This window comes from Streptococcus sp. HF-2466 (assembly GCF_015594645.1).
Lineage (GTDB): Bacteria > Bacillota > Bacilli > Lactobacillales > Streptococcaceae > Streptococcus > Streptococcus anginosus.
The window spans coordinates 1-56,635 of sequence record NZ_JADNQU010000006.1; the positions used below are offsets into that span (position 1 = coordinate 1).

Annotated in this window: 57 protein-coding genes, 9 tRNA genes, 1 rRNA gene and 3 pseudogenes (1 of these 70 cut by a window edge); 56 read left to right on the forward strand and 14 right to left on the reverse strand. The window is 38.9% G+C overall.

Going from position 1 to position 56,635, the window contains the following annotated elements; translation table 11 throughout:
* Positions 1-10: 10 nt before the first annotated feature.
* The 11 genes and pseudogenes from rrf to IYQ91_RS10150 all read left to right on the forward strand — a co-directional run bounded on the left by rrf (position 11) and on the right by IYQ91_RS10150 (position 2,663).
* Positions 11-126: ribosomal RNA gene (rrf, locus tag IYQ91_RS05845) — 5S ribosomal RNA — on the forward strand.
* A gap of 30 nt (positions 127-156) precedes the next feature.
* Positions 157-229: transfer RNA gene (locus IYQ91_RS05850), tRNA-Val, on the forward strand.
* Between the two features lie 25 nt (positions 230-254).
* A tRNA-Asp gene (locus IYQ91_RS05855) sits at positions 255-327 on the forward strand.
* Positions 328-354: 27 nt separating this feature from the next.
* A tRNA-Lys gene (locus IYQ91_RS05860) sits at positions 355-427 on the forward strand.
* Positions 428-436: 9 nt separating this feature from the next.
* Positions 437-518: transfer RNA gene (locus IYQ91_RS05865), tRNA-Leu, on the forward strand.
* 10 nt (positions 519-528) lie between these two features.
* Positions 529-601 (forward strand) — tRNA-Thr (locus tag IYQ91_RS05870).
* Between the two features lie 19 nt (positions 602-620).
* A tRNA-Gly gene (locus tag IYQ91_RS05875) sits at positions 621-692 on the forward strand.
* Between the two features lie 7 nt (positions 693-699).
* Positions 700-785, forward strand: a tRNA-Leu gene (locus tag IYQ91_RS05880).
* 9 nt (positions 786-794) lie between these two features.
* Positions 795-868, forward strand: a tRNA-Arg gene (locus IYQ91_RS05885).
* A gap of 41 nt (positions 869-909) precedes the next feature.
* Positions 910-983, forward strand: a tRNA-Pro gene (locus IYQ91_RS05890).
* A 170-nt stretch (positions 984-1,153) separates the two neighbouring features.
* Positions 1,154-2,663 (forward strand): annotated as a pseudogene (locus tag IYQ91_RS10150) (IS1182 family transposase).
* 297 nt (positions 2,664-2,960) lie between these two features.
* Here IYQ91_RS10150 and IYQ91_RS05900 read toward each other — a convergent pair.
* Positions 2,961-3,824 (reverse strand): IS982 family transposase, encoded by an 864-nt coding sequence (locus IYQ91_RS05900; protein WP_195673344.1) that lies wholly within the window; start codon positions 3,822-3,824, stop codon positions 2,961-2,963.
* A 285-nt stretch (positions 3,825-4,109) separates the two neighbouring features.
* Between IYQ91_RS05900 and IYQ91_RS05905 the strand changes: the two genes are divergently transcribed.
* The 10 genes and pseudogenes from IYQ91_RS05905 (at position 4,110) to IYQ91_RS05950 (ending at position 12,498) form a co-directional block, all read left to right on the forward strand.
* Entirely contained in the window at positions 4,110-4,958 is an 849-nt protein-coding gene (locus IYQ91_RS05905) for an SAM hydrolase/SAM-dependent halogenase family protein (RefSeq protein WP_021001990.1), read from the forward strand.
* Between the two features lie 15 nt (positions 4,959-4,973).
* Positions 4,974-5,522, forward strand: a complete 549-nt coding sequence (locus tag IYQ91_RS05910) for an ECF-type riboflavin transporter substrate-binding protein (protein ID WP_324252985.1) — start codon at positions 4,974-4,976, stop codon at positions 5,520-5,522.
* A 341-nt stretch (positions 5,523-5,863) separates the two neighbouring features.
* A complete protein-coding gene (locus IYQ91_RS05915) occupies positions 5,864-6,061 on the forward strand; it encodes a helix-turn-helix transcriptional regulator (RefSeq protein ID WP_106079407.1) in 198 nt (65 codons plus the stop codon).
* 2 nt (positions 6,062-6,063) lie between these two features.
* Entirely contained in the window at positions 6,064-6,549 is a 486-nt protein-coding gene (locus tag IYQ91_RS05920) for a DUF6773 family protein (RefSeq protein ID WP_195673345.1), read from the forward strand.
* Between the two features lie 13 nt (positions 6,550-6,562).
* Positions 6,563-7,039 (forward strand): DUF6773 family protein, encoded by a 477-nt coding sequence (locus tag IYQ91_RS05925; protein WP_003038531.1) that lies wholly within the window; start codon positions 6,563-6,565, stop codon positions 7,037-7,039.
* A 544-nt stretch (positions 7,040-7,583) separates the two neighbouring features.
* Positions 7,584-8,345, forward strand: coding sequence for a nucleoside phosphorylase (locus IYQ91_RS05930; protein ID WP_195673346.1), 762 nt, complete (start codon positions 7,584-7,586; stop codon positions 8,343-8,345).
* A 10-nt stretch (positions 8,346-8,355) separates the two neighbouring features.
* Positions 8,356-10,035 carry an ABC transporter ATP-binding protein gene (locus IYQ91_RS05935; protein WP_195673347.1) on the forward strand — a complete coding sequence of 560 codons (1,680 nt, stop codon included), beginning with the start codon at positions 8,356-8,358 and terminating at the stop codon, positions 10,033-10,035.
* Positions 10,028-10,864: an energy-coupling factor transporter transmembrane component T family protein gene (locus IYQ91_RS05940; protein WP_195673348.1), complete on the forward strand. Its 837-nt coding sequence runs from the start codon at positions 10,028-10,030 to the stop codon at positions 10,862-10,864. Before IYQ91_RS05935 ends, IYQ91_RS05940 begins: the two co-directional genes overlap by 8 nt.
* A 32-nt stretch (positions 10,865-10,896) precedes the next feature.
* Positions 10,897-11,649, forward strand: a pseudogene (locus tag IYQ91_RS05945) (SDR family oxidoreductase).
* 21 nt (positions 11,650-11,670) lie between these two features.
* Complete coding sequence (locus tag IYQ91_RS05950) at positions 11,671-12,498, forward strand: glycosyltransferase family 8 protein (protein ID WP_195673349.1); 828 nt, start codon at positions 11,671-11,673, stop codon at positions 12,496-12,498.
* Positions 12,499-12,536: 38 nt separating this feature from the next.
* Here the strand turns inward: IYQ91_RS05950 and rsmG are convergent, their stop codons facing one another.
* Positions 12,537-13,250, reverse strand: coding sequence for a 16S rRNA (guanine(527)-N(7))-methyltransferase RsmG (gene rsmG, locus IYQ91_RS05955; protein WP_084740397.1), 714 nt, complete (start codon positions 13,248-13,250; stop codon positions 12,537-12,539).
* Positions 13,251-13,397: 147 nt separating this feature from the next.
* Between rsmG and IYQ91_RS05960 the strand changes: the two genes are divergently transcribed.
* Both IYQ91_RS05960 and htpX read left to right on the forward strand, forming a co-directional pair.
* Positions 13,398-13,958, forward strand: coding sequence for a LemA family protein (locus IYQ91_RS05960; RefSeq protein ID WP_195673350.1), 561 nt, complete (start codon positions 13,398-13,400; stop codon positions 13,956-13,958).
* A 1-nt stretch (position 13,959) separates the two neighbouring features.
* The gene (gene htpX / locus IYQ91_RS05965; protein ID WP_082312173.1) at positions 13,960-14,856 is read left to right on the forward strand and encodes a zinc metalloprotease HtpX; all 897 of its coding nucleotides are present in this window, start codon (positions 13,960-13,962) and stop codon (positions 14,854-14,856) included.
* 37 nt (positions 14,857-14,893) lie between these two features.
* Here the strand turns inward: htpX and IYQ91_RS05970 are convergent, their stop codons facing one another.
* Together IYQ91_RS05970 and IYQ91_RS05975 are read right to left on the reverse strand one after the other, a co-directional pair.
* Positions 14,894-16,123 carry a transporter gene (locus IYQ91_RS05970; RefSeq protein WP_082312174.1) on the reverse strand — a complete coding sequence of 410 codons (1,230 nt, stop codon included), beginning with the start codon at positions 16,121-16,123 and terminating at the stop codon, positions 14,894-14,896.
* Positions 16,107-16,307, reverse strand: a complete 201-nt coding sequence (locus IYQ91_RS05975; protein ID WP_082312175.1) for a hypothetical protein — start codon at positions 16,305-16,307, stop codon at positions 16,107-16,109. Before IYQ91_RS05975 ends, IYQ91_RS05970 begins: the two co-directional genes overlap by 17 nt.
* 187 nt (positions 16,308-16,494) lie before the next feature.
* Here IYQ91_RS05975 and IYQ91_RS05980 point away from each other — a divergent pair, with 187 nt between their 5' ends.
* On the forward strand, positions 16,495-17,034 hold the full coding sequence (locus IYQ91_RS05980; RefSeq protein ID WP_195673351.1) for a DUF177 domain-containing protein: 540 nt from the start codon (positions 16,495-16,497) through the stop codon (positions 17,032-17,034).
* A gap of 257 nt (positions 17,035-17,291) precedes the next feature.
* Here the strand turns inward: IYQ91_RS05980 and IYQ91_RS05985 are convergent, their stop codons facing one another.
* The 4 genes from IYQ91_RS05985 to IYQ91_RS06000 are packed head-to-tail and all read right to left on the reverse strand — an operon-like array spanning position 17,292 to position 19,620.
* Positions 17,292-17,519: a hypothetical protein gene (locus tag IYQ91_RS05985; protein ID WP_003029926.1), complete on the reverse strand. Its 228-nt coding sequence runs from the start codon at positions 17,517-17,519 to the stop codon at positions 17,292-17,294.
* The gene (locus IYQ91_RS05990) at positions 17,519-18,247 is read right to left on the reverse strand and encodes an ABC transporter permease (RefSeq protein WP_195673352.1); all 729 of its coding nucleotides are present in this window, start codon (positions 18,245-18,247) and stop codon (positions 17,519-17,521) included. Before IYQ91_RS05990 ends, IYQ91_RS05985 begins: the two co-directional genes overlap by 1 nt.
* Positions 18,231-18,965 (reverse strand): ABC transporter ATP-binding protein, encoded by a 735-nt coding sequence (locus IYQ91_RS05995; RefSeq protein ID WP_003029928.1) that lies wholly within the window; start codon positions 18,963-18,965, stop codon positions 18,231-18,233. The genes IYQ91_RS05990 and IYQ91_RS05995 overlap by 17 nt, the downstream gene beginning before the upstream one ends.
* Complete coding sequence (locus IYQ91_RS06000; protein ID WP_049534658.1) at positions 18,955-19,620, reverse strand: TetR/AcrR family transcriptional regulator; 666 nt, start codon at positions 19,618-19,620, stop codon at positions 18,955-18,957. Before IYQ91_RS06000 ends, IYQ91_RS05995 begins: the two co-directional genes overlap by 11 nt.
* 204 nt (positions 19,621-19,824) lie before the next feature.
* Between IYQ91_RS06000 and gndA the strand changes: the two genes are divergently transcribed.
* From gndA to IYQ91_RS06020, 4 genes are all read left to right on the forward strand, one after another.
* The gene (gndA, locus tag IYQ91_RS06005; protein WP_059221018.1) at positions 19,825-21,249 is read left to right on the forward strand and encodes an NADP-dependent phosphogluconate dehydrogenase; all 1,425 of its coding nucleotides are present in this window, start codon (positions 19,825-19,827) and stop codon (positions 21,247-21,249) included.
* Positions 21,250-21,257: 8 nt separating this feature from the next.
* Positions 21,258-21,947, forward strand: coding sequence for a response regulator transcription factor (locus IYQ91_RS06010; RefSeq protein ID WP_018543712.1), 690 nt, complete (start codon positions 21,258-21,260; stop codon positions 21,945-21,947).
* Between the two features lie 211 nt (positions 21,948-22,158).
* Positions 22,159-24,348, forward strand: coding sequence for a PTS transporter subunit IIBC (locus IYQ91_RS06015; protein ID WP_195673353.1), 2,190 nt, complete (start codon positions 22,159-22,161; stop codon positions 24,346-24,348).
* A 16-nt stretch (positions 24,349-24,364) separates the two neighbouring features.
* Positions 24,365-25,180, forward strand: coding sequence for an endonuclease/exonuclease/phosphatase family protein (locus IYQ91_RS06020; protein WP_022526964.1), 816 nt, complete (start codon positions 24,365-24,367; stop codon positions 25,178-25,180).
* A 46-nt stretch (positions 25,181-25,226) separates the two neighbouring features.
* Here the strand turns inward: IYQ91_RS06020 and IYQ91_RS06025 are convergent, their stop codons facing one another.
* Entirely contained in the window at positions 25,227-25,823 is a 597-nt protein-coding gene (locus IYQ91_RS06025; RefSeq protein WP_195673402.1) for a hypothetical protein, read from the reverse strand.
* Between the two features lie 165 nt (positions 25,824-25,988).
* On the opposite strand from IYQ91_RS06025, the gene nrdR reads away from it, so the two are divergent.
* The 13 genes from nrdR (at position 25,989) to IYQ91_RS06090 (ending at position 40,805) form a co-directional block, all read left to right on the forward strand.
* Positions 25,989-26,462 carry a transcriptional regulator NrdR gene (gene nrdR / locus IYQ91_RS06030; protein ID WP_003023591.1) on the forward strand — a complete coding sequence of 158 codons (474 nt, stop codon included), beginning with the start codon at positions 25,989-25,991 and terminating at the stop codon, positions 26,460-26,462.
* Positions 26,463-27,611, forward strand: coding sequence for a DNA helicase (locus IYQ91_RS06035; RefSeq protein WP_195673354.1), 1,149 nt, complete (start codon positions 26,463-26,465; stop codon positions 27,609-27,611).
* On the forward strand, positions 27,612-28,511 hold the full coding sequence (gene dnaI / locus IYQ91_RS06040; protein WP_195323439.1) for a primosomal protein DnaI: 900 nt from the start codon (positions 27,612-27,614) through the stop codon (positions 28,509-28,511).
* A complete protein-coding gene (locus IYQ91_RS06045) occupies positions 28,508-29,221 on the forward strand; it encodes an NADPH-dependent oxidoreductase (protein ID WP_117644218.1) in 714 nt (237 codons plus the stop codon). The genes dnaI and IYQ91_RS06045 overlap by 4 nt, the downstream gene beginning before the upstream one ends.
* Positions 29,222-29,559: 338 nt before the next feature.
* Positions 29,560-30,870 (forward strand): ribosome biogenesis GTPase Der, encoded by a 1,311-nt coding sequence (gene der, locus IYQ91_RS06050; protein ID WP_195673355.1) that lies wholly within the window; start codon positions 29,560-29,562, stop codon positions 30,868-30,870.
* Between the two features lie 516 nt (positions 30,871-31,386).
* Positions 31,387-34,497, forward strand: coding sequence for a DEAD/DEAH box helicase (locus IYQ91_RS06055; protein ID WP_195673356.1), 3,111 nt, complete (start codon positions 31,387-31,389; stop codon positions 34,495-34,497).
* Between the two features lie 40 nt (positions 34,498-34,537).
* Positions 34,538-35,170 (forward strand): cystathionine gamma-synthase, encoded by a 633-nt coding sequence (locus IYQ91_RS06060; RefSeq protein ID WP_195673357.1) that lies wholly within the window; start codon positions 34,538-34,540, stop codon positions 35,168-35,170.
* Positions 35,171-35,251: 81 nt separating this feature from the next.
* Positions 35,252-36,583 (forward strand): UDP-N-acetylmuramate--L-alanine ligase, encoded by a 1,332-nt coding sequence (gene murC, locus IYQ91_RS06065; RefSeq protein WP_195673358.1) that lies wholly within the window; start codon positions 35,252-35,254, stop codon positions 36,581-36,583.
* Positions 36,573-37,097 (forward strand): GNAT family N-acetyltransferase, encoded by a 525-nt coding sequence (locus IYQ91_RS06070; protein WP_195673359.1) that lies wholly within the window; start codon positions 36,573-36,575, stop codon positions 37,095-37,097. The genes murC and IYQ91_RS06070 overlap by 11 nt, the downstream gene beginning before the upstream one ends.
* Positions 37,094-37,588 (forward strand): GNAT family N-acetyltransferase, encoded by a 495-nt coding sequence (locus IYQ91_RS06075; protein ID WP_195673360.1) that lies wholly within the window; start codon positions 37,094-37,096, stop codon positions 37,586-37,588. The genes IYQ91_RS06070 and IYQ91_RS06075 overlap by 4 nt, the downstream gene beginning before the upstream one ends.
* Positions 37,589-37,702: 114 nt before the next feature.
* On the forward strand, positions 37,703-39,310 hold the full coding sequence (gene mltG, locus IYQ91_RS06080) for an endolytic transglycosylase MltG (RefSeq protein ID WP_195673361.1): 1,608 nt from the start codon (positions 37,703-37,705) through the stop codon (positions 39,308-39,310).
* Between the two features lie 450 nt (positions 39,311-39,760).
* On the forward strand, positions 39,761-40,243 hold the full coding sequence (greA, locus tag IYQ91_RS06085; RefSeq protein ID WP_003023612.1) for a transcription elongation factor GreA: 483 nt from the start codon (positions 39,761-39,763) through the stop codon (positions 40,241-40,243).
* 97 nt (positions 40,244-40,340) lie between these two features.
* Positions 40,341-40,805, forward strand: coding sequence for an 8-oxo-dGTP diphosphatase (locus IYQ91_RS06090; protein WP_195673362.1), 465 nt, complete (start codon positions 40,341-40,343; stop codon positions 40,803-40,805).
* A gap of 134 nt (positions 40,806-40,939) precedes the next feature.
* On the opposite strand, the gene yidC is transcribed toward IYQ91_RS06090, so the two are convergent.
* Both yidC and IYQ91_RS06100 read right to left on the reverse strand, forming a co-directional pair.
* Complete coding sequence (gene yidC / locus IYQ91_RS06095) at positions 40,940-41,857, reverse strand: membrane protein insertase YidC (RefSeq protein WP_022526595.1); 918 nt, start codon at positions 41,855-41,857, stop codon at positions 40,940-40,942.
* Between the two features lie 79 nt (positions 41,858-41,936).
* Positions 41,937-42,215 (reverse strand): acylphosphatase, encoded by a 279-nt coding sequence (locus IYQ91_RS06100; RefSeq protein WP_195673363.1) that lies wholly within the window; start codon positions 42,213-42,215, stop codon positions 41,937-41,939.
* Positions 42,216-42,246: 31 nt separating this feature from the next.
* Here IYQ91_RS06100 and IYQ91_RS06105 point away from each other — a divergent pair, with 31 nt between their 5' ends.
* From IYQ91_RS06105 to IYQ91_RS06175, 15 genes are all read left to right on the forward strand, one after another.
* A complete protein-coding gene (locus IYQ91_RS06105; protein ID WP_195673364.1) occupies positions 42,247-42,987 on the forward strand; it encodes a TrmH family RNA methyltransferase in 741 nt (246 codons plus the stop codon).
* A gap of 45 nt (positions 42,988-43,032) precedes the next feature.
* A complete protein-coding gene (locus IYQ91_RS06110) occupies positions 43,033-43,524 on the forward strand; it encodes an HDIG domain-containing metalloprotein (RefSeq protein ID WP_003029959.1) in 492 nt (163 codons plus the stop codon).
* A gap of 25 nt (positions 43,525-43,549) precedes the next feature.
* Positions 43,550-44,233, forward strand: coding sequence for a Bax inhibitor-1/YccA family protein (locus tag IYQ91_RS06115; protein WP_003029961.1), 684 nt, complete (start codon positions 43,550-43,552; stop codon positions 44,231-44,233).
* A 107-nt stretch (positions 44,234-44,340) separates the two neighbouring features.
* Positions 44,341-45,591 carry a diaminopimelate decarboxylase gene (locus IYQ91_RS06120; protein ID WP_021001962.1) on the forward strand — a complete coding sequence of 417 codons (1,251 nt, stop codon included), beginning with the start codon at positions 44,341-44,343 and terminating at the stop codon, positions 45,589-45,591.
* A gap of 54 nt (positions 45,592-45,645) precedes the next feature.
* Positions 45,646-45,894, forward strand: a complete 249-nt coding sequence (locus tag IYQ91_RS06125; protein ID WP_003023631.1) for a YneF family protein — start codon at positions 45,646-45,648, stop codon at positions 45,892-45,894.
* A gap of 93 nt (positions 45,895-45,987) precedes the next feature.
* A complete protein-coding gene (gene racE, locus IYQ91_RS06130) occupies positions 45,988-46,782 on the forward strand; it encodes a glutamate racemase (RefSeq protein WP_003038626.1) in 795 nt (264 codons plus the stop codon).
* Complete coding sequence (locus IYQ91_RS06135) at positions 46,779-47,765, forward strand: nucleoside-triphosphate diphosphatase (RefSeq protein WP_195673365.1); 987 nt, start codon at positions 46,779-46,781, stop codon at positions 47,763-47,765. Before racE ends, IYQ91_RS06135 begins: the two co-directional genes overlap by 4 nt.
* On the forward strand, positions 47,741-48,262 hold the full coding sequence (locus IYQ91_RS06140; RefSeq protein WP_106382441.1) for a metallophosphoesterase: 522 nt from the start codon (positions 47,741-47,743) through the stop codon (positions 48,260-48,262). Before IYQ91_RS06135 ends, IYQ91_RS06140 begins: the two co-directional genes overlap by 25 nt.
* Positions 48,259-48,720, forward strand: a complete 462-nt coding sequence (gene cbpB, locus IYQ91_RS06145) for a cyclic-di-AMP-binding protein CbpB (RefSeq protein WP_003023640.1) — start codon at positions 48,259-48,261, stop codon at positions 48,718-48,720. The genes IYQ91_RS06140 and cbpB overlap by 4 nt, the downstream gene beginning before the upstream one ends.
* The gene (xerD, locus tag IYQ91_RS06150; RefSeq protein WP_022526603.1) at positions 48,717-49,448 is read left to right on the forward strand and encodes a site-specific tyrosine recombinase XerD; all 732 of its coding nucleotides are present in this window, start codon (positions 48,717-48,719) and stop codon (positions 49,446-49,448) included. The genes cbpB and xerD overlap by 4 nt, the downstream gene beginning before the upstream one ends.
* Positions 49,448-50,158, forward strand: a complete 711-nt coding sequence (locus IYQ91_RS06155) for a segregation/condensation protein A (protein ID WP_195673366.1) — start codon at positions 49,448-49,450, stop codon at positions 50,156-50,158. The genes xerD and IYQ91_RS06155 overlap by 1 nt, the downstream gene beginning before the upstream one ends.
* Positions 50,151-50,717, forward strand: a complete 567-nt coding sequence (scpB, locus tag IYQ91_RS06160; protein ID WP_117644233.1) for an SMC-Scp complex subunit ScpB — start codon at positions 50,151-50,153, stop codon at positions 50,715-50,717. Before IYQ91_RS06155 ends, scpB begins: the two co-directional genes overlap by 8 nt.
* Positions 50,704-51,429: a pseudouridine synthase gene (locus tag IYQ91_RS06165; protein ID WP_003023648.1), complete on the forward strand. Its 726-nt coding sequence runs from the start codon at positions 50,704-50,706 to the stop codon at positions 51,427-51,429. Before scpB ends, IYQ91_RS06165 begins: the two co-directional genes overlap by 14 nt.
* Positions 51,429-51,683 (forward strand): membrane protein insertion efficiency factor YidD, encoded by a 255-nt coding sequence (gene yidD, locus IYQ91_RS06170; RefSeq protein ID WP_195673403.1) that lies wholly within the window; start codon positions 51,429-51,431, stop codon positions 51,681-51,683. The genes IYQ91_RS06165 and yidD overlap by 1 nt, the downstream gene beginning before the upstream one ends.
* 347 nt (positions 51,684-52,030) lie before the next feature.
* Positions 52,031-52,516, forward strand: coding sequence for an acyl-CoA thioesterase (locus IYQ91_RS06175; protein ID WP_195673367.1), 486 nt, complete (start codon positions 52,031-52,033; stop codon positions 52,514-52,516).
* A 366-nt stretch (positions 52,517-52,882) separates the two neighbouring features.
* Here the strand turns inward: IYQ91_RS06175 and IYQ91_RS06180 are convergent.
* The 3 genes and pseudogenes from IYQ91_RS06180 to trkA all read right to left on the reverse strand — a co-directional run.
* Positions 52,883-54,138: pseudogene (locus tag IYQ91_RS06180) on the reverse strand (aminoacyltransferase).
* Between the two features lie 360 nt (positions 54,139-54,498).
* Complete coding sequence (locus IYQ91_RS06185) at positions 54,499-55,938, reverse strand: TrkH family potassium uptake protein (protein WP_126467475.1); 1,440 nt, start codon at positions 55,936-55,938, stop codon at positions 54,499-54,501.
* 3 nt (positions 55,939-55,941) lie between these two features.
* A protein-coding gene (trkA, locus tag IYQ91_RS06190; protein ID WP_195673368.1) for a Trk system potassium transporter TrkA crosses the window boundary here: on the reverse strand, positions 55,942-56,635 show its 3' portion. The gene runs 656 nt beyond the window's last position; 694 of the gene's 1,350 nt are visible here — the last part of the coding sequence; its start codon lies beyond the right edge, outside the window; its stop codon occupies positions 55,942-55,944.

Consider the following 56,635-nt stretch of genomic DNA (forward strand, 5'->3'; position numbering starts at 1 on the left):
TACTCAGCAGTTAAGTGACGATAGCCTAGGAGATACACCTGTACCCATGCCGAACACAGAAGTTAAGCCCTAGAACGCCGGAAGTAGTTGGGGGTTGCCCCCTGTGAGATATGGTAGTCGCTTAGCAAGGATAGGAAGTAGAGATACTTCCTTTTTGGGAGTTTAGCTCAGCTGGGAGAGCATCTGCCTTACAAGCAGAGGGTCAGCGGTTCGATCCCGTTAACTCCCATTTCTTTAAGCGGAAAGGCTTAATAGGTCCCGTAGTGTAGCGGTTATCACGTCGCCCTGTCACGGCGAAGATCGCGGGTTCGATTCCCGTCGGGACCGTTTTAGTGTATAGAGATACATTAGAGAGACTCGTTAGCTCAGTTGGTAGAGCATTTGACTTTTAATCAAAGGGTCACTGGTTCGAGCCCAGTACGGGTCATAGTCACAGGCGGGTGTGGCGGAATTGGCAGACGCACCAGATTTAGGATCTGGCGCTTAACGGCGTGGGGGTTCAAGTCCCTTCACCCGCATAGGAGATAAGCCGGCTTAGCTCAGTTGGTAGAGCATCTGATTTGTAATCAGAGGGTCGCGTGTTCAAGTCATGTAGCCGGCATTAAAGGAAAGAAGCGAATGCGAACGTAGTTCAGTGGTAGAACATCACCTTGCCAAGGTGGGGGTCGCGGGTTCGAACCCCGTCGTTCGCTTGAGGAAGCCGGGGTGGCGGAACTGGCAGACGCACAGGACTTAAAATCCTGCGATTGGAAACAATCGTACCGGTTCGATTCCGGTCCTCGGCATGAGAAAGAGCACCCTTAGCTCAACTGGATAGAGTACCTGACTACGAATCAGGCGGTTAGAGGTTCGACTCCTCTAGGGTGCATAGAAAAGAAGTCTCCTAGGACTTCATTTTTTCTATCCATACGGGAAGTAGCTCAGCTTGGTAGAGTACTTGGTTTGGGACCAAGGTGTCGCAGGTTCGAATCCTGTCTTCCCGATATTTTATTTGATATTAGATGAAATAGGTATTAGTTTTTAACATCTGGAGCCTGGGACAATAATGTCTCGATTCTATCAAAAAAAGCAACGGTTTTGCCGTTGCTTTTTTCATGGTTGCGATAGTCTTGGTAAAATATAGTTGTCTAGAAAATATTAGAAAGGCTATCTCATGCACATTCACTATAGCACAAATCAGACAACTTTGCCACTAGAACTTGCTTGTGTCTTGCCCCAAGGGCACATCGTCTTCACTATCGAAAAGGTCGTCAATGCACTAGAAGACGGTCAGTTTCAGTCTTTCTACATGATTTTGGTCGCCCTTCCTATCACCCAAAGTTACTTCTGTCTGCCCTCCTCTTTGCTTATTCCCAAGGAAGTTTCTCTGGTTGTAAGATTGAAAAGATGATAGCAGAAAATCTAGCCATGCAGTACTTGACAGGGCAGTTGGTTATCAGCTACCGGACCATCAACCGTTTCCGTGTAGCTGCCGGGATGGAAAATCTGCTGCGAGAACTCTTTATCGAGCTCAATCTTCAGTTGAAAATGGAAAAGTTGGTAACACTTGATGGTCTCTACATTGATGGCACTAAGATTGAGGCCAACGTCAATAAGTACAGCTTCGTTTGGAAGAAAGCGACAGAGAGATTCTCCGCTAAACTTCAAAAACAGATGCAGGTCTATTTCCAAGAAGAAATCACGCCTCTTATCCATCAAGCCATTGAACTGGATACACAAGAGCCCATCTCCTCAGAACAGTTGACCGAGTTTGCTCAACTTCTTGAAGAAGAATTGGCTGGACTGAGCCAAGACATTGAGGAAACACCAGTTAAAGGTAGGGACGAGCGTAAGACCAAACGCCGCAATCTCAAGAAAGTCCTGCGTAAAGTCAAGGATGACTTTTCAGTGCGGGCCGAAAAATATGAGATTTATCAAGAGACCTTCCAAGGTCGAAAGAGTTTTTCTAAGACGGATCATGATGCGACTTTCATGAGAATGAAAGAAGATCCTATGAGAAATGGACAACTCAAACCCGGCTACAACCTACAAATCACCACTGAAAATCAGTTCGTCCTTCACTATGACATCTATCCAAATCCAACAGATACCAGAACGCTATTGCCTTTTTTAGAAATGTATCCACATGAGTTAAAAAGGGTTGTCGCCGATGCGGGATACGGCGGCGAGGAGAATCTTCTCACCTTGGATAGGATGGGCGTTGACCATTTGATTAAATATGGTCTTTTTGACAAGGAACAGAAGAAAAGACACAAAGAATCTGATAGGAATTTGGCTAACTAGACTTACGATGGAACAGCTGATTCCTACACCCATCCATAGGGTTGGGTATACCAATTTGACCACCTCAAACACAGCCATACCACGACAGGTTTCAAGCAGGAAATTAGGGTTTATAAGGCAGAACAACCTGACTTGACTCCGCAAAAGGGACTTTACGTCAATGAGCGATATCAAGTCTTAAAACGAAAAGAAAGCCAAGCACTTTTATCTGACGAAGGCAGTCACATCTTTGCCCAAGTAAAGTTGATGTGGAACCTGTCTTTGGTCAGATAAAGGCTTGTTTGGGGTACAAACGATGTAATCTCAGAGGCAGACGTCAGGTTAAAATTGACATGGGCTTGGTTCTCATGGCCAATAACCTACTGAAATATAACAAATGAAGCCCTTAAAACTAAAAAGCAGAGACTATTAGCGAACGGAACTCTGATTGTTAGAGTGAGTTAAAACACTTTTGTCTCAGGCTATTTTTCTTTTTGTTCAATATAATTGTAGCGGGGAGATGCCAGCGAATATTGAAATAGAGGTGAAACAATTTGCTTTTCTTTTTTATATTCAAATGTCGCTGGCTGATTTGTTATCAATTTCTTGAATCATATGTTACATTCTGGAGAGATTTGAAATTTTATAAATATTATGTTAGAAATTATTATATTTTAATAGTAATGTCACCCGTGGTGCTAGTTAAGTTCAAAATAGCTCAAATTATAAGTCAATAGGATTTGTTCAATCCTCAACTGTAGTCCAACTATTCCTCTGGCAAAGGTGTGTTCCATATCAAAGAGAGCACATAACTCAGAAAAGCGCGTTTCAATGGTTCGCCTCATAGCCAATAATCTCCAGTTGTTATGCTGGCTCGCGCTTCCCATATTCTGACGTAAGGGCGTCCATAAGTGATACCCTCTCTGTTTCAACCGATCTTTAAGAGCCTGGCTGAGATACCCTAAATCTGCTAAAATCACAGATTGTTGGCAGCCTTCCAATAAATCCTCCACCACTTTGATATCATGAACAGCAGCCGGCGTGATAACATAGCTCAGAATATGGTCAGATAAGGTAACGAGTATGTGAACTTTGAAACCATAGAACCATAAGTGTTTTGACGCATTGTAGCCAATGTCTGCCAATCCTTCGAAAATACTTGCTCTATGGTTACGAACAGACTGACAAAGTGGTAGGGGAAAACTGTCTACGATGGCAATCGTATCGGAGGAGATTTGGTTATTCATCGCCTGTCGAATGAGTTGTAGCAACCAAATCAACTGCCTTGAACGACGATTGAAGCGACTTCTTTCCAGCAGTCGGCCACAGGGAAATAGTTGGCAGATTCGGTGAAAATGACGTTGGGATTTGATTCCTAGTTCAGCTTGCAAGAGCAGTAAGACTAATAGAGATTCATCCGAAACTTTTGACAGGCTGACATTATGACGATGTTTCAATGAATCAGGGCAATAATCCCGATAAAGCTGATGACAAATTTTTGATAATTGCTTCATATTCCATTGTAAATGATGGGATTTAGCGGTATACTGTAAATGGCTCATTTGGATAACCTCCTGTTTGTTTCGTCACTTACAGTATAGTCTTTTTGGGCTTTTTATGGTGTTTTGAGGTTAACTAGCACCACGGGTTAATGTTATTTTTTAATATTAGAGATTTGTACCAAGTTTGAATTAGAATGACATGTTTTGTTAAAGTAGCCATTCGGTATTTAGTTATTGGGGGATATTGGCAAATAGCTATAGAGAGTATTTATCAACGTGATAAAAAATAGATATGGATAAGAAATTTAATTTATGTTATGATATAAGTGTAATAAAGGAGAGAAAATGCAGAATAACTTACTGGTATTACAGTCAGATTTTGGTTTGGTAGATGGGGCTGTATCGGCAATGGTCGGCGTGGCCTTAGAGGAATCTCCAACGTTAAAAATACATCATTTGACCCATGATATTACACCTTATAATATTTTTGAGGGAAGTTATCGTTTGTTTCAAACGGTGAATTATTGGCCAGAAGGGACAACGTTTGTCTCCGTTGTGGATCCAGGCGTTGGTTCGAAGCGGAAAAGCGTGGTTGCCAAAACTGTACAAAATCAGTATATTGTCACGCCAAATAACGGGACACTTTCTTTTATCAAGAAACATGTGGGAATTCTAGCGATTCGTGAGATTTCGGAGGTGGAAAATCGCCGAAAAAATACGGAGCATTCTTATACGTTTCATGGTCGTGATGTTTATGCTTATACTGGTGCGAAGTTAGCAAGCGGACACATTACTTTTGAAGAAGTGGGCCCAGAATTAAGTATAGATGAAATTGTAGAAATTCCTGTTGTGGAAACGACAATTGGGAATGATTTTGTTAGTGGGGCTATTGATATTTTAGATGTTCGTTTTGGTTCGCTATGGACGTCTATTACACGTGAGGAATTTTATACTCTTAGTCCTGAATTTGGTAATCGGTTTGAGGTCACGATTTATAATAACGATATGCTGGTCTATCAGAACCAGGTGACTTATGGGAAATCTTTTGCGGATGTACGGATTGGTCAGCCGATTTTGTATATCAATTCTCTTTATCGTGTTGGTCTGGCGATCAATCAGGGGTCTTTTGCGAAGGCCTATAATGTAGGAGTCGGAGCGCAATGGAGTATTGAAATCAAGCGGATTGAAAAATAAATAATAAAGGAGATTATTATGAAAAATAATTCAATAAGAAGTGTTGTCGCAACGGGGATTGGAGCAGCTCTCTTCGTCGTTATTGGAATGATTAGCATTCCAACTCCTGTGCCAAATACCAGCATTCAATTGCAGTATGCTTTGCAGGCCTTGTTTAGCGTGATTTTTGGTCCGGTTGTTGGATTTTTAACGGGTTTCATCGGGCATGCCTTAAAGGACTCTTTGCAATATGGAAATCCTTGGTGGTCATGGGTGATTGCCAGCGGTTTGTTTGGCTTGATTGTTGGACTGTTTCGGAAAAGACTCCGTGTTACGCAAGGTATTTTTGAAGCAAAAGATATTGTATCGTTCAATGTAATTCAATTATTAGCTAATGCTGTGGTATGGATTGTCATCGCGCCGCTTGGTGATATTTTGATTTACAATGAGCCTGTAAACAAGGTGTTTGTACAGGGCTTTGTTGCAACGATTTCTAATGGTTTGACCGTTGCTATTGCAGGGACAGCGCTTTTGCTGGCTTATGCCCGCACGCAAACCAAATCAGGAAGTTTGAAAAAGGATTAGTGACATGAAGCGGGGGTGAGATGGAGCGAAAGTTTGAAAATGTTTTTTCCTATTCTCACCACTGCGTTGTTGGTTTATTGCACAGTATGCTTTGAAGCTGGAGATGTTTGTTCCAGCTTTTTTATTTTTAATTTTAATAAAATATCAAACAAAATGTAATTTATATATTGCATTTTATATAATATAGTGTATAATAGTAGTGAAGAAAGAGAGTGGATCATGAAAATGATTCAAAAAGCAAGAGATTTTTATTTTCAGGAGTCTCGGTTTTAGTTGCTTAACCCATGATTTCATTCTGCACGCTACAAAGAAAAATGATTCTGACTCAGAGGATAAAGAGAATGGCAAAAAATCTTAGACTAAAAATGGCTCGGGTTGAGCATGATTTGACTCAGGGGGATTTGGCAGATGCGATTGGTGTCACGCGACAAACGATTGGTTTGATTGAAGCGGGGAAATACAATCCTAGTCTCGGTCTCTGTATTGCAATTTGTAAACGATTGGATAAAACATTAGATCAATTATTTTGGGAGGAGTAATCATGAACTTCATTAAACGTCAGATTTTAGATGAGCGAGAAGAGCAATTGGTCAATAAAGCTGGAATGGAAGCTTTTAGTTTTCTGATAACTAGTAATCTTATCTTTTATATTGGAAGTATTTTTATCCATTCGGGCAAGGTCTATACACAGCTATTCCTGTTCTCAAGTCTCATTGCATTCCTATACTTTTTAGAGCGTTGCCGGCGGCTAGGAGCCAATTATTTCAATAGTTTTACCTTCACTATTTGGGGTGTTATGGCAATGACGGCTTTGGTAACGGTTGTGATTTTGGTGCAGAATTTTCAAGTCAATCATGCTATTTATCAGAATAATCCATTACATGCCAAGTTTTTAGTTGTGATTCCGATTACGTTTCTGATTTACCTTCCGATTATGATAGTGTTCAATCTGATACTAGAAGTTGTTGGAAAATGGCAGAAGGTGCGATTTGAGAAATATTTAGCGGACTTAGAAGATGAATCCTGAAAGGAGATGTATCATGAGCAAAATAAAGGATTATTTTGGTGGCGAAAAGGACGAGCGTATTCGGCAAGGGACATACAAGGCTGAAGCCTATGCGTTTCGATTTTTACTTGTATTTTTGATAATTGCAATCAGTATCAAATTTTTCTTTCTGAATTCTCCAATAGAAGGTTATGTTGATGAATTAGCAGCGGTTTTGATTGCTGGGAGTATTTGTTACTTTGTATTGTGGAGAGAAAGAATTGTTGAAAAGAGCTTGGGAATTTTGACGACATTATTCCAATCATTCTTGCTGACAATTCTCAGTGGGTATTATCATTACCATTTTGGTGAATTGCATTATAAAAATCGTCCGACGAGTGATTTTATCCTATTTCTATTTGGAAGTTTTATAACCTATCTGTTAGTGCTGGGTGTGTTCAATTGGTTTTTAAATAAATACAATCAACACCGACGAGATAAGATTGATATGGAAATGGAAGATTCTGAATAAAAGAGGGTGGAACTCCTTTGGGAGAGAAACAGTTCATTATTTAGGATACAGAGGCAGGGACAATATGCTCCCTGCCTTGCTTTATAATGGCAAAATGCCCTATGATGGAGCTTTTCATTTGCTTTTTAGGCTTAAGAAAGCACCTAATACGGAAAATATTGTCTGGGTAAGCTGTCAGAGGTTCAGACGGAGCAAACTGGTATTGGTTCATATCGTCCGAGGGTCGGACAGAAGAAACGAGTTCTTGTTTGTCCCGTCGACCAAGTTGATAGTTTCAATGAGTTTTGGTTTACTCCGTCGACCGGGTCGATAGTCTCAACGAGTTTTGGTTTTCTTCGTCGACCGAGTCGAGCATTTTAACCATTATCACATGTTCTCATTAACTGTATAGGGTTGGCAAGAAGCTGAACTCTTTTTGTTTGGTCAGATTCTTTTTCACGTTCAAGATTTAATTTTGCGGCAGGTGTAGTGGACTTCAAAATTGATTTTCATCTTATTTTCTTTTGTGCTACAATAGAATGAGTAAGTACACGAGGAGAAGTGGATGATTTTAGAGGAATTTGATGAAAATCGTCAGGCGATTATCAACCCAGAAGATTTGGTGGAGGCGCTACCGGATTTTCCAGAAACAGTGGTGTCTTGCTTTGCTCGCGAGACCTTTAAGCGCATGTTGGCTGATTTTCAGCATGAGCTATTGACCTCCACTTCCATGGCAAATATTGAAATTCCCATTTACAAGGTTATTATAAAAGGTAAGGCAATCGCCGTGTTCAATTCACCGGTCGGGGCGGCTGCCTGTATCGCTATTTTGGAAGATTTGATTGTCTTTGGAATGAAGAAGCTGGTTCTTTTTGGAACATGTGGCGTTTTAGATGAAACGATTAGGGAAACGTCTATCATTGTTCCTCATGCGGCTATTCGTGATGAAGGGACCAGTTATCATTACCTGCCGGCTTCTGATGAGATAGAAGTAAATGTCGGTTTGCGGGATTTTTTACGGTCATTTTTAGCTGATAAAGGAATTTCTCATACAGTTGGAAAAGTTTGGACGACAGACGGCATTTATCGGGAAACAGCTGCGAAACTCCGTAAGCGAAAAGAAATGGGTGCTGTTTGTGTAGACATGGAATGTTCAGCAGTTGCAGCTTTGGCAGCTTTTCGTGAGATTTCTGTTTGTCATTTCTTTTATGCGGCGGATCACTTGTCAGAAGAAGCCTGGGATATGCGCAATTTAGCCAATCATGCAGACCTAGACGAAAAAGACAAAGTGGCTAACTTGGCGATTCAGCTCGCCCTTGATTTATAGAGAATATGCTATGAAAAAACCAATTATTCAATTTGAAAACTTTAGTTTTCAGTATCAAGCACAGACAGAACCAACCTTGAAAAATGTTGATTTGACGATTTATGAGGGAGAAAAGGTCTTAATCGTGGGTCCGTCAGGTTCGGGGAAGTCCACTCTTGGACAATGCTTAAATGGCATTATTCCAACTATTTATCATGGAGAAATGACTGGGAATCTGTGGATTCAAGGTAAGTCTGCGTTTGGCAGCAGCATTTATGACTTGTCCAATCTTGTCAGTACCGTCTTGCAAGACACAGACGGTCAATTTATCGGGCTGAGTGTCGCGGAAGATCTGGCTTTTGCTTTGGAAAATGACATGGTTAATTTGCCGACGATGAGAGAAAAGGTTCATTTATGGGCGGAAAAATTGGATTTGTTATCGCTGTTACACCAGCGTCCCCAAGACTTATCTGGCGGGCAGAAGCAGCGGGTCAGTTTGGCCGGGGTGCTGATTGACGAAAGTCCGATTTTGCTCTTTGATGAACCTTTGGCAAACTTAGATCCGAAGTCGGGACAGGATACGATTGAGCTGATTGATCAGATCCATGCGGAAGCAGGAACGACAACGATTGTTATCGAGCACCGTCTGGAAGATGTGCTGTATCGGTCTATTGATCGGATTGTCCTCATCAATGATGGACAAATTCTCTTTAACGGCAGTCCTGATAATCTGCTGCATACGCAGTTATTAGCCGAAAATGGGATTCGAGAGCCACTTTATCTGACCACCTTGCGTCAGCTTGGTTTTCAGCTGGAAAATTCTGCACAGTTGGCAAATTTAGCTCAGATAGATGTCTCCGCTGTTCAGTTTTTGGGTGAAAAAGTTTCTATTCAAAAATCACCGGCACAGGATGATTTGCTGGAGTTGAAAAATGTCCAGTTTGCCTACGGTGAGAAAAAGGTTTTACAAGATATTGATTTTACAATCTCTAAAGGCGAAAAAATTGCCATTGTCGGGAAAAACGGTGCTGGAAAATCCACGTTAGCCAAAGCGCTTTGTCAATTCATTGAAACGGAAGGAAGCTATACTTGGCAGGGGCAAAACATCAAAAATGACTCTATCAAGGAGCGTGCCGAACGAATTGGTTATGTGTTACAAAATCCAAATCAGATGATTTCAACAACCATGATTTTTGATGAAGTTGCCTTGGGATTGAAGCTGCGTGGCGTTGCAGAAGAAGAAATAAAAAAGCGAGTCTTAACTGTACTAAAAACTTGTGGTCTATATGAATTTCGACATTGGCCTATTTCTGCTTTGTCCTTTGGGCAAAAAAAGCGTGTGACCATTGCTTCTATTTTGGTGTTGAATCCAGAAATTATTCTTTTGGATGAGCCAACAGCTGGGCAAGACCAACATAATTATACAGAAATTATGAATTTTTTGGACGAGTTGAATAAAAAAGGCCACACTATTGTGATGATTACACATGATATGCAATTAATGCTGGATTATTCTGAACGTGCGGTTGTGATGTTAGACGGAAAGATCTTGGCGGACAAATCACCGGCTGAAGTTTTGACAGATAAGACTTTGATTCATGCAGCGAACCTCAAGGAAACGTCTATCTTTTCCTTGGCTGAGAAATTAAACGTTGATCCACTCGCTTTAACAGAATTTTATATGCAAGAAAGGGAGGAAAGCCATGCTTAATCAGCAAAAACTTATTGGTTACCATGCGGGAACGACCTTTTTGCATCGCCTATCCGGAGCGAGTAAGTTACTGTTTTTCATTTTGGTATCAACTGCAGCGATGATTAGTTACGATACTCGCTTGCTGTTGGTCATTGCGATTGGCTCACTCTTTCTTTTTAGAGTTTCGAACATTCATTTTAAAGATGTATCGTTTGTTTTGGCTTTTGCAGGTATTTTTGCCGCTTTGAATCTTATCATGGTTTATCTGTTTGCTCCTCAGTACGGAGTGGAGATTTATGGTCAACAGACGGTCTGGTTCAGCGGATTAGGCAGTTATACCGTGACTGCGCAGGAAATCTTTTATTTGTTTAATTTGTTCTTAAAATATCTCTGCACCATTCCTTTGGCGGTTATTTTTCTGATGACCACTCATCCTAGTCAGTTTGCATCCAGTTTGAATCAAATCGGAATTCCTTATAAAATTGCCTATTCTGTCAGTTTGACGCTGCGCTATATTCCTGACCTGCAGGAGGAATTTTACCTGATCAGAATGTCGCAAGAAGCGCGTGGTTTGGAATTGTCCAAAAAAGCAAAATTAAGCCAGCGCATCAAAGGGAACCTGCAAATCATTATTCCATTGATTTTTAGCTCGCTGGAGCGGATTGATACGATTGCGACAGCCATGGAATTGCGCCGTTTTGGTAAAAATAAGAAGCGGACTTGGTACACTTATCAGGCTTTTCAGAGATTGGATATTGAAGTGATGTTGCTGGCTATTTTATTTTTACTACTCAGTTTTTTACTCTTTTTTGTTAATCACGGTCGCTTTTACAATCCTTGGCTATAAACGAAAATTGAAATGTACATAGGAGGAAGAAAATGATTGCATTGGTAACAGGAGCTTCAGCTGGTTTTGGTGAAGCTATTTGTCGTCGCTTGGTGGCAGAAGGTCACCGAGTGATTGGTTCAGCGAGAAGATTGGGAAAGCTGACACAACTTCAAGAGGAGTTGGGTCTTGAAAATTTTTATCCGCTTCAAATGGATGTGTCGGATTCAAAAAGCGTGGATCAGGCCTTAGAAAGTTTGCCAGAGGATTGGCGAACGATTGATATTTTGGTCAACAATGCAGGTCTGGCATTGGGCTTAGACAAGTCTTATGAGGCAGATATGCAAGATTGGCTGACGATGATTCAGACCAATATTATTGGTTTGGTTTATCTAACACGTCAGATCCTACCGCAAATGGTAGAGCGAGATAGTGGATTGATTATCAATCTAGGTTCGACTGCTGGAACGGTTCCTTATCCAGGTGCCAACGTCTACGGAGCTAGTAAAGCATTCGTGAAGCAATTTTCTTTGAATTTACGTGCTGATTTGGCAGGACACCATATTCGTGTTACTAACATTGAACCCGGTCTTTGTGAGGGAACAGAATTTTCAACTGTTCGATTTAAAGGGGACGATCAACGAGCTGGAAAATTGTATGAGGGAGCTCATGCTATTCAGCCAGTTGATATTGCCAATACTGTCGCTTGGATTGTTGGATAGCCTCCTCATGTTAATATTAACCGGATTGAAATCATGCCTGTTTCACAAACGTTTGGAGCGCAGCCTGTTTTTCGAGAAGAATAGATGAGATAGAATGGGGAGAATATGACAGAAATAAACCTTTTGTTTTCAATCGATGATCGCTATGTCGAGCAATTTAAAACAACCTTGTATTCCGTTTACCTAAATTCACCGTCAGCTTTGTTGCATGTGTTTATCTTGCAAAAAGAATTGTTAAAAAGGAATATGGAGATTGAGGATTTTTGTGAAGCACTAGGGATTATCTATGAACCAGTCGTGATTGGGGAAAAAGCATTTGAGGACGCCCCCAGCACTGATCGGTATCCAGAAACAATTTACTATCGTTTGTTGGCACATGAATACCTTCCTAAAGACTTAGATAGAATTCTTTACCTAGACGCAGATATTTTATGTCTGAATGATATTTGTCCTCTTTACAAACTAGAGATGGGGAATGCCTTATACGCTGCGGCTAGTCATGGATCAGATGCCAATATGACAGATTTAGTCAATAAGATGCGTTTACAGAATTTTGAGGCAGAAAGTTACTATAATTCAGGAGTTTTACTTATGAATTTGACCAGCATTCGGAAAGAAGTGAAGCGTGAAGCTATTTTAGATTACATTGCTCAAAACAGTTTTAAACTCTTTTTACCGGATCAAGATGTGCTGAATGCTTTGTATGGACATTTGACAATTCAGATTCCAGATGAATTGTATAACTACGATGCACGCTACAATGTGCTGTATTATGCTCGGAGTAAAGGTGAGTGGGACTTGGATTGGGTGATTGAGAATACCGTTTTTCTTCACTTTTGCGGTCGAGATAAGCCTTGGCTGAAAGAATACCACGGACGCTATGCTGCACTTTATAAGCATTACCAATATCGGAGCCAAAAAGTTGGCAGATAAAAACGAAACCAACCGATTAAAATGGTTGGCTTTTCTTTTTATAACGGCCGTTTATTAGGAATTCCTGCTTTGCGTGGGTATTTATTGGGAGTTTCTTTTTTCTTGCCAACAACCGTGATATACCGCGGGTCGCCATTGGGGAGTTGGTAATGAATGTTTTTTTCGACTTTGCTGAAAAGAAGGCTAAGCGCGGTTTTTGCTTCTGTTAATTCCTCAGGAGCATTGCTAGCTTTGAACGCTAAAAGACGCCCGCCAACTTTAAGAAAGGGAATGGTCAGCTCGGCTAAGATCTGCATACGAGCAACAGCGCGTGCAGTGACAATATCAAACTGGGCGCGGAAGTCTTTATCTTGAGCAAAATCTTCTGCCCGACCATGATAAAAATGAACTTTTTCCAAACCTAACTCGTCAGCCAAGTGATTTAAAAACAGAATACGCTTGTTTAGAGAGTCAATAATCGTCACATCTAATGCTGGATAGAGGATTTTCATCGGAAGACTCGGAAAACCTGCCCCTGCTCCAATATCCAATAGTTTGATGCTTTTGTTTTCAATCCGTCCCTGTAAAATTGGCGCAATGGAATCATAGAAATGCTTGAGATAGACTTCCTTTTTGTCAGTAATAGCTGTCAGATTGATGTTTTCATTCCATTCAACGAGCAGTTCAAAATAGTGTTCAAATTGCTTCTTTTGTCGGTCTGTGAGTTCAATCTGTTGCTGTTTTAAGAGTTCATAAAATTCTTCGGGTGTCATCATTTGTCCTTATTTGTATTTCTTATTTCTATTATACCAGATAATCAGAAGAGAATCTTCAAAATTTCTCTTGCTACAGAAGTCTAAATTTTTATTCTTTTCATTTTTCTGGTATAATGTCTATAATAAATTTAAAGGAGAATGATTATGTGGATGATTATTTTAGCCATTGTTGTAGTACTGATATTGTTTGTGATTGCTAGTTACAATGGTCTTGTCAAAAGTCGTATGCAAACCAAGGAAGCGTGGAGTCAAATTGATGTTCAGTTAAAACGTCGAAATGATTTGCTGCCAAATCTGATTGAAACAGTCAAAGGGTATGCTAAATATGAAGCATCAACGTTTGAAAAAGTAACAGAACTGCGTCGGCAGGTGGCTGCTGCAACAACTCCAGCAGAAGCTATGAAAGCAAGTGATGCCTTGACGCGTCAGATTTCAGGAATTTTTGCTGTTGCAGAAAATTACCCAGAATTGCAAGCAAGTACAAATTTTGTAAAATTGCAAGAAGAATTAACTAATACTGAAAATAAAATTTCGTATTCTCGTCAACTTTATAATAGTGTAACAAGCAATTATAATGTGAAGCTAGAAACATTTCCAAGTAATATTATTGCCGGAATGTTTAGCTTTAAGCCGGCAGATTTCTTAGCTGTCCCAGAAGAAGAAAAATCTGTACCAAAAGTTGATTTTAGCGGTCTAGGTGACTAATATGCTCTTTGATCAAATTGCTAGTAATAAAAGACGAACGTGGGTTCTCTTAATTGCTTTTTTTGCTCTCTTAGCGATTATTGGTGCTGCGGTAGGGTATTTATGGTTAAATTCTACTCTCGGTGGTGTGATAATTGCCTTTATCATTGGTGGAATTTATGCTTTTAGCATGATTTTCCAGTCTACTGAGGTTGTTATGTCTATGAATGGTGCGCGCCAAGTCACTGAAGCTGAAGCCCCTGATTTGTATCATGTGGTAGAAGATATGGCGATGGTAGCACAAGTTCCGATGCCACGGGTGTATATTGTAGAGGATTCATCGCCCAATGCTTTTGCGACTGGTTCAAAGCCTGAAAATGCAGCAGTTGCTGCAACAACAGGGTTGTTAAATCTGATGAATCGTGAAGAACTGGAAGCGGTTATTGGACATGAAGTGAGCCATATTCGTAATTATGATATTCGGATTTCAACGATTGCGGTAGCACTTGCTAGTGCAGTGACCATGCTATCTAGCTTAGCTGGGCGTATGATGTGGTTTGGTGGCGGGAGTCGCAGGCGTAATAGTCGAGATAATGACAACGGTTTGGGGATTTTGATGTTGATTCTGTCGCTTATTGCGATTATCTTGGCTCCCTTAGCAGCCACCTTAGTACAGTTGGCGATTTCTCGTCAGCGTGAATTTTTGGCAGACGCTTCCAGTGTAGAATTAACACGCAATCCACAAGGGATGATCAATGCCTTGCAAAAGTTAGATGGAAGTGAGCCCATGCATCGCAAGGTTGATGATGCTAGTGCAGCTCTCTATATCAATGACCCTAAAAAGCCAGGTGGCTTGCAAAAACTTTTTCACACTCACCCTCCGATTAGTGAGCGGATTGAACGTTTGAAAAATATGTAAAAATAGCTCTCCCAATGACATAACTGGGAGAGTTTTCTTATCTGTTTTTCCAAGCAAGTCCAAGGGCAAATAATCCTAGTAGAGTAAAGACAGTCCAACAAATAGTCATATTCCAAACAGCAAGAGCTGTAAAAAGAGTAGTTCCGACAGGAAGGGAGAGACTAAAGAGAAGGGATAAAAAAGAGCTGGTCTGTGCGAGAACATCAGATGGTAGACTGTTGAGAAGAAGAGCATTGAGCTTGGGATTGACCTTCGCTGCTAGATACATGAGGAACATGGTGGAAAGAAGAGTAATTAGTTGAGAACTATAAAATATTTGATTTAATCCAATTAAAACAATAGGAAGGATTGCCCATAAAACAATTTGAGCGACGGAGAGTTTGGCGAAGTAGTCTCTGGGAGTGAGACTTCCGAGAACCATACCTGCCATGACTACTACTTGGATGAGAAATAGTGATTGACTGAAAGTGAGATTCCAGAAGGGACGATTTAAAAGACTAAGATTAAAGATAGCGTTTAAGCTGCCACCCAAGGCATTGATAATGGCAATGATGGCTAGGAGCAGTATAAAGTTGCTCTTTTCTTCCTTTTGGAAAATTTCTTCGCCCAATTTAAAAATTTCTTTGGCTTGAGTAAGGAAAGAAGTATTTTTCTCTGATTTTTTAATAGTGACAGGTGCATGAGTTAGCTGTTTGCGGTAGAAATAGAGGATAGTTGAAGAAAGCAGGAAAGCCAGAGCATTGATAGAGGCAACGAAAAAGAAATTTTGATTGCTAATGGCGAGTAGCCATACTCCCAGAGCTTGTCCCGAAATAGAACAAATGATAGAGAGAAATTGAGTAAAACTATAGGCTTCCATACGATCTTCTTCAGGAATATTTTTCTGGAAAATAGGCATTTGCAAACCGCCGCGGTAGTCACTGAGAATATCTGAGATGATGTTAATTAAGCAAACAAAGGAAAAAGCGATTAGACTTTTTTGATAAGTCAGCATTGCAACAAGGACAAACAATATTGCTTGAATGTAGCCTGTGGCAATCAGCCAGTACCCTTTTTCGTGCGTTTGGTCAGCCCGCTTACCGACATAAACAGTAAAAAGGATAGGAGCAAGTAAGATAATATTGGCAGTTCCAACTGCGAATTTAGCATGGGGCAGACTTGCTGCAAAAACTACAAAAACAAGATTGTAGATAGAGGCTCCTAAGTAGTTGAAAAAGCGAGAAAGAGCTATGACACGAAAAAGTGAATTTTTAATCAATAGTTTCATCTGCTTTATCTCCTGAATATTTTTTGACAAGTTGTTTAGCGAGGCTAGGATTTTTGAGTTGAAACCTTTTACCCTGTGTGACAAATTCCCAAACCTGACGAATATCACTCTTTATGGTTCGCTTAACAATTCGACTTTCACTTGATGTGAGAGTAATTCTTTTCTTTTCAATGTATATATTCATAAATTGTTCTCCTAAAAGCTTTATTGCCACCATTATAGCGGGGTATAACAGGGTTTTCAAGGTCTTTTAGCCAAGTGGTGTCAAAGGGAAAGTGACTGGTAGAAAACGGCAGGGTAAGTTGCAAAGAAAGGCGCACAAACAGAAAGAAAATGCTATAATGGTTTAAGGAATATTGGAGGAAAAGTATATGCTAAATATTCATGAAATTCGTAAGAACCCCGATGGACTAGACTTTGAAGTGAATTTTGACTTAGTTGCTGATTTAAAAGGGCGTAACCCTGAAATTTTGGGCATCTGCGATGTGCTTGCAAGAGGCAAGGCTCAGTATGAGGACGGTCTTTACTTTTTAGACTATGATTTGTCCTACACGATTACTCTGGCGTCCAGCCGCAGCATGGAGCCTGTTGAGCGCAAGGAAACTTACTTGGTCAATGAGATTTTCATGGAAAATCATGGCGAGAAGATCAGTCAAGACTTGATTGATGATGACCTCGTTTTGGGGCTTGAGGGCGATGAGATTGATCTGGCAGAAAGTGTAGCAGATAATATCTTGCTCAATATCCCGCTTAAGGTCTTGACGGCTGAGGAAGAAGCAGGGCAGGATTTTCCAGTGGGACAAGACTGGCAGGTCATGACCGAGGAAGAATACCGCCGCCAGCAAGAAGAGCAAAAAGCAAGCAAGAGCCCTTTTGCTAGCCTGAAGAACCTGTTTGATGAAGAAAATTGAGTTAATAATCCAGATAGAAGAAGAGTTTGGGACAAAAAGATTTCAATTTTTAAAAATCTTAATTATTAAGCCCTTCAAATCTATAATTAAATGCGACAAGCGAACAAAGCAGAATTCTGATTGCCAGAAAACTAGTTTTGTTCGCTTTTTATATTTGAGGTTGGACTTTTGTCCCATCCTCTTTAATATTTTTAAATGTTAGGATTTATTCTTTTGATGTGGATATCTCTTGGAAAATTGAAAGTAACTAAGAATAATTATAACAATAACTGAATGATACCACTGATAATTCCTAAGCAGCCTAATCCAATGCAAATCCATCCAATTGTTCGCTTTTTGGAAGACGAGTTGTTTTTTGAAAATAAAAACATGCCTATTCCTACTACTAAGATGATAAATCCAAAAATCATATTGATTTGCAAACCGTTTTTACCAAAAATGCTTTCAAGCACAGTATTAACTGTATTATCTAAGGTCCGTTCCATTATTCTACCTCCATATGGTTTATTTTTTTAGTAAGCAACAATGACACACCAATTCCACCCAAAACAGTAAGGCACATTAAGATAAGAGCGGCTACATCATTTTTATTGCTATTTCCTATAAAACTAAACAGGATATTACAAAATAAAGAGGAAAGAAAGACAGCCGACAAAATGGTAGTTGGTATAGATTTTTTCAAAAAACCAATACCTACAGCTATAATCCCAGTTGATGCTGCTATCATGGACATGATGATTGTTATTTTGATTGCTCTCATCATAAGAGAGACAGTCCATGTGCCTTCAACCAAAGGACTAATGGACTCTGTGATGCCAAATATTCCAAAGGCTAGCACATTACAAGATACCATTGCCATGAGCGTAAAAAGAAAGGCAACCATTAATTTTGAACATAATATTTTATCTCTTCTGATAGGGTAGGAAAATAATAAAATAGCTCGTTTATCTTTGTATTCATCAATGATAAACCGTGTACACATGGTGGCAGAGAGTGTTGCGAAGACAGCCATACTTAGTGTTGAAAATAAGGAAATAATTTTAGGATATCCTGCAAATATTTGTAGATCTGGGTCTGGATTTATTTGAGGGGCATATGCAAACAAGTAAATAAAGCCAAGCATTACAATAAAGGTAACGCTACTTGCAATTACATATGTTTTGATATTATTTCTTTTTAATTCTAATTTTATCAATTTAAACAATTTTTTCACCCCCACTCATGATATTGAAGAAATAGTCTTCCAGTCCATTTGGGAATTGATTTTCTATTGCAGACAAGCTAACTTCCTCTACAACGGTGCCATTCACAATGACACCGATAGTATCTGCAATATGTTCTATTTCACTTAATATATGGCTAGATACTAGAATGGTCATACCTTGTTCATTCTTTAGTTGCAAGAATAATTCTCGCATTTCTCTGATTCCCATAGGATCCAGACCATTTATTGGTTCGTCTAAGATGAGTAGTTCTGGTTCATGGACAATGGCTCGCGCGATTGCTAAACGTTGTCGCATGCCCAAAGAAAATTTAGATACTGGCAAGGTTCCAGTGTTATTTAGCCCAACCTTTTGCAAAGCAGAGACACAATCTTTACCTTCTTTTCCCATATAGGAGAGATGGATTTGTAAATTTTCCTCGGCTGATAAATGTTCATAAAATACAGGTGTTTCAATTAAGGTGCCTATTTCTGATAGGATTTCATTTCGCTGTTTTCCAATATCTAATCCCAAGATTTGTATCTTGCCCATTGTTGGTATGAGTAGCCCGGACAGTAGTTTAAATACAGTTGTTTTTCCAGCTCCATTTGCTCCTAGAAATCCGTAGATACTCCCTTTTTCTACGTGAATATTGCAAGCTCTGATAACCTCTTTTTTATCAAAGGTTTTGGTTAGATTGTCTGTTTCGACTGCTAAATTATGTTTCATTGTTACCCTCCTTAAAATATAATCTGTGCAATAAGTTCATGAATTTTTCAATGAGCGTATTATTCAATACATCAATGCCTAGAGAAGCCATTAGGGTTTGTAAGAAATTTAATCGTGTTAATAGCTTCTCTTCATCACAAGTAAATACCGCAGGGTCACACCACACATTTAATAATAGCAAAAAGATTTCTGCGCATTCATCAGGATATTTTGTAACAATAGATCCATCATCAATCCCTTTTTGAATAATTTTAGAAAGAAAAGGAGCATCGTTATTTACACAATCTTTCATGTAGGAGATAACAAATTCTGCACTTTTCATTTTTGGAACCATGGCATCATCTAAATAATGAATTTCTTGATTTTCAATAGTCTTTTCTAAAATAAGTGACAATTGTTCTTTTCCGCTCAGAGAGCTTGTTTGGGATAGTAAGAGCTTCATTGTCTCTTTTGTAGCTTCAGTTTGCCTTTTTGTTACAGCATTTATAACATCATCTTTCGATTTGAAATGATGATAAATGGCACCTTTTGACACATTTGCTGCTTCTGCAATATCTCGCATACTGGTTTTATCAAAACCTTTTTCTAAAAATAATTTGGTTGAAACAGTTAAAATGGTTTCGATAGTAACCTTTGAATCATACTTTTTTTGCATATTATTTACCTTCTTTTTTAAAATACATACCGACTGGTCGGTTTTTATTATATAACAAAAGGTCTTTTTTGTCAAGCAGTGAAAAATATTTTGTTCACCTAGTTGCAGTTTCGCTCTTTTTATAATTCATATCATGGCAAAGTACTTTCAATTATGCTTGCAAAATGTTACAATAAGACTAGTAACTATAAATAGGAGTAAGACATGACAAAAGCAAACTTTGGCGTTGTGGGTATGGCCGTTATGGGTCGTAACCTTGCCCTAAACATCGAATCTCGTGGCTATACAGTAGCAATTTACAACCGGTCAGCGAATAAAACAGAGGATGTGATTGCATCTCATCCTGAAAAAAACTTTGTTCCAAGTTACGATGTGGAAAGTTTTGTGAATTCTATTGAAAAACCACGTCGGATCATGCTCATGGTTAAAGCTGGGCCAGGGACAGACGCAACGATTCAAGCATTATTACCGTTCCTGGATAAGGGAGATATCTTGATTGACGGTGGAAATACGTTCTATAAAGATACTATTCGTCGTTCAGAAGAATTGGCAAATTCTGGAATCAATTTTATCGGGACAGGAGTATCTGGTGGTGAAAAAGGTGCGCTTGAAGGTCCATCTATCATGCCTGGTGGACAAAAAGAAGCCTATGAATTGGTAGCAGATGTATTGGAAGAAATTTCAGCGAAAGCGCCAGAGGATGGGGCACCATGTGTAACTTATATCGGACCAAATGGTGCAGGTCATTATGTAAAAATGGTCCACAATGGGATTGAGTATGGCGATATGCAACTGATTGCAGAAAGTTATGATTTAATGCAGCACTTGCTTGGATTTTCAGCAGCAGAAATGGCTGAAATCTTTACTGAATGGAATAAGGGTGAGTTGGATAGCTATCTGATTGAAATCACTGCTGATATTTTGACACGTAAAGATGATGAAGGACAAGATGGACCAATCGTTGATTACATCTTGGATGCAGCTGGAAATAAAGGAACAGGAAAATGGACGAGCCAATCAGCTCTTGATTTTGGTGTTCCACTTCCACTTATCACGGAGTCTGTTTTTGCGCGTTATATTTCTGCTTACAAAGAAGAACGTGTTCAGGCTAGCAAGGTTCTTCCAAAACCTACTGCTATTAAATTTGAAGGAGACAAGGCTGAATTGATTGAAAAAATTCGTCAAGCCCTCTACTTCTCGAAAATTATGTCTTATGCACAAGGTTTCTCACAATTGCGTGTAGCATCTAAAGAACAGGATTGGAATCTTCCGTTTGGTGAAATTGCTTCTATTTGGCGTGCTGGTTGTATCATTCGTGCTCGTTTCTTGCAAAAAATTACAGATGCATACGGACGTAATCCAGATCTTGCAAACTTACTGCTTGACGAATATTTTATGGACGTCACTGCCAAATACCAACAAGCTGTTCGTGATGTAGTGGCGTTGGCTGTTCAAGCAGGTGTGCCGGTACCAACGTTCTCTAGTGCGATTGCTTACTTTGATAGCTATCGTGCAGAAAACTTGCCAGCCAATTTAATTCAAGCGCAACGCGATTACTTTGGTGCGCATACGTATGAACGCAAGGACAAAGAAGGAATTTACCACTATTCTTGGTATGATGAAAAATAGGATAGGCTATGGCGAAGCGGATTTTATTAGTTGAGAAAGAAAAAAAATTAGCGCAATTTATTGGCTTAGAGCTACAAAAAGAAGGTTATCGAGTTGATCTTTTTGAAACAGGAAAAGATGCTTTGGCGTCTGCGAGAGCTAATCAATACGATTTATTCCTGTTGAATTTTATGCTTGACGATATGACAGGAACAGAATTTGCCGCACAATTAAGTGTGATAAAGCCTGCTTCGGTCATCATTGTATTGGATAATCGTGATAATATTCTTCAATATACTGAGGAAATCCAACGCTTTGCTGTTGCTTACATGGTAGAACCATTCATTGTGACGGACTTAGTTGAAAAAATTTCTGCCATTTTTCGTGGGCGTGATTTTATTGACCAGCATTGTAGTCAGATGAAAGTTCCAACATCTTATCGGAATCTTCGGATTGATGTGCAAAATCATACAGTTTATCGAGGTGAAGAAGTGATTGCTTTGACTCGAAGAGAGTATGATTTATTAGCAACATTGATGGGAAGTCATCAGGCTTTAAGCCGTGAACAGTTGTTAGAACGCGTGTGGAAATACGAAGGAGCTGTTGAAACAAATGTTGTCGATGTTTATATTCGCTATCTTCGTAGTAAAATTGATATAGCGGGGCAAAAAAGTTATATAAAAACCGTGCGTGGTGTTGGTTATGCTATGCAAGAATAACTCTGAGGTGCAGGAAATATCGTTTTTCTGCACTTTTCTAATGGGCGTATTTCCCTAGTCTATTACAATTTGTAAGCAAGAAATAGGAAAAATTTTTAAAATATTATATAAAAACGCTTTACAAAATAGAAATATATGATATAATTAAAGAGTCAAATAAATGCAAACGTTTGCGGAAAGCGCTTGCGGAAAATTTTATAAGGAGATATGAATGATGAAAGAGACATTCAAAAACATATTCAGTTTCGAATTTTGGCAAAAATTCGGAAAAGCTCTGATGGTCGTTATCGCAGTAATGCCCGCGGCTGGTTTGATGATCAGTATTGGTAAGTCAATTCCAATGATCAATCCAAACGTAGCTGCTCTTGTTACAACAGGTGGCGTGCTAGAACAAATTGGTTGGGGTGTTATCGGTAACCTTCACATTTTGTTTGCATTAGCTATTGGAGGTAGCTGGGCAAAGGAACGTGCTGGTGGTGCATTTGCGGCCGGACTTTCATTTATTTTAATTAACCGTATTACAGGGGTCTTTTTTGGAGTAACTTCAGACCTTCTTACAAAACAAGGAGCTACTGTAAAAACTGTCTTTGGTGGAACCATTAAGGTGGCTGATTATTTTGTAAGTGTACTTGAAGCTCCTGCTCTTAATATGGGGGTGTTTGTTGGTATCATTGCCGGTTTTGTTGGAGCAACTGCTTACAACAAATATTATAATTACCGTAAATTACCAGATGCGCTTTCATTCTTTAATGGTAAACGGTTTGTGCCATTCGTTGTTATTTTGCGTTCTACAATTGTGGCTTTGATTCTTGCAGTATTTTGGCCAGTTGTTCAAACTGGAATCAACAATTTTGGTATTTGGATTGCTAACTCTCAAAAGACAGCTCCAATTCTCGCACCATTCTTGTTTGGTACTTTAGAACGTCTTCTTTTACCATTTGGACTTCACCATATGTTGACAATTCCAATCAACTATACTCAATTAGGTGGGACATATGAAGTGTTGACAGGGGCTGCTAAAGGAACGACTGTATTTGGTCAAGATCCATTATGGTTGGCTTGGGTAACAGACCTTGTTAATTTAAAAGGTTCACACGCTGACCAATATCAACATCTTCTAAATAGTATTACTCCAGCTCGTTTTAAAGTTGGGCAAATGATTGGTTCATTTGGTATTTTGATGGGGGTTGCCTTTGCAATTTATCGAAATGTAGATGATGATAAGAAACATAAATACAAAGGGATGATGATTGCAACAGGACTTGCAACTTTCTTAACAGGTGTTACAGAACCAATTGAATACATGTTTATGTTTGTTGCAACACCTCTTTATTTGGTGTATGCTGTTGTGCAAGGGTTAGCCTTTGCAATGGCTGACGTTGTTCACTTGCGTATGCACTCATTTGGTTCAATCGAATTTCTGACTCGTACTCCACTAGCCATCAATGCTGGTTTGGGTATGGATATTATTAATTTTGTTTGGGTAACAGTGCTCTTTGCAGTTGGAATGTATTTTATTGCCAACTTCATGATTAAGAAATTTAACTACGCAACTCCAGGACGTAACGGAAACTATGAAACAGCTGATGGAGAAGATAGTCCTTCGTCTGCCCCAGCTGGTGGCAAAGTAGCAGAAGCATCTCAAGCTGTGAATATTATCAATCTTCTTGGTGGACGTGCAAACATTGTTGATGTTGACGCATGTATGACACGTCTTCGTGTAACTGTTAAAGATGCAGAAAAAGTTGGTACAGAAGAGCAATGGAAAGCTGAAGGAGCAATGGGCTTGGTGATGAAAGGCCAAGGTGTTCAAGCCATTTATGGTCCGAAAGCGGACGTTCTGAAATCTGATATTCAAGACTTACTTGACTCAGGTGAAGTGATTCCCGAAACTCTTCCGAGTCAAATGACAGCTTCACAAGCAGCAGAAGTGAGCTACAAAGGTGTAACAGAAGAAATTGAAACGGTTGCTGACGGTGAAGTCATTGCTATCTCTGATGTGAAAGATCCTGTCTTCTCACAAAAAATGATGGGTGACGGATTTGCAGTTGAACCTGAAAATGGCAATATCTACTCACCAGTAGCAGGTACTATTACAAGCATTTTCCCTACAAAACACGCTCTTGGTCTCTTGACTGATAATGGTCTTGAAGTGCTTGTTCATATCGGACTTGATACAGTCAGTCTTGAAGGTAAACCATTTGAAGTACATGTTGCAGAAGGTCAAAAAGTAGTAGCAGGTGATCTTCTTGTAACAGCTGATTTAGAAGCTATCAAAGCAGCAGGTCGTGAAACTTCAACAGTTGTTGTCTTCACAAATGCACAAGCTATTAAATCTGTAACTGTTGAAACATTCGGCAAAGTAGCAGTGAAAACAGTTGTTGCTAAAGTAGAATTGTAAATAGGAAAGAGAAATCATGGCAAAATTCCTGACTTTAAATACTCATAGTTGGATGGAAGATGAGCAAGAAAAAAAGCTAGATCAACTAGCTGAGCGGATTCTTCAAGAAAAATATGATGTCATTTGCCTGCAGGAAGTCAATCAAGAAATGGAGTCTGAACAGGTTGTTCAGGCTCCATTTTATCATGCGGTAGATGGCGCCATTGCGATTCATAAAGACCACTTTGCGCATTGTCTCGTGGAGAGATTGATAGAGAAAGGTCTTATTTATCATTGGTCTTGGGCTTATAATCATATTGGTTTTGATCGGTTTCATGAGGGAGTCGCTATTTTATCCTTAAAGCCGTTGAAACCAAGTGAGTTATTGGTTTCAGATGCCAACGATCCAACGGATTATCACACTAGAAAAGTACTTTTGGCGGAAACAGAAGTAGATGGACGGCTTGTAACGGTGGCTTCCTGTCATCTTTCTTGGTGGGACAAAGGCTTCCAAGAAGAATGGGTACAAGTAGAAAAAGAATTGTTGCAGCGCGATATGCCTCTAGTATTGATGGGAGATTTTAACAATCCCGTCGGTTATGAGGGCTATCGGCACATTCTAAAAAGTCCGCTTGCTCTGCAAGACAGTCATGTTGTTGCGGCTACAGTCATTGGTACAGCAACAGTTGAAGGCGATATTGCCGGCTGGGCTGGAAACAAGGATGCTCTAAAAATTGATTATATCTTTACGAGTAAAGATTTTAACGTTAAAAAATCTGCTGTTGTTTTTGACGGCAAAGCAACACCTGTCGTTAGTGACCATTTTGGGTTAGAAGCAGAAGTTGCATTTTAACAATCAAAAACGGGAAGTTTTATCTTGAACTTCCCGTTTTTGATTGTCATTCTTTAGAGGTGTGGCGTTTTCCAGCATTGATAGCATCGGCTTCAGTCATGGTGACTACTCTGTCAAACCGTGTATTGCGTGGCATATTATCTATACTGTACCAATAAACCTCAGCAGTTCCGTTACGAGCTACATAAACGGTTCGTTCCTGCTGTTGAGCTTCTTGTGCTGCAGCAGCCTCTTGTTGTTGCTGCGCTTGAGCGGCAGCTGCTTCTTCTTGTTTTCGTTTTTCTTCCGCTTGTTTAGCTATTTCTTGTTCTTTTGCTGCTTTTTCTTGCTTAGCTTTTTCCACTTCCTTTTTCTTCTCTTCCTCAGCGGTCTTCTCCTTCTTTGCCTGTTTCTCTTTTCTACCTATAGCAATATATTGCTCGTTTTCTCTTTTGTAGGAGTCAAACTCATTTTTTAATGCTTTGTAATCTTTAGCGGCTTTTTCATTGCTTTTTGTTAATTTTTGAATCTGTACTTTATATTCTTCTCCATTTTCGCGCTGGTTTCCTTTGGTAGAAAAGGAAACCAACAAAAGAACAATTAAAGCTAGAATAGCAATATTCTTTTTGTCTTTAAAAAAGGCAACAGAAAAAAATCTTTTCATCATAATTCTCCTTAAAATGATAACGTTTACAATTATTATATAAAATTTCTTGAGAGAAGTAAATAGGATAACGGATTATTATATGTTTTCGTGAGGAAGTTCCTATCTTTTGTTATTTCTTAAAACATGGTATAATGAAGTATTAAGAATTCAGGAGGGAAGCAGATGCGTTGTCCTAAGTGTGGTGGTAGTAAATCAAGTGTTATTGACAGTCGGCAAGCAGAAGATGGCAACACAATCCGTCGTCGGCGTGAGTGTGATGAATGTCAGTATCGCTTTACGACTTATGAACGTGTAGAAGAACGGACGCTCGTTGTCGTTAAAAAGGATGGCACGCGGGAACAATTTTCAAGAGATAAGATCTTTAATGGAATCATTCGTTCGGCGCAAAAACGTCCTGTTTCTAGTGATGAGATTGAAGCAATTGTTAGCCGAATTGAGCAAAAAGTACGCAGTAGTAATGAAAATGAGATCGCAAGCGAGTATATCGGTGGTTTGGTTATGGAAGAGTTGGCGGATTTAGATGAAATTACTTATGTTCGTTTTGCTAGTGTTTATCGTAGCTTTAAAGATGTGAGCGAGCTGGAAAGCCTCTTGAAACAGATTACAAAAACAGCGAAAAAGAAAAAGGAACAATAGATGAAACCGAATGATCAATTTTCGTTTGTGAAGAATAATCTGATTAGTCAGGACAGCACCAATTTGATTCGTCTGTATTTGCCAATTTTAGGGTTTCATGCAACCTCTATCTATCAGTATTTTCTTGCTTTTTGGGATAATGGAAAATCATCTTATACTTTTGGGCACATTTTGAATCATCTCAATCTGGGGATGAATGCCTTGCAAAAAAGTTTAGAAATGTTGTCCGCTATGCAGTTGGTAGAGCTTTATCATACGGAGAATCATTTTCAGGTCTATTTGCAGCCCACATTAGCGTCTGGTGAATTTTTAAGCAATCCTGTTTATAGACGCCTGCTAGAAAAGAAGATTGGTGAAGCTGCAGTAGAAGCTTTGTTGCCTAGTCACCCAAGTGGTGAGAAGCAAGATGTGAAGCTGTCAGAGATTTTTCAAGTGGAAGATGCAAAGGTAGAGCCGCAATCAAAACAGAATCATTTTGACTTGGATTACTTTAAACAATTGATGGCGCGAGAAAACTTGCGTTTTGAAAACGAAAAAGAAGATTTGCTGGTACTCTTTGCTATTTCAGAGCAACAAAATTGGACTTGGTATGAGACCTATTTGTTGGCTAAGGAAACGGCTGTCGGTCATGTGATTTCAACCAAGCGAATGAAGCAAAAATTAAATCAAAAGCCTACTGTAAGCGGATTTTCTAATGCTGAACAAACGATTATCCGAGAGGCTAAGAGTAAGTCAGCCATGCAGTTTTTGGCAGAAATCAAAAAAACCAAGCATGCGACAATCACACGAGGAGAACGTCAGTGTTTGCAAGAACTGGCTAATTTGGGACTGTTAGATGAAGTGATCAATGTGATTTTGCTGTTGACTTTTAACAAGGTAGATTCGGCTAATCTCAATGAAAAATACGCTTTGAAAGTAGCAAATGACTTTTCATATCAGGAAGTGTCATCGGCAGAAGAAGCAGTTTTGCGGATTCGTGAACGAAATCAACAACCAAGCAAAAAAGCAAATCAAACGTCTACTTCAAAGAGCAATGTTCCCGACTGGAGCAATCCTGACTATAAGAATGAAACAAGTGCTGAAAAGCAGGCTGAGCTAGAGGAGCAAAAGAGAAAACTTTTAGCGAAATTAGACCAAGGAGGTGACTAGATGGAGAGTGTTGGACAAACGATGGCGCATAGAAAACAAGCTCGTCAATTTAACTATGAAGAGTTGGTGAAGCAAATCGTAGCCGATCCAGATGTGGCGGCTTTTATCCAGTCTGAGCAATTAACACCTGCTGAAATCAAACGAAGCATTTCTAAGTTTAATCAGTATATTTCTGAGCGAAACCGTTTCTTGCTAGGTGATAAAGCGTATATTGCCAAAGGCTATAAGCCGATCTTGGTGAAGAATGAGGGGTATGCAGACGTTTCTTATGAAGAAACTCCAGAACTAGTCGAAGCGCAGAAACAAGCAACTATCAATGCACGTTTAAACTTGATTAGTCTTCCGGTTAGTCTCAAGGAAGCTAGTTTGGCAAAAGTGGATTTGGACGATGTTGGTCGTTACAAGGCTTTTGAGTTGCTGACGAATTTTGTGGCAGATTATCCAAACTACAAAAAAGCGATTTACCTTTATGGTGATTTTGGCGTGGGAAAAAGTTACATGATGGCAGCCTTAGCACATGATTTGTCGGAAAAACGCAGTGTTTCCACGACCTTGCTTCATTATCCTAGTTTTGTTTTGGATGTAAAGAATGCTATTTCTTCTGGTCTGGTTAAGGAAAAGATTGATGAAGTAAAAGTAGCGCAAGTATTGATTTTGGATGATATTGGTGCGGAGCAATCAAGTCCGTGGATGCGAGATGAGATTTTGCAGGTTATTTTACAGCACCGGATGCAGGAAAATTTGCCAACTTTCTTTACATCGAATTTTAATTTTGCGGATTTGGAACGGCATTTTGCGACATCCAAAAACGGAGATGAAACTTGGCAGGCTCGTCGGGTCATGGAAAGAATAAAATTCTTAGCAGAGGAAGTTCGTCTGGAAGGAGAAAATCGCCGATGAATGAAACGATTGATTTGATGAAAAAGCATACTTCTGTTCGTCGTTTTACAGATGAGCAGATTTCAGATGAGGATTTGAAGGCGATTATTGATGCTGGTCGAGCAGCCTCTAGCTGGAAGAATTTCCAATCTTATTCGATTATTGTTGTTCGCAATCAAGAAAAGAAAGCAGCCTTGTTTGATTTGGTGCCTCAGGAGGCTATTCGTCAGTCATCTGTTTTTCTTCTTTTTATCGGAGACCTCAATCGAGCTGAGAAAGGTGTGCGACTTCATACGGATACCTTTTACTCACAAGGAGTGGAGAATCTTCTGATTAGTTCTGTTGACGCTAGTCTGGTCGCGCAGAATACTCTTTTGGCGGCTGAAAGTCTGGGATATGGCGGGGTCATCATTGGCTTGATTCGCTATGCTTCTAGGGAAATAGCAGAGCTGTTTAACTTACCAGATTATACGTATCCTATTTTTGGAATGGCTTTGGGAAAGCCGGATCAGCACCATGCTGTTAAACCACGTTTGCCGTATGAAACAGTCGTTTTTGAAGAAAACTATCAAGAACAGGACACATCTGTTATTCAGAACTATGATCAGATTCAAGCAGACTATGCTGGAGATCGAGCAACTGATACATGGAGCGAGCGACTAGCGAAGCAATTTGCTCAAAAGCCCAATCTTGCTAGTCAAAATCTATTACAAGACAAGAAATTATTGTAAAATAAAGAGAGTGAGACAAAATCGGTCATTTCGAAACAATTCGATTTTGTTGGCTTGCCCGCACAGCTCGAAAGGTTTGGGAAACCTTCCGAGGTTGGAAATAAAGTCAAGTAAAACTTGACGCCAAAAGGGTGTAAAAGTTGATTTATCAGCGTATTAGACACCACTTAGCAGTGTTTGATTGGCACTAATTGCCTAGTCAATTGTACATGGGAAATTCTAAATTGCCTAAAGTCAATAGAGTTTCTCCAAACCGCTGCGCCCTGTAATTATAACTACATAAACAAGTGAAGCTGAGCGCTTTTGCCCCAGCTTCTTAGAACAGAAAGAGGAACACTATGGCTTTACCAACTATTGCCATTGTCGGCCGTCCTAATGTCGGCAAATCAACACTTTTTAACCGGATTGCCGGGGAGCGGATTTCGATTGTTGAGGATGTTGAAGGAGTGACCAGAGACCGTATTTATGCAACGGCTGAGTGGCTGAATCGCAAGTTTAGCATGATTGATACAGGCGGGATTGATGATGTAGATGCGCCTTTTATGGAGCAAATCAAGCACCAAGCAGAGATTGCTATGGAGGAAGCGGATGTCATCGTTTTTGTGGTGTCTGGAAAAGAAGGTATTACAGATGCGGATGAATATGTGGCTCGTATGCTCTACAAGACCCACAAGCCGATTATTCTAGCGATCAATAAAGTAGATAACCCAGAGATGCGCAGTGAAATTTTTGATTTTTATGCGCTTGGTTTGGGTGACCCTTATCCCGTTTCTTCTGTTCATGGGATTGGCACAGGGGATATCTTAGATGCCATTGTTGAAAATCTTCCCAATGAAGAAGCAGCTGAAAATCCAGACATGATTAAATTCAGCCTCATCGGTCGTCCCAATGTCGGCAAGTCTAGCTTAATCAATGCGATTTTAGGAGAAGACCGTGTGATTGCTAGTCCTGTGGCTGGAACTACTCGTGATGCGATTGATACGGTCTTTACGGACGATGAGGGACAAGAATTTACTATGATTGATACAGCGGGTATGCGTAAGTCAGGTAAGGTCTATGAAAATACAGAGAAGTATTCTGTTATGCGAGCTATGCGAGCCATTGACCGTTCCGATGTTGTGCTCATGGTGCTCAATGCTGAAGAGGGGATTCGCGAGTATGATAAGCGGATTGCTGGTTTTGCTCATGAAGCAGGTAAAGGAATTATTATCGTTGTTAACAAGTGGGACACGCTGGAAAAAGATAATAAGACCATGCAAAATTGGGAAGCCGATATTCGCGACCAATTTCAGTATCTCTCTTATGCACCGATTGTCTTTGTATCAGCTCTGACTAAGCAACGTTTGCATCAATTGCCAGGCATGATTAAGAGAATTAGTCAAAGTCAAAATACTCGCATTCCGTCAGCGGTGCTCAACGACGTCATCATGGATGCCATTGCGATTAATCCGACACCGACCGACAAAGGCAAACGGCTGAAAATCTTCTATGCGACACAAGTTGCGACCAAACCGCCAACCTTTGTTATTTTCGTCAATGAAGAAGAGCTCATGCACTTTTCTTATATGCGCTTCCTAGAAAATCAAATCCGCAAAGCTTTCGTATTTGAAGGGACACCAATTCATCTCATTGCCAGAAAGCGGAAGTAGGGCGGAACTAACTAAACAAGGCTGAACATAAAAATAGTAGAAGTGGTACAGTACAAGATAACTAGTCTAACGTACCTATGTGAGAAAGAAATATGAATTGGATAAATATTGCTAAAGTGGTGCTCATTGGAATTGCAAGTGCAGCTTATGTAATATTCATTATGATGATAGAAAGTACAAACCGTTTGGTTTTCGCTATTGGTTATCACTTTTTAGTTTGATAGTTGTAGGAATTGCACATCTTTTCTTGGCCGCTATAACAATAACATTGGGCGTCATTTGGTTGATGATAACAAAATTCTCTCTACTTTTACTGGGAATTTGGCTCCTTTTAGTATTCTTAGTAATAGGAAATACAATATTGCTAGTCGGTTTTATGAAAGTGTTGATTGCACGCACTAAATGCTATAAAAAGCTCAACGAGGACATTTTCTAAAAGAAAGCGAGGAGAACCTTGCTTTTTTTCTTTATGCTGAAAATATGGTATAATGAATAGATAAAATAAAGGTGGTACTTATGGCAAAATTGATTCCTGGGAAGATTCGGACGGAAGGGATTGCTCTTTACGAAGCAGGGAAAATTGAAATTCTTAAAGTGAAAGATCAGATGATTTACAGCCGAGTGGAAAATCACAATCTGCGATATAGTTTGGATGACGAAGCCATTTTTTGCGCCTGTGATTTTTTTCAAAAAAAGAAATACTGTGCTCATCTAGCAGGTTTAGAATATTTTCTTAAAAATGACCCTGAAGGAAAAGTCGTTTTGACTAATCTTGAAGAGGAGCAAACAACTTCAGAAGAAACTCAAACGAAGGTTTCTTTTGGCAGTCTCTTCTTGGATAAAATGCTCCAGACAGAAGAAGTAGCCGTCCGCTATGAACTGTCTGCGGTCGGGCAAGAAGATGATTATACAGGACAATTTTTGTGGACCTTGCGCATCAGTCGTTTACCAGATGAGCGCTCCTATGTTATCCGGGATATTCGTGCTTTTTTAAAGATTGTTGAAAAAGGCGATTATTATCAAATCGGCAAGCACTATTATGAAAAAATGCAATTGGCTGCTTTTGATGAAGCTAGTCAAGAGGTGATCCAGTTTTTACGAGGACTTGTTTCTTATCAGCAAGATCAAGATGCTTCTTTTATCTTTCCAAATGCAGCTAGACATCTTTATTTTCCGTCTAGTCTGTTTGAAGAAGGCGTAAATCGACTCATGAATTTACCGCATTTTCGCTTAGAATACAGTCTTTATGACTATGACAAAGTCTTTTTCCAAGATTTGCATGCTGAAGTAGGAATTTATGATTTTACAGTAGAGGAAAATTTGGATTATTTCGAACTCACCATTACAGAGCAAAATTATAAAATCCTATATGGTGGTGACTTTATTTTTTATGGGGATTATTTCTATCAACTGACAGATCAACAAAAGCGGATGATTCAGGTGATTCGAGAATTACCTGTGGATACCGATCGTAAAAAACGCCTTCAATTTGATACAAGCGATCAAGCAAAACTTGCTTCAGGATTATTAGAATTTGGTAAAGTCGGCTCTATTCACGCACCAGAAAGTTTGATGATTCATACGTTCACTCCGCTGTTTGCTTTCGAGTTATTGGATACTCAGGAAATTCGTCTCAAAATCCAGTTTGACTATGGAAATCGTGTTGTGGATACTCGTTTTAAGTTGGAAGAACTGCCATTTGCCAGCGATTTTCAGTTAGAACAAAGGGTTTTTCAACAAGCTCTGTCTGCTGGCTTTGAAGCAGATTTCACAAGCACCCGTCCGCCATTGCAACCACAAGAGATTTATTCATTTTTTACGTCCATTCTCCCTCGTTTTAGGCGCTTGGGAAGGGTATCTGTGGCAGAAAACCTGACAGCCTTGTACCAAGTGGAAAGACCGGCAGTTTCTGTTCAGACAAATGGTGGCTTGTTGGACATCGGGTTTGATTTTACAAGTATTGACCAAGTGGAAGTGGATGATGCTTTAGAAGCTCTTTTTTCGGCTAATGATTATTTCATTAGTCGCTCTGGCAAGGTGCTCGTTTTTGACGAAGAAACAAAAAGAGTCAGCAAAACCTTACAGGATTTACGAGCTAAAAAAGGAAAAGACGGCATTTTCCAAACGCAGAAGATTGCTGCTTATCAGCTATCTGAATTGTTTAAAGACCAAGAAAAAGTTAGCTTTTCAGAGGAGTTCCGCCATTTAGCCTTTGACTTGACGCATCCAGAGGAGTTTGCGCTACCTACATTAAAAGTGGAAGCAACTTTGCGTGATTACCAAGAAACGGGTGTCAAATGGATGTCTATGCTTCATCGTTACGGATTTGGTGGTATTTTAGCAGATGATATGGGGTTGGGAAAAACCCTTCAAACCATTGCCTTTTTAAGTAGTCAGCTAAAAAAAGAGACCAATGTTTTGATTTTGGCTCCATCTAGTTTGATTTACAATTGGCTGGATGAGTTTGCGAAATTTGCACCAGAAATGGATGTAGCGGTCATTTATGGATTAAAACCAGTCAGAGATAACTTGATTGCAGAAGGTCATCAGGTGATGATTACAAGCTATGCTTCTTTCCGTCAAGATGTTGAAGAATATAGTCAATTGAACTTCGATTATCTCTTTTTAGATGAAGCGCAGGTCATGAAAAATGCACAGACCAAGATTGCTCATCATTTACGAAATTTTGAGGTCAAAAATACCTTTGCTCTTTCTGGAACGCCGATTGAAAATAATCTTGGAGAATTATGGTCTATTTTTCAAATTGTTTTACCAGGATTATTACCTAGCAAAAAGAACTTTTTGAAACTGCCTGCAGAAACTGTCGCTCGTTTTATTAAGCCATTTGTCATGCGGCGAAAGAAAGAAGATGTCTTGCAAGAATTGCCAGATCTCATCGAAGTGTCTTATCGCAATGAATTGGCAGATAGTCAAAAGGCTATCTACCTAGCGCAGTTAAAACAAATGCAGGAGCGCGTGCTTGCTTCTACAGAGGAAGAACTCAATCGCAGCAAAATGGAAATTTTATCCGGCTTGATGCGTTTGCGCCAAATCTGTGATACCCCAGCACTCTTTATGGAAGATTATTATGGAGAGAGTGGTAAATTAGAAAGCCTGCTAGAGCTGCTAGAACAGATTCAGACGGGAAACCACCGTGTGCTCATCTTTTCTCAATTCCGAGGTATGCTAGACATTATCGAAAAAGAATTGAAAAAGATGAAAATGGAGATGTTTAAAATTACAGGCTCCACCCCAGCAAAAGATCGCCAAGAGATGACAAATGCTTTCAACAATGGGGAAGGAGACGCTTTTCTAATCTCCCTAAAAGCTGGTGGCGTTGGCTTAAACCTGACAGGTGCAGATACCGTTATTCTAGTTGACCTTTGGTGGAATCCAGCAGTAGAGTCTCAGGCAATTGGTCGAGCTCACCGTATGGGACAAGAAAGAAATGTAGAAGTCTATCGCCTAATTACGCGAGGCACAATTGAAGAAAAAATCCAAGGATTGCAAGAAAGCAAGCGCCATCTCGTGTCAACTATCCTAGACGGAACGGAGTCGCGCAGCAGCCTAACCGTTGCTGAAATACGAGAAATTCTAGGAATTTCTCCAGAAACACTTGAAAAATAGCATCAATAGTTTATAATGAAGTGTTGAAAGGAATGTGCTAATGAAAGAAAAATCTTTTCCATTGATTTCTGACGATGAAGTCATGCTATCAGAAATGCCGCGTATGAATCTTTACGATGAAAGTGATCTTATCAGCAATATTAATGGTGACTATGTTGATAAAAATTATTTAGAATGGGAACCAATTGTAAAGAAAATTGCAGATAGTCAAGTAAAAGAAGGAAAAGCTTACCAAGCAACTTCAGCTATTCCGTCTGATGAAGTCGCCAAACCTGCCCCAAAAAGCTATGCAGAATTGGCTAGAGAAGAAGCCAGAGCGGATTTGAAAAAGAAACGTTCGGCAGCTTATTTGACATCGGATTTTACGACTAAAAAGCGCCCCTATCCTGCCGTTACGAATGGTAACACAGCTATTTCACATCAACCAACAGCATTTTTCCAAAAGGAAAATGGTAGTGGGTTATCAAAATATAGTCGAAATTTAAAGCAGGATCATTATATTTTAGCAGATATCAAAGTAAATACCTCTTTGCCGAAGGAATCACCCAAAAAAGCTAAAAATAATTATGACTTTTTAAAGACAAGTCAAATTTACAATAAAAAAGAATTGCAAAGCCAAAGAGAGCGTCGGATAGCGCAAGAGCTAAATTTAACACGGCTGGAAGAAAAATAATCGAACGTTGACAAGAGCCAAATATTTTTGTGTGAACTTGGTTTCACTAAATTTAACGCTCTTAGCATTTAAGGAGAAATTATGACAAAAAACTATCATTTTATCGGGATTAAAGGCTCTGGAATGAGTGCCTTAGCATTGATGCTGCATCAAATGGGATATCACGTTCAGGGAAGCGATGTGGAGAAATATTATTTTACACAACGTGGCTTAGAACAAGCAGGGATTAAAATCCTGCCTTTTGACGAAAAAAATCTTCAAGCAGATGTAGAAGTTATTGCAGGAAATGCTTTCCGTCCGGATAATAATCTTGAAATTGCCTACGCCGATGCAAATGGCATTTCTTATAAGCGTTACCATGAATTTCTTGGAATCTTTATGCGTAATTTTGTCAGCATGGGGGTGGCGGGTGCACATGGAAAGACATCAACGACTGGCATGTTAGCACACGTTTTGTCAAATATTACAGATACTAGTTATCTCATCGGTGACGGTACGGGACGTGGCTCTGCAAATGCGAAATACTTTGCATTTGAAGCAGATGAATACGAACGTCATTTTATGCCTTATCATCCTGAATATTCAATTATCACGAATATTGACTTCGACCACCCAGATTATTTCACCAGCTTAGAAGATGTTTTCAATGCTTTTAATGATTATGCTAAGCAAGTTAGCAAAGGGTTATTTGTTTACGGTGAAGACAAAGAATTGCGCCGGGTCACAGCTAACGCTCCTATTTATTACTATGGCTTTAAGGAAGGTAATGACTTTATCGCTCATGACTTACTCCGTTCTACGACAGGCTCTAGCTTTAAAGTTTCTTTCCGTGGGCAAGAATTAGGAGAATTTAAGATTCCTAGCTTTGGTCGCCACAATATCATGAATGCAACAGCAGTCATTGGGCTCTTATACACAGCTGGATTTGACTTAAATTTAGTTCGGGAGCATTTAGTCACTTTTGGTGGTGTGAAACGTCGTTTTACTGAAAAAGTGGTTAATGGGACAACAATAATTGATGATTTTGCGCATCATCCAACTGAAATTATTGCGACTTTGGATGCAGCTCGCCAGAAATATCCAAGTAAAGAAATTGTTGCGATTTTCCAACCACATACTTTTACCAGAACCATTGCACTTTTGGACGAATTTGCCGAAGCCTTGAACCAAGCCGATGCTGTTTATTTGGCGCAAATCTATGGTTCTGCGCGTGAGGTGGATCACGGAGATGTCAAAGTAGAAGATTTAGCTGAAAAAATTATCAAAAAGGCAGAAATTATTACTGTTGACAATGTTTCGCCATTGTTAGAACACCCAAATGCTGTTTATGTTTTCATGGGAGCTGGGGATATTCAGACTTATGAATATTCTTTTGAACGTTTGCTATCCAATTTGACAAGCAATGTCCAGTAATCTAATACCACAAGTCACCCTTCGAGAAGCTTCTTTGGAAGATTGGAAGGCAATCGTTGCGATTGAGGAGGCGAATTTTTCCACAGAAGCAGCTGGTGCAGAAACAATCCAAAAATGGATTGAACAGGGTCAAACGAACTTTTTAATAGCGGAATTAAATGAGAAAATAGCTGGCTACCTTGTAGGGGCAGCCGTTTTTTCACGTCATTTGACAAAGGAAATGATAGACAATTCGTCAAAGTGGCAGCAAGATTCTGATTTTATGACGATTCAGCGCTTATCCATTCATCCAGATTTTAAAGAGCAGGGACTGGGAACTTTGCTTTTAGCTGCTTGCAAAGAAATAGCTGTTGCACAAAATCAAAAAGGTATTCAGTTGGTTTGTTCGGATGAGTTGATTTCTTACTACGAAATGAATGCTTTCATAAACGAAGGAATTTCTGAAAGGGGAGATAGCCATGCTATTTTATATGAATTCGTTTGGGAAAATCCATATTTTAAGGAGGGAAAATGAAGATTAGACAGGCAAATTTATCAGATTTGGATGCTATTACGACTATTGAATGGGAAAACTTTGGACCAGAAGAAGCTCTGAGTCGAGAGATTTTGGAAGCCCATATCCAAAAACTAACAACCAGTTTCTTAGTAGCTGAACGAGACGGTCAGATTTTAGGCTACCTTGAAGGACCTGTTCGTCCAGAACGTCATTTAGTAGATCACTCCTTTACTTCTGAGGTAGAAGATTATAGTCATTTGACAGACCATTATATTTCGTTGACCAGTTTATCTATTGCTAAAAATGCTCAAAATATGGGGTTAGGTAGAAGTTTGTTGAATGCAATGAAGGATATTGCTGTTCGCGACCAGCGTTTGGGAATCAACTTAACCTGTCATGATTATTTGGTCACTTACTATGAAAAACATGGTTTTATCAACGAGGGTGTATCCCAATCTACTTATGCAGGTGAAGTTTGGTATGATATGCTTTGGAAAACTCCCAAATAGTGGAGAAAAGAATTGATTATTCTGTAGGATGCTTGAAAGAAAGGCATTCTCTTATTGCTTTTCTTTACCTTTTAAGATATAATAGTAGGGATATTGAACAAGGAGGTCAACTATTTGGCTGAAGATTCACAAGAAAAAGAAGGGCTGAGTTTTAAAGAACAGATTCTGCGCGACTTGGCTAAAGCAAAGGGAACTGAACAACCAAAACCTGTAGAAGAATCTAATGATTTGCAGGAAAAGTTAGGTTTGGGTCAATCTGTGCTTCCTTCTGCACAGGAAGAAGAGAAAGCAACTGCTTCTGAAAAGGATATACCAAAAGTTCAAAAAGAAGAAAGTGGCGAACCAGAGCCAGCTCCTTTAGAAAGTCCCCTTCCAACCATTGAGCAAATAGAAGCCGAAGCAGTAGCTAGGGAAGAAGAAAAAGAGTTTAATACTCATACGACGAAAGTCCCTGTTTCTTACCCAACCAATCAGGCTGTTGAAGAAACCAAGGTTCCAAAAGAATTAGTTCAACCTGCAGTTTACGGAACGGAGCAAGATACAAAGAAACTTTCTCGTTCAAATCGGACTGCTCAAACGATTAACACGAAGAAGCGTCAAAATAAAATCGCCGGAAAAATCGTCAAAACGGTCTTAATTTTGCTGCTTTTAGGGATTGGTTTAACTGGTTTCTTTGCTTATCGCTATGTTACATCAGCTTTACAACCAGTTGATGCGAAAAATACAAAGTATGTGACGGTTAAGATTCCGACTGGATCGAGCACCAAAGCAATTGGAACGGTCTTGGAAAAAGCTGGTTTGATCAAAAATGCTCAGATTTTTAGCTATTATGCTAAGTTTAAAAACTATGCAGATTTCCAATCGGGTTATTACAATCTGCAAAAGAGCATGAGTTTGGATACGATTGCTAAAAAGCTACAGCAAGGTGGAACGGACACTCCGCAGGATCCCTCAATGGAAAAATTGACCATTCCAGAAGGATATACGATTGACCAAATTGCAAAAACGATTGCGAAGTTGAAGAAAAATAAATTGTCTTCGGATACGTTCTTAAAGAAAGTGCAAGATGATAATTTTATCACTCAGGAAGCTACAAAATATCCAAACTTATTAGGCAATTTAGCTAAAAAAGAGAGCGGTGTTAAGTATCGCTTAGAAGGCTATCTTTTCCCTGCCACTTACAATGTGACAGATAGTACAACAGCTGAAACTCTCATTGATCAAATGTTAGCTGCAATGGATAAGACTATGTCGCGATATTATGATGTTTTAGCAACGAAGAACTTGACGGTGCACGATGTTTTAACAATTGCGTCCTTGGTTGAAAAAGAAGGTTCAACAGATCAAGACCGAAAAAACATCGCAAGTGTCTTTTACAATCGTTTAAATCAAAACATGCCTTTGCAAAGTAATATTGCAATTTTGTATGCTCAAGGGAAGCTTGGTCAAAAGACAACCTTAGCAGAAGACGCTGCGATTGATACTAATATTGATTCGCCTTACAATGTTTATAAAAATACCGGTTTAATGCCTGGTCCTGTAGACAATCCTAGTCTTTCTGCTATTGAAGCGACTGTTAATCCAGCCAAAACGGATTATCTTTACTTCGTAGCCAATACAGAAACAGGAAATGTTTATTTCGCAAATACCTATGAAGAACATGAAAAAAATGTTCAAGAGCATGTTAATAGTAAATTAACACAATCAAGTAGTTCGAATTAAAGAAGCGGGACAAACGTAACTTTTAAAACTTGATTTTGTTCTACTTCTGAGCAATGATGTATAAGTCTAAAAAGATTGCTACAAGTGTATTTTAGACTAGATGAAGAATGCACCTTGCAAAGCAAGCGAATATTAAAAAGAAGCTGGGACGAAAGTTTCCAGCTTCAAAGTATAAAGTATATAGTTATAATAAACCAACGACGCAGCTACTGATTGCTCAAAGCATTGCTTTGAGGTGGCGGATAGAACTTGTAAAGCAAATCTCAAAGTTGTTTGCTTTTCAAGCTCGGTAGAACACTTTTGACAAAAACTTTGTTTTCTTTATCCACCACCTCAACAGTCTGGGAGACTGTTGAGCAACCCTGCGGGGGTGAGACTAGGAACTAAAATTTTCAAGCTGAGTTCTGTCCCACTCCCTCTTTATTTTAAAAATAGAAAGAAGAAAAAATAATGGCAGAAAAAACTTATCCCATGACCCTTGAAGAAAAGGAAAAACTTGAAAAAGAATTAGAAGAACTTAAATTAGTTCGCCGTCCAGAAGTGGTAGAACGTATTAAAATTGCTCGCTCTTATGGAGACTTATCAGAAAATAGTGAGTATGAAGCAGCCAAAGATGAGCAGGCATTTGTTGAAGGACAAATCTCAAGTCTGGAAACCAAGATTCGCTATGCTGAAATTGTAGATAGTGATGCAGTAGCACAAGATGAAGTTGCTATCGGTAAGACCGTTACGATTCAAGAAGTTGGTGAAACGGATGAAGAAGTCTATATGATTGTGGGTGCAGCAGGAGCAGATGCTTTTGCTGGAAAGGTTTCTAATGAAAGTCCTATTGGACAAGCTCTAATTGGCAAGAAAACAGGCGATACTGCTACAGTTGAAACACCTGTGGGCAGTTATGATGTAAAAATCCTAAAAGTCGAAAAAACAGCTTAAAAAATAAAGGATTGGGATAGGTTGATGGCTGCGATAGCAACTATGAAACCTGTCCCAAATTCTTATCTATTCGATACAAAGTTTAGAGGAGAAAAATATGGCTCGTAAATCTCAAGTAATTTTAACTAATATGTGTCTGATTGAAGACGATCAGAATCGCATTGTCATGCAGATTCGTGACCCCAAGATGTATTCTTGGTCAGGAGCAGCTTTACCTGGTGGACATATAGAAGAAAAGGAGAGCCTCCACCAAGCAGTTGTGCGTGAAATTTATGAAGAAACGGGACTAACAATCCATCATCCTAAACTGGTTGGTATGAAACATTGGTACACGGCAGAAGGCATTCGTTATCTGGTCTTTCTTTATCGCACAAATGAATTTTCAGGACATCTCCGCTCATCAGAAGAAGGTGAAGTTAGGTGGGTGGCACGTGAAGAGTTGGACACTCTCGAATTGGCTTATGATTTAAAAAATTTGCTACGTATTTTTGATGACAAATCATTGTCAGAATTGTTTTATAGTGAACGCTTAGAAAATGATTTTGTTCGCGAATTTTGGTAATTTTATGTTTAAATGAGGGCATTCTATTTATTCAGGTGGAGGATTGGATAGGTAGGGTGCCATTTCATAATAGTAAGATGCTTTTCTGATTGAATGGCAAGCAAAAAGCTGGAACGATCGTTCCAGCTTTTTGTTTATCTTGAACGTTGTTTTCCAGCGTTACGATTTTTCTTTTTATTTTGTTTTCTATTTTCAATAACGGCCTGTGCTTGAGGTGTTACATCTTTTTTACGACCAGAATTTTTAATGGCTTTAGGCGGATTATTTTTATATTCTTCAGCTACGCGTTTTCTGAGCTGAGGACGGATGTAATGATTGATAATCAATTGTTGAATAATCATGATGAAACCACCGACTACCCAGTAAAGTGTAACACCTGCTGGAGCTGTGAACGAGAAGATGACAATCATGAGCGGGCTCATGTACATCATTTTCTTCATTTGCTCTTTTTGAACCTCATCAACGCCGACAAGGGTCAAAGCAGATTGAATGAAATACAAAATTCCGACGATAATGGTGAGAAGAATGCTGGCTTTTCCGAGTGGAATTCCTAGGAAGACACTCTTAGCTACTCCTTCAGTGTATTGAGCAGAGAAATAAAGGGCAGAGAAAAATGGTAATTGAATCAGGAGAGGAAGACATCCGATACCTCCGAGCATATTGACACCATTTTCTTTTTGAGCAGCCATGAGTGCTTGCTGAGCAGCCAGTTTTTCTTCTTGTGTTTCCGCATTCTTCATGCGTTCTTGGATTGGCTCAAAAATAGGTTTCAAGTAATTCATCTTTTCTGATTGGTAAGTTGATTTCCAAGACTGATAAAGTCCAAGCGGAAGGATAATCAAGCGGACAATCAAAGTAACAATGATGATGGCAACACCAAAACCAAGCCCCATATTATTAGCAAAATACTGAATGGCAAGGCTCATTGGTCTTCCGATAATATCCCAGACAAATCCAGCAGGCTTACCATTTTTGACTTGTACACATCCTGAGAGTAGCAGAAGCATAGACAGCCCTAACCCTGAGAATAAAATACGATTTAATTTTTTCACGTGTTTGTTTCCTTTTTCTAAAAAATAATACCTTTCTATTCTACTGTTTTTTTCCTAAATATACAATAGTTCTTGAGACCTAATTTGCAATTTTAAAATCTGAATAGGAATCAAAATTAGCCATTGTGACATCTAAATAGCTGACTTTTGAAAATGGCGTTGGTCCTTTGCGGATTTCTTGGATAAATTTTGCCATGAGGGCAGAATTCTTCGCTTGTGCTAAAATCTCTACGGTTCCGTCTTCATTATTCCAGACACGCCCTGTGATACCGCCGATTTCTGTGGCAAGTGTGTAAACACCCCAACGAAAGCCAACTCCTTGCACGCGACCTTGTGCAATCATTCTTACTTTTTGCATGTGAACCTCCTTTTTGTGATATAATAGTTCTATGAATATTATAACCTCAAAAGCGAATAATGTGGTAAAAAATACTAAAAAATTACTTCAAAAAAAATATCGGAAAGACTCATACTTAATTGAGGGCTGGCATTTATTTGAAGAAGCAGTCAATGCACAAGCTAACATTCAGCATATTTTTGTTTTAGAAGAATTTGCCGATAGAGTGCAGGATTTTCCTCAAGTTTATGTAGTGACGGCAGAAATTTTAGCAGATTTAGCTGATTCCAAAACACCGCAGGGCATTGTAGCAGAGCTTGCTTTTGAGGAAGCGACGATTCCTTCAGTTCTCAAAGGAAAATATCTCTTTTTAGAAGATGTGCAGGATCCGGGGAATGTGGGCACGATTATCCGAACAGCTGATGCGGCTGGCTATGACGGGGTATTTATTTCGCAGCATTCAGCAGATATTTACAATCTGAAAACTCTACGCTCCATGCAAGGCAGTCACTTTCATTTGCCTATTTATCGAGTAAAAACAGCAGATTTTCTTGAGCTTGTCAAACAAATACAATTGCCGATCTTGGCAACGACACTTTCAAAAGATTCGATGGATTATCGGGAGTTAGCACCACTGTCGGATTTTGCTCTTGTGTTGGGAAATGAAGGTCAGGGGATTAGTTCTGAAATGGCAGAAGCAGCTGATTACCTCATTCATATTTCGATGAAAGGACGAGCTGAGAGTTTAAATGTCGCCGTGGCAGCAGGCATTCTCATCTTTGCTTTAAGCTAAAATTTAGAAATATATTTATAATTAGAAGCACATGGAGGTGGTTCTATGCTTTATAAAGAAGACAAAGAGTATATGGAGCATGTTGGACAATTGATTGCTCAACCACGCGTCCAGAAATTAAAAACCATAACACACCATATTTATTCCAATCGCTTGGAGCATTCGATTCATGTTAGTTATACGAGTTATAAAATTGCTAAAAAATTAGGTTGGGATGCAAAAAGTACCGCACGTGGCGGACTTCTGCACGATATGTTTTATTATGATTGGCGGGAAACGAAATTTAATAAAAGTCATGCTTGGGTACACCCTCGCTTAGCAGTACGAAATGCACGGAAAGTAACCAATTTAAATAAAGTGGAAGAAGACATCATTATCAAACACATGTGGGGAGCAACATTGGCACCACCACGGTATAAAGAAGGCTATATTGTCACCATGGTGGATAAATACTGGGCGATCAAGGAAGCCATGGCGCCAGTTCGGAAAAGAATGGCTAAAAGAAGACTTTTTCATCGAAAAATGTTAAAATCGTAACATATCATAATAAAGGAGAGAGCTTATGAACAATACAGTTATTCAAGAAAATAGTGGTATCAATAGTTTTTACGCTAAAGTTTATTCATTAGTCGGTATGGGGATTGGCATTTCTGCCCTTGTCTCGGCTTTGATGTTAACAATATTTCAAGATGTGATTTATTCAGTAATAATGGCGAATAGTTGGATTTTTTATTTGGCAATTTTTGCTGAGTTGGTTCTTGTCTGGGTGGCTTCAGGGATGTCTGCCAAAAACAATCCAGCTGCGTTGCCAACTTTTCTAGTTTATTCGGCTTTAAATGGCTTTACGATTAGTTTAGTGTTGGCTCTTTACACACAAGCAACGGTTTTAGCAGCCTTCGTTACTTCTTCAGCGATGTTTTTTGCTATGGCATTGATTGGGAAATTTACCAAAAAAGATCTTTCTGGTCTGGGCAGAGCCTTTATTGCAGGTCTGATTGGAGTTATCATCGCTAGTTTGGTGAATATTTTCCTTAGAAGTTCTGGACTAGATTTCATCATTAGCATTATTAGTGTGATTATCTTTTCTGGATTGATTGCTTGGGATAATCAAAGAATCCGCTATGTCTATGAGCAATCAGGCGGAAATGTAGCGGCTGGTTGGGCAGTTTCACTCGCCTTAAGCCTTTACCTTGATTTTATCAATCTGTTCCTCAGCATTCTTCGTATTTTTGGAAGAGATAATTAAAAGTAAGAATTAGAAGTTGGACTGATTCCAGCTTCTTTTTTTTTATGGCTATGGCTTCTTCTTTTATGATATAATAAAGCAAATGAAAAGAAAGTATGAGACTTGCTATGAAAGAACCATTTCTTAGTCGCGAAAAGTTAGCTGAAATCACAACTCAATTTCCAACTCCATTTCATTTATATGATGAGAAAGGAATTCGTGAGACAGCTCGTGCGCTTCAGAAAGCCTTTTCTTGGAATCAAGGATTTAAAGAGTATTTTGCAGTGAAAGCAACTCCGAATCCGACTATTTTAAAAATCTTGAAAGAAGAAGGTTGTGGAGTAGATTGCGCCAGCTATGTAGAACTTTTGATGAGCCAAAAAGTAGGCTTTTCAGGAAATGACATGATGTTTTCGTCCAATGATACGCCTGCAGAAGAAATACAATTTGCGCGTGAATTGGGAGCTACTATCAATCTTGATGCTTATGAAGATGTTGCATTTTTACAGGAAGTGGCGAGCATTCCAGAAATCATTTCTTGCCGCTATAACCCAGGCGGTGTATTTGAGTTGGGAACAGATATTATGGATTCTCCAGAAGAAGCCAAATTCGGGATGACCAAAGAACAACTCATCCAGGCATTTAAAGATTTAAAAAATTTGGGCGTTAAAAAATTTGGGATTCATGCCTTATTAGCTTCTAATACTGTTACGAATCATTATTATCCTGAATTAGCCCGTCAGCTATTTGAATTAGCCGTTGAGGTCGTAGCTGAGACCAATGTGGACTTGGATTTTATCAATCTTTCAGGCGGAGTAGGCGTTCCTTATCGTCCAGAAGAAAAAGCAAATGACATTTTAGCGATTGGGCAAGGAGTTCGCCGAGTTTATGAGGAAATTTTAATACCTGCAGGTTTAGGAAAGGTTAAAATTTTTACGGAACTGGGACGTTTTATGCTGGCCACTCATGGGTTATTGGTGACGAAAGTATTGCATAAAAAGAAGACTTATCGCACTTACATTGGTGTAGATGCTTCAGCAGTGAACCTGCTGCGTCCTGCTATGTATGGCGCTTATCATCATATTACAAATATGGATCACCCAGACGGACCGACAGAAATAGTGGATGTGGTCGGCAGTCTTTGTGAAAATAATGATAAATTTGCCATTCAGCGCGAACTGCCGATTACCAATATTGGGGATACCTTAGTGATTCACGATACAGGAGCACATGGTTTTTCAATGGGTTATCAGTACAATGCTAAACTTCGTTCAGCTGAAATTTTACTGGAAGAAGACGGCGGTGTACGAATGATTCGGCGTGCTGAAATACCAGAGGATTACTTCGCAACTTTGTATGGCTTTGATTTTGAAAAATAGACAATTTTTGATATAATAAGAAGATGTAAAAAGGGAAAAGAGGATTACATATTTATGAATTTACTATTAGCTATTTTGTTGATTATTCTGGCTTTCTTTGGTGGCATGCTCGCTGGAATGTATCTAGTTCGCAAACAAATTGAAAAAGAATTTGCAGACAATCCACGTTTGAATATTGATGCGGTTCGTACAATGCTATCTGCAAATGGACAAAAACCAAATGAAGCAAAGGTACAACAAGTGTATCGTCAAATTAAAAATCAACAAAAAGCAGCACTTGAAAATGCTAAAAAGAAAAAATAAGCTGTTAAAACAGTATAAAATTTGATTTTTAAAGAGATAACTGAATGGGGATTTGGGCCTTGCACCCAGTCCCTTCTTTAGAAAGAAGAACTTATGGATAATCGACCAATTGGTTTTTTAGACTCAGGCGTGGGCGGTTTGACAGTTGTTCGCGAACTGATGCGGCAGCTTCCACATGAGGAAGTGATTTATATCGGTGATTCTGCACGTGCGCCTTATGGACCAAGACCAGCAGATCAGATTCGCGAATATACATGGCAATTAGTGCAATTTCTTTTAACTAAAAATGTCAAAATGATTGTTCTTGCCTGCAATACAGCTACTGCTGTGGTTTGGGAAGAAATCAAAGAAAAATTGGATATTCCAGTTTTGGGAGTGATTTTACCGGGAGCTAGTGCAGCAATTAAAGCCTCTCAACATGGGACGATTGGCATTATTGGAACGCCAATGACGATTCAATCAGATATTTATCGGCAAAAAATCGAACGTCTCTTACCGGAAGTGGAGGTGACAAGTCTTTCTTGTCCCAAGTTTGTCCCACTGGTAGAGTCTAACGAGCTGTCGTCTAGCATTACGAAAAAAGTGGTCTATGAGAGCTTGATGCCGTTAAAAGGCAAGGTAGATACTTTAGTGCTAGGCTGTACGCATTATCCTTTACTAAAACCAATCATTCAAAATGTAATGGGACCAACAGTGAAACTGATTGATAGTGGAGCAGAATGCGTGCGGGACATTTCTGTTTTGCTCAATTATTTTGAAATCAATCACAGCAGAGAAGGAGAACTTCCTCAACACCGCTTTTTTACCACAGCAAATGCAAAAAGTTTTGCTGAAATTGCAGAAACGTGGTTAAATAAAGAAATAAATGTGGAGCATGTGACCTTATGAGTAGCAAAATTTATGAGTATAAAGATACCCAAGATTGGTATGTTGGAGAATGGTCTCCCTATGGCGGTGGATTCTATTTTAAAGACGTCGTTTCAGAAGAACTGAGTCGCATGGTAGAAGAGCTCCGTCAATTAGTAGTTGAAGAGCAGTCTTTTTCTGTTGCAGTGATTCAATATAACTCCATAATGTCTTTTGTTCAATTTGTCCTGCAAATGATTAATGAAAATCAAGATTCACAGTTTCAGGCGCAATTTCATAAAGGTGCTATTCTGATTACGGAAAAAGGACAGTTAGTTTTAGTGCATTTGCCTAAAAATGGGATTCAGCTGAATGATTTCTTTTCTCAGAAAAACTTGTCAGGTTTGACAGTAGGAGATACGATTTTAGTCGCTACTCGCAATGAAGGAAAAACTGCTGAATTTCGTAAAATATTTGAAAAATTAGGCTACAAAATTGAAAACCTGAATGACTACCCTGATTTGCCAGAGGTAGCAGAAACTGGGATGACTTTTGAAGAAAATGCTCGTTTGAAAGCAGAGACCATTTCTAAGCTGACTGGCAAAATGGTATTGGCGGATGACTCAGGCTTAAAAGTGGATGCACTAGGTGGTCTTCCTGGAGTTTGGTCTGCTCGCTTTGCTGGAAATGATGCAACAGACTTAGAAAACAATGCAAAATTGCTGCATGAATTGGCAATGGTTTTTGAATTGAAAGACCGCTCAGCACAATTTCATACAACTCTTGTAGTGGCAAGTCCTGACAAAGAAAGTCTAGTCGTGGAGGCTGATTGGCCAGGCTATATCAATTTTGAGCCAAAAGGTGAAAATGGATTTGGCTATGATCCTTTATTTTTAGTAGGTGAAACAGGCAAAACATCTGCAGAATTAACAATGGAAGAAAAAAACGCTCAATCACATCGAGCTCAAGCAGTTCAAAAATTAGTGGAGGTATTTCCAACATGGCAAAACAAACCATCATCGTAATGAGTGATTCTCATGGAGATCGTGCTATTGTAGAAGAGATAAAGACCTATTATCTCGGAAAAGTAGATGCTATTTTTCATAATGGTGATTCTGAGCTGCCAAGTGATGACGAAGTGTGGCAAGGAATTTACGTTGTAGCTGGGAACATGGATTTCTATGATGGTTATCCAGATCGCTTAGTGACAGACTTAAACGGCACCATTATTGCGCAAACTCACGGACATCTTCAACAGATCAATTTTGGTTTTCAAAAATTGGACCTCTGGGCACAAGAGGTAAATGCAGATATTTGTTTGTATGGGCATTTACATATTCCAGATGCGTGGATGGAAGGAAAAACGCTCTTTTTAAATCCAGGCTCTATCAGCCAACCGCGCGGTGTTATCAATGAGCGACTTTATGCTAAGGTAGAGATTAGTGATGATGCATTTCAAGTGGACTATTATACGCGTCAACACGAACTGTATTCTCGCCTATCAAAGGAGTTTACTCGATGATTGCCAAAGAATTTGAAGATTTTCTCTTACAGCAAGAAGATACTTTTTTAACACCGGCAGAAAACTTGGCTGTTTTAATTGATACTCACAATGCTGATCATGCTATTTTGTTGTTAAGTCAGATGACCTACTCACGAGTACCCGTGGTGACAGATCAGAAAAAGTTTGTTGGCACCATTTCGCTAACAGATATCTTGTCTTATCAGATGCAGCACGAAATTCCTGATGAGGAATTTATGACAACGGATATTGTTCACATGGCGAAAAAAGATGACCTGACAGTCGGTCCAGATTTTACATTGACAGAAGTGCTGCATAAGTTAGTAGATGAGTCCTTCTTGCCAGTCGTTGATCAGGACAATACATTTCAAGGAATTATTACACGCAAGTCTATCCTAAAAGCAGTTAATGCTCTTTTGCATAGTTTTGCGAATGAATATGAGATTCATCCAAAATGAAAGAAGAAATAACAACCTTTTTAGAAGGAAAAAATTTATCTGACAATTCAAAAACAGCTTATTTTTATGATTTGGAGCAATTCGTAGATGTGACCCATGCAAAAATTACAGAGACCAATCTGCGGATTTACCAAGCTTCTATCGCTGACTTTAAACCTTCTGTTCAGAAACGAAAATTATCTGCTGTCAATCAATTTTTGCATTATTTATATAAGCAACGATTGATTTCAGACTTTTATCGTTTGGAGTTGCCAAAAGTGGGAATCCCGAAAGAACACGATGCGGAAATTTTGGATTTGTCTGATTTTTATGCAGATACAAATCAATACAACGGTCGCTTGATTGCGCTTCTCATTTTAGAAATGGGGCTTTTACCAAGCGAAATTTTGCAGTTGAAAGTAGCAGATGTCAATCTGGATTTTCAGATTATTCGCATTGAGAAAGCAGGTCAAAAGCGCATTGTGCCCATTCCAGACCAATTGATTGGAGAATTGGAAACAACTCTGGAAGGAACTTACTTGTTAGAAAAGAATGGAAAAAGCTATTCGCGGCAATGGGGCTTTCGTCAATTAGAGGCTTTTTTGATTGAAAAAAATCAAGCTACTTTATCAGCTCAGGGTTTGCGGGAGCAATATATTTTACGCCAGCGAGAAAAAGGCGTAGAAATATATGAAATTGCGCGCAATTTAGGCTTGAAAACAATGATGACGTTGGAAAAATACAGATAATGGACATAAAAATTAAAGATTTTGAAGGCCCATTGGACTTATTGCTTCATTTGGTGTCAAGATACCAAATGGATATCTATGATGTGCCGATTACAGAGGTTATTGAGCAATATCTGGCTTACGTAGCGACGCTTCAAGCTATGAAGTTAGAAGTGACGGGTGAATACATGGTAATGGCAAGTCAGCTCATGTTGATTAAAAGCCGAAAACTCTTACCCAAAGTAGCTGATAGCTTAGAAACTGAAGAAGATTTGGAGCAAGATTTGCTTTCTCAAATTGAGGAATATCGGAAATTCAAATTGTTAGGTGAGAAAATGGCGGAGCAACATGAAGAACGAGCTCTTTATTATTCCAAACCTAAAATTGAATTGGTGTATGAAGATGCAACATTGCTCCATGATAAGACAACGATTGATTTATTTTTGGCTTTTTCTAAATTGATGACGCAAAAAAGAGAAGAATTTGCTCAAAGTCATACAACGATTGTCAAAGATGAATATAAAATCGAAGACATGATGGATGTGATACGTGATCGCTGTCATTCTCAGGAAAAAATAGCTCTGCAAGCCATTTTTTCAGAAACAAAAGATATGAACGAAGTGATTACCTTATTTTTAGCGACATTGGAACTAGTAAAAGTCCAAGAAATCCAAGTAATGCAGGAAGAAAATTTTGGGAATATTTATCTAATAGGAAAAAGAAATGAGTAAGTTAGCAGAGATTGAAGCCCTGCTCTTTGTGGCGGGCGAGGACGGCTTGCGTGTCCGTCAACTGGCAGAGCTCCTCTCTATGCCTCCTACGGGAGTGACACAGAGTTTGGAGAAATTGGCAGAAAAGTATCAAAAAGATGAAGATTCAAGTCTTGCCTTGTTAGAGACGTCGAATACTTATAAAATTGTTACCAAGCAAGATTTTGCTGAATTGTTGCGGGAATATTCAAAAGCCCCTATCAATCAAAGTTTATCAAGAGCTGCCTTGGAAACTTTGTCCATTATTGCTTATAAGCAGCCCATTACGAGAATGGAAGTGGATGAGATTCGTGGGGTCAATTCTAGTGGTGCGATTTCAAAGTTGCAGATATTTGACTTGATTCGTGAAAATGGAAAAAAAGAAGTGCTAGGGCGCCCAAATCTTTATGTGACAACGGATTATTTTTTGGATTATATGGGAATCAATAGCTTAGAAGAATTGCCAATAGTAGAAGAGACAGAGTTAATGGCAGAAGAAAGTCAGCTATTTACTGAAAGGATAGAGGATGAGAATCAATAAATATATTGCCCATGCTGGGATTGCGAGCCGTAGAAAGGCAGAAGAGTTGATAAAACAAGGGCTTGTCACTGTGAATGGACAAGTTGTTCGTGAGTTGGCGACGACGATTAAGTCAGGTGATCGTGTTGAGGTCAGTGGTCAGCCGATTTACAATGAAGAAAAAGTGTACTATCTCTTAAATAAGCCACGCGGTGTCATTTCCAGTGTGACAGATGACAAAGGTCGCCCAACGGTGGTTGATTTGTTGCCAAATGTCACAGAGAGAATCTATCCAGTTGGTCGACTTGATTGGGATACGTCAGGTGCTTTGATTTTGACAAATGATGGCGATTTTACAGATGAGATGATTCATCCGCGAAATGAAATTGATAAGGTCTATGTAGCTCGTGTCAAGGGGGTGGCTGATAAAGAAGTTCTCCGTCCCTTGACCAAAGGTGTGGAAGTTGATGGCAAAAAAACCAAACCAGCGGTTTACGAAATTCTGAAAGTAGACCCGGTTAAGAATCGTTCGGTTGTTCAGTTGACCATTCATGAAGGACGAAATCACCAAGTGAAAAAGATGTTTGAAGCTGTTGGTTTGCAAGTAGATAAACTTTCTCGTACGCAATTTGGTCATTTGAATTTAACTGGTCTTCGTCCGGGTGAAGCTCGCCGTCTCAATAAAAAAGAGGTCAGCCAGTTACATAACCTAGCTGTGACGAAGAAAAAATGATGAAAAAAATCTTTATCGAACCAGTGCGTTTTTATCAAAAGTTTATCTCGCCAGCCTTTCCACCTTCTTGTCGCTATCAGCCGACTTGCTCAAATTACATGATTCAAGCGATTGAAAAGCACGGTGCTAAAGGTGTCTTAATGGGAATTGCACGTATTTTGCGTTGTCATCCTTGGGTAGAAGGAGGAGATGATCCTGTACCAGATGTTTTTAGCTTGAAGCGCAATTATGCAGAAGACAAAGAAAGAGGTTGAGACGCATCCTCTATAAAGAGGTCAACCAGAGATTCTTTATAAAATACTATAACTTAATAGTACAAATATAAAAAACGAACAATTTTGACATTCTAACTAACAGAAAATCAAAATTGTTCGTTTTTTATATTTCTTGCTGGCCTTTTGTTGCCGGTTCATCTCATACTCAATGAAAATTGAAAAGTTTTAAAGGTATTCGCTGTGTGAAATCTAACTATCTTTTCTATAAAGTCAGCTTAGACGAACGATTAAAATATCTTGAATCTACTTCGTATTTACTCTTCATTTAAAGACTGATATAATAATCATGAAAGCGCTTGTAAATTTAATCTTAAAAAGGAGAGCAAATGATTTTGGAAACAAGAAATATTGCCATTCAAGATACTTATGGTGAGCGATTCCAGCATTGTTGGGGATGCGGTCCTAAGAATGAGTCAGGCTTGCATTTAAAAACTTATCCTAGTCTAAACGGAACTAGCTGCATTAGCAAGATAACACCAGCTCAACAGTATACCGGTGGTGTTCCAGCTAATCTATTTGGCGGTATGATTGCCATGATTTTTGACTGTCATGGTACCGCTTCAGCAGCCTGGTTTGCTCATCAAAATAAGGGCTTAGATTTGACAGAAGAAACGGTTATTGGACGATTTATCACAGCTCGCTTGGAAATAGATTATAAAAGTCCAATGCCCATTGATGAGGAAATTACGGTCATCTCTCGACTTGAAGAACTAGGCCAAAGAAAATCCATTGTGACAATAGAGATGACAGTAGCGGGTCAGGTGCATGCCAAAGCTAGAATGGTAGCAGTCGCAGTGAAAGATAACATGTAGTATGTTTCGAAGATGAGACTACGCACTAAATTGTTGTTTCATTTAGTTCCTATACGGTAAACTTTAAAATAGTGCAAAAATGCTTTCTCTATAATATAATCAGAGTGAAAAATTATGGAATGTTAGTTTGTCTCTAACATTCTTTTTTGTGTTTAAATAGAATCATCATAGCTTATCTGATAAGAAGTAGATAGTAAACCAATCTCAGCGGAGAATGAGTAAGAATTATTGTTGCTTTTTGAGATGAACACAATAAATTACTAATCACAAAGATCTCACTAGGATTACACACCTAATGAAGATTTTATATTGGTTTGCATGGTTTTTTAAGCAAGTGTAGCAAAACCATGGAAGGTATTTTAGGATTTATCTATTTAAAATTTTTTTAATTATTTGAATAGTTATATGTTTAAACGGGGAAGGATAATATCTAAAAGTTCCCATTTTTCTCAGGACATAACCATTGAAATTTTGTTTAAAACGAAATACACTGTCAGAACCATCAAAATGACCAGTAATACCCAAAAGGTTGTAATAGGGAATACCTCGCTTGATTGATTCTCGCATTACATAATCTTGCAAAAGAGCGGGTGCGTAGAATTTGTTAAATTCAGGATAGGATCCAGAAAAGAGATAGACCGTCTCTTGGGGAGTGTATACAAAAAGACTGCCAGCTAATATTGTACTTTTGTCTCCATACTTTTTAATAGTTGGTATACTTCGTTTTTTCGTATTTCAAACGTTTCAAATTGACTAGATAGTTCTCGAAATTGATTCAGTTTTTTTTCAGAGGAATGGTTGTTTTCTTCAAGATAATTTTGTAGTAATTTAATCTTTTTAGATAATTCATCCTGATTATTTTGTAAATGATCCAGATAATTTTTGAAATTTATGCTCGCTATAATAAATTCTGCATTGCTTCCAAAGCTATCATAAAATTTTTCATAATAATCTAAAGTCTTATCATTATAGTTGCGACGTTCAGAAGTTGATGAAGTAATCTGCTTAAATTTATAAGGCTCATTACGTTTAAGTTTATGCAGTTCTATACCAAATGTTTTAGCCTTTTTGACTAATGATTTTCCTTGTTTAGTAAAAGACTTTAGTAATGTTTCTTCTGTTAAGTCATCTAGGTCTTTTACAAAATGCCAATCACCTTCACCTCCAGGATAGTCCTTTTGCAAGCCATCAAATTGGTAATTCAGGTTGGTGAGCATAGATACAAGTTCCTTCTTTTCAGTACTAATGGGCTCACCTTTACTACTGAAGACTTGATAAATATCATAGGGTTTCACAACCAGCTCCATAGCATTTAATTGCTTTGCATAGATTTTTAACTCTTCATAAAATTTAGGCAAGAACTCATAATTAGTGACAACAGGTCCAGAGTTGATTTCTAGGTATGGACCACCTGCCATTTTTGTACTAAATAATAATGCTGATACTTGTAATTGATTGTTATCAAAGAAGCCAATGAACTCAACATTATATCCTCTTTTTTTCAATAGAATAGACATTTCTACGGATTGGATAAAGGATTTTCGTTTCGCTTTTTGATAATGTTGCTTAAATGCTTCTTTAGTAATTATTTCTAAAGGCATTGTTCTGTACTCCTTAATCATTTGTAGGTTAATAAAAAGAGCTGGTGAAGCTACAGAATAAAATTATTTCTTATTTGAAAACGTTTTTATTTTGAACTATTTTATCACCCAGAATTTAACCCTGTCAAAATATTTACTCTTGAATTTTAATATTATGAGACTGTTGACTTACAAAATCTTGTATTTACAAAAGAATAGACAAACGAAGCCATAGGAAATTCAGGTTTCTTACGGATTTTATTTATGACTTAGTTGATAAAAGAAAATAAAAAAACAATCCAAAGGAGCATTTCCTCTAGAAAACAAAAGACAAACCTACCAAAATGGTGATTTGTCTACAGTCTGAGATATTAGTTTTATGACCAGCGTTTAGGCAATATGCTATCGTTTGGACCATGTCTGTGGCATAAAGAGCAGGATCATTGGGTAAATCTCTAAACGCCCTGCGATCATGGCAAGAGAGAGTAGGAGTTTGGAAATAGGACCAAAGATGGCAAAGCTATCAGTTGTTCCTAACATTGGTCCAATGTTGTTGAAACAGCTAAGAACGGCACTGACGACTGTCATCAAGTTATTATTATCTAAACTAACGATGAAAATGAGAAAGATGATAATCATCGTATAAAGTACAAGGTATTTTAAGATTTTATGCTGAGTGTCTTTGTCAATGACACTATGATTGACGTGCAGAGTCAATACCCGTTTTGGTGAGAGGGTGGACAATACTTGATTTTTAGCAATGCGAACCAGCATTAAGCAACGAACTACCTTTAAACCGCCGGCGGTTGAACCAGCAGAACCCCCTATACACATAAGAATGAGGAGGATGAACTGAGAAAAGAGTGGCCAAGCCGTGGTGTCTCCAAAACCAAAGCCGGTTGTAGTAATAATATTAGAGACTTGAAAAAATGAAATCTCCAAAGTTTGAGAGAGGTCTTGATAGATATGAAAGACATTAAGGCAGATGAAAATCGTTGCAGATGCTACAATAATGAGATAAGTTCGCAATTCTTCATCGCCAAAGGATGCTTTAAATTTCCTCAATAGTAAAAAGTAATAGAGATTGAAATTCACTCCAAAGATAAGTACTCCAAAACTGACTAGATACGTAATGAGAGAGCTGTTATAGTGAGCAATTCCGTCATTGTAGACACTAAAGCCTCCTGTTCCCGCTGTTCCCATGGCAATGATAAAGCTATCAAATAGAGGCATGCCTGCCAGATAATAAATCACTACAAAAATAGCAAAAAGTGCTAAATACAGCAAATAGAGAATTTGTGCAGTATCCTTTAATTTAGAGACAACTTTACCAAAAACAGGACCAGGGACTTCTGCTCGCATTACTTCCAAATGACCATTTTTATTATTTTCCATAATAGCAAGAGCAAAGACAAGTACTCCCATACCTCCGATTAAGTGGGTAAAACTACGCCAAAAGAGTAAGGAATGTGACAAAACAGAGACGTCTGGTAAGATAGAAGCTCCAGTTGTTGTAAAGCCTGAACTGATCTCAAAGAAAGCGTCGATGAGATGAGGAATTTGTCCTGAAAAAACAAAAGGAAGCGCCCCAAAGAAGGACCAAAGTATCCAGCATAAGGCGACAATTAAAACCCCTTCTTTGGCATAAATATGATGATTTTTGGGCTTAAAAGAACTGCCTAAAAGTCCGACTGCCAAGAGAATGCCAATTGTAGCGCTAATTGAGAGCAGGTTTTGATTGGGTTCATGATAGATAAATGCTACAATGAGGGGAATCAGTAGCAGTCCTGCTTCAATGATTAACAATTTTGAGAGGAGGAAACGAATCATACTTCTATTCATGGCTTACCTCTCTAACAAATCATATATTTGCGTGATATTTTGGATTAGTGTCGTGACGATGATTTGGTCGCCTATTTGAATGTGGTCTTCCCCCGTTGGGAAAATAGGTTTTCCATTTCGGATAATGGCAGCAATCAAGACACCTTTTTTCAGTTTGAGGCTGGAAAGTGGTCTTCCAGTCATTTTATTTTCTTCCTTTATTTGAAATTGCAGGGTTTCGATTTGTCCATTGGCAAGGTGGTGCATGGCTTGTAAATCAGAATATTGGGCATTCACACGTCCGCGGACAAAGTGCATAATCGTATCAACAGCGATTCTCTTTGGTGTTACAATGCTTGAAAATTCCTGACTGTCAATGATTTCAAGCAAGCTAGTCCGATTGACTTTCGTGATATTTTTTTGAATACCCATGCTTTCAAGGAACATAGATGAAATGATATTTTCCTCATCGACACCAGTCAAAGTGGCAACAGCGTCATAGTGCTGAGCACTTTCTTCTAGTAAAATGTCTTTTGCGGTACCGTCTCCTTGAACAATATGTAAATGTGGAAATTCTTGACTAAACCATTCAGCATGTCTCGGATTGATTTCAATCACCTTCAGTTTTATTTTGCTATTTTTTAGGATATTGAGTAGGTAATAAGCAATTTTCCCAGCTCCAATGAGCATCAGACTTTTTATGACTTTTGGTCGAACG

What these genes read in the sequence shown, in the direction of transcription:
- IYQ91_RS05980 (WP_195673351.1), top strand. Translation starts at nt 16,495, where the DNA reads ATGCTAAATATTCATGAAATTCGTAAGAACCCCGATGGACTAGACTTT.
- gndA (WP_059221018.1), top strand. Translation starts at nt 19,825, where the DNA reads ATGACAAAAGCAAACTTTGGCGTTGTGGGTATGGCCGTTATGGGTCGT.
- racE (WP_003038626.1), top strand. Translation starts at nt 45,988, where the DNA reads ATGGATAATCGACCAATTGGTTTTTTAGACTCAGGCGTGGGCGGTTTG.
- IYQ91_RS05905 (WP_021001990.1), top strand. Translation starts at nt 4,110, where the DNA reads ATGCAGAATAACTTACTGGTATTACAGTCAGATTTTGGTTTGGTAGAT.
- IYQ91_RS05920 (WP_195673345.1), top strand. Translation starts at nt 6,064, where the DNA reads ATGAACTTCATTAAACGTCAGATTTTAGATGAGCGAGAAGAGCAATTG.
- greA (WP_003023612.1), top strand. Translation starts at nt 39,761, where the DNA reads ATGGCAGAAAAAACTTATCCCATGACCCTTGAAGAAAAGGAAAAACTT.
- IYQ91_RS06090 (WP_195673362.1), top strand. Translation starts at nt 40,341, where the DNA reads ATGGCTCGTAAATCTCAAGTAATTTTAACTAATATGTGTCTGATTGAA.
- IYQ91_RS05940 (WP_195673348.1), top strand. Translation starts at nt 10,028, where the DNA reads ATGCTTAATCAGCAAAAACTTATTGGTTACCATGCGGGAACGACCTTT.
- IYQ91_RS06035 (WP_195673354.1), top strand. Translation starts at nt 26,463, where the DNA reads ATGAAACCGAATGATCAATTTTCGTTTGTGAAGAATAATCTGATTAGT.
- IYQ91_RS06045 (WP_117644218.1), top strand. Translation starts at nt 28,508, where the DNA reads ATGAATGAAACGATTGATTTGATGAAAAAGCATACTTCTGTTCGTCGT.
- xerD (WP_022526603.1), top strand. Translation starts at nt 48,717, where the DNA reads ATGAAAGAAGAAATAACAACCTTTTTAGAAGGAAAAAATTTATCTGAC.
- IYQ91_RS05930 (WP_195673346.1), top strand. Translation starts at nt 7,584, where the DNA reads ATGATTTTAGAGGAATTTGATGAAAATCGTCAGGCGATTATCAACCCA.
- IYQ91_RS06185 (WP_126467475.1), bottom strand. Translation starts at nt 55,938, where the DNA reads ATGAATAGAAGTATGATTCGTTTCCTCCTCTCAAAATTGTTAATCATT.
- scpB (WP_117644233.1), top strand. Translation starts at nt 50,151, where the DNA reads ATGAGTAAGTTAGCAGAGATTGAAGCCCTGCTCTTTGTGGCGGGCGAG.
- IYQ91_RS06000 (WP_049534658.1), bottom strand. Translation starts at nt 19,620, where the DNA reads ATGCAAAAAAAGTATGATTCAAAGGTTACTATCGAAACCATTTTAACT.
- IYQ91_RS06020 (WP_022526964.1), top strand. Translation starts at nt 24,365, where the DNA reads ATGGCAAAATTCCTGACTTTAAATACTCATAGTTGGATGGAAGATGAG.
- IYQ91_RS05915 (WP_106079407.1), top strand. Translation starts at nt 5,864, where the DNA reads ATGGCAAAAAATCTTAGACTAAAAATGGCTCGGGTTGAGCATGATTTG.
- IYQ91_RS06110 (WP_003029959.1), top strand. Translation starts at nt 43,033, where the DNA reads ATGCTTTATAAAGAAGACAAAGAGTATATGGAGCATGTTGGACAATTG.
- cbpB (WP_003023640.1), top strand. Translation starts at nt 48,259, where the DNA reads ATGATTGCCAAAGAATTTGAAGATTTTCTCTTACAGCAAGAAGATACT.
- der (WP_195673355.1), top strand. Translation starts at nt 29,560, where the DNA reads ATGGCTTTACCAACTATTGCCATTGTCGGCCGTCCTAATGTCGGCAAA.
- IYQ91_RS05995 (WP_003029928.1), bottom strand. Translation starts at nt 18,965, where the DNA reads ATGAAACATAATTTAGCAGTCGAAACAGACAATCTAACCAAAACCTTT.
- IYQ91_RS06060 (WP_195673357.1), top strand. Translation starts at nt 34,538, where the DNA reads ATGAAAGAAAAATCTTTTCCATTGATTTCTGACGATGAAGTCATGCTA.
- IYQ91_RS06125 (WP_003023631.1), top strand. Translation starts at nt 45,646, where the DNA reads ATGAATTTACTATTAGCTATTTTGTTGATTATTCTGGCTTTCTTTGGT.
- dnaI (WP_195323439.1), top strand. Translation starts at nt 27,612, where the DNA reads ATGGAGAGTGTTGGACAAACGATGGCGCATAGAAAACAAGCTCGTCAA.
- murC (WP_195673358.1), top strand. Translation starts at nt 35,252, where the DNA reads ATGACAAAAAACTATCATTTTATCGGGATTAAAGGCTCTGGAATGAGT.
- IYQ91_RS06155 (WP_195673366.1), top strand. Translation starts at nt 49,448, where the DNA reads ATGGACATAAAAATTAAAGATTTTGAAGGCCCATTGGACTTATTGCTT.
- IYQ91_RS06105 (WP_195673364.1), top strand. Translation starts at nt 42,247, where the DNA reads ATGAATATTATAACCTCAAAAGCGAATAATGTGGTAAAAAATACTAAA.
- IYQ91_RS06165 (WP_003023648.1), top strand. Translation starts at nt 50,704, where the DNA reads ATGAGAATCAATAAATATATTGCCCATGCTGGGATTGCGAGCCGTAGA.
- IYQ91_RS06115 (WP_003029961.1), top strand. Translation starts at nt 43,550, where the DNA reads ATGAACAATACAGTTATTCAAGAAAATAGTGGTATCAATAGTTTTTAC.
- yidD (WP_195673403.1), top strand. Translation starts at nt 51,429, where the DNA reads ATGAAAAAAATCTTTATCGAACCAGTGCGTTTTTATCAAAAGTTTATC.
- IYQ91_RS06015 (WP_195673353.1), top strand. Translation starts at nt 22,159, where the DNA reads ATGATGAAAGAGACATTCAAAAACATATTCAGTTTCGAATTTTGGCAA.
- IYQ91_RS06075 (WP_195673360.1), top strand. Translation starts at nt 37,094, where the DNA reads ATGAAGATTAGACAGGCAAATTTATCAGATTTGGATGCTATTACGACT.
- IYQ91_RS05900 (WP_195673344.1), bottom strand. Translation starts at nt 3,824, where the DNA reads ATGAGCCATTTACAGTATACCGCTAAATCCCATCATTTACAATGGAAT.
- IYQ91_RS06070 (WP_195673359.1), top strand. Translation starts at nt 36,573, where the DNA reads ATGTCCAGTAATCTAATACCACAAGTCACCCTTCGAGAAGCTTCTTTG.
- IYQ91_RS05925 (WP_003038531.1), top strand. Translation starts at nt 6,563, where the DNA reads ATGAGCAAAATAAAGGATTATTTTGGTGGCGAAAAGGACGAGCGTATT.
- IYQ91_RS06175 (WP_195673367.1), top strand. Translation starts at nt 52,031, where the DNA reads ATGATTTTGGAAACAAGAAATATTGCCATTCAAGATACTTATGGTGAG.
- IYQ91_RS05950 (WP_195673349.1), top strand. Translation starts at nt 11,671, where the DNA reads ATGACAGAAATAAACCTTTTGTTTTCAATCGATGATCGCTATGTCGAG.
- IYQ91_RS05975 (WP_082312175.1), bottom strand. Translation starts at nt 16,307, where the DNA reads ATGAATATATACATTGAAAAGAAAAGAATTACTCTCACATCAAGTGAA.
- IYQ91_RS06100 (WP_195673363.1), bottom strand. Translation starts at nt 42,215, where the DNA reads ATGCAAAAAGTAAGAATGATTGCACAAGGTCGCGTGCAAGGAGTTGGC.
- rsmG (WP_084740397.1), bottom strand. Translation starts at nt 13,250, where the DNA reads ATGACACCCGAAGAATTTTATGAACTCTTAAAACAGCAACAGATTGAA.
- htpX (WP_082312173.1), top strand. Translation starts at nt 13,960, where the DNA reads ATGCTCTTTGATCAAATTGCTAGTAATAAAAGACGAACGTGGGTTCTC.
- IYQ91_RS05935 (WP_195673347.1), top strand. Translation starts at nt 8,356, where the DNA reads ATGAAAAAACCAATTATTCAATTTGAAAACTTTAGTTTTCAGTATCAA.
- IYQ91_RS06140 (WP_106382441.1), top strand. Translation starts at nt 47,741, where the DNA reads ATGGCAAAACAAACCATCATCGTAATGAGTGATTCTCATGGAGATCGT.
- IYQ91_RS06055 (WP_195673356.1), top strand. Translation starts at nt 31,387, where the DNA reads ATGGCAAAATTGATTCCTGGGAAGATTCGGACGGAAGGGATTGCTCTT.
- IYQ91_RS06025 (WP_195673402.1), bottom strand. Translation starts at nt 25,823, where the DNA reads ATGAAAAGATTTTTTTCTGTTGCCTTTTTTAAAGACAAAAAGAATATT.
- nrdR (WP_003023591.1), top strand. Translation starts at nt 25,989, where the DNA reads ATGCGTTGTCCTAAGTGTGGTGGTAGTAAATCAAGTGTTATTGACAGT.
- IYQ91_RS06010 (WP_018543712.1), top strand. Translation starts at nt 21,258, where the DNA reads ATGGCGAAGCGGATTTTATTAGTTGAGAAAGAAAAAAAATTAGCGCAA.
- IYQ91_RS05970 (WP_082312174.1), bottom strand. Translation starts at nt 16,123, where the DNA reads ATGAAACTATTGATTAAAAATTCACTTTTTCGTGTCATAGCTCTTTCT.
- IYQ91_RS05985 (WP_003029926.1), bottom strand. Translation starts at nt 17,519, where the DNA reads ATGGAACGGACCTTAGATAATACAGTTAATACTGTGCTTGAAAGCATT.
- IYQ91_RS05960 (WP_195673350.1), top strand. Translation starts at nt 13,398, where the DNA reads ATGTGGATGATTATTTTAGCCATTGTTGTAGTACTGATATTGTTTGTG.
- IYQ91_RS06120 (WP_021001962.1), top strand. Translation starts at nt 44,341, where the DNA reads ATGAAAGAACCATTTCTTAGTCGCGAAAAGTTAGCTGAAATCACAACT.
- IYQ91_RS06135 (WP_195673365.1), top strand. Translation starts at nt 46,779, where the DNA reads ATGAGTAGCAAAATTTATGAGTATAAAGATACCCAAGATTGGTATGTT.